This window comes from Streptomyces sp. NPDC043685, from assembly GCF_056436585.1.
Map to the genome: position 1 here is coordinate 1 of NZ_JBWKCH010000014.1, position 57,671 is coordinate 57,671.

General features: G+C 72.5%; 44 protein-coding genes. 24 read left to right on the forward strand and 20 right to left on the reverse strand.

Annotated elements, in window-relative coordinates:
• Both AC0665_RS35140 and AC0665_RS35145 read left to right on the forward strand, forming a co-directional pair.
• The coding region (locus AC0665_RS35140; protein WP_478706570.1) for an aldehyde dehydrogenase family protein at nt 1–735 on the forward strand (735 nt) is incomplete at its 5' end.
• A gap of 1 nt (nt 736) precedes the next feature.
• On the forward strand, nt 737–1,720 hold the full coding sequence (locus AC0665_RS35145; protein ID WP_468406077.1) for a D-2-hydroxyacid dehydrogenase: 984 nt from the start codon (nt 737–739) through the stop codon (nt 1,718–1,720).
• Nucleotides 1,721–1,770: 50 nt separating this feature from the next.
• On the opposite strand, the gene AC0665_RS35150 is transcribed toward AC0665_RS35145, so the two are convergent.
• The gene (locus AC0665_RS35150; protein ID WP_478706571.1) at nt 1,771–3,525 is read right to left on the reverse strand and encodes an ABC transporter permease subunit; all 1,755 of its coding nucleotides are present in this window, start codon (nt 3,523–3,525) and stop codon (nt 1,771–1,773) included.
• Nucleotides 3,526–3,529: 4 nt separating this feature from the next.
• Nucleotides 3,530–5,047 carry an ABC transporter substrate-binding protein gene (locus tag AC0665_RS35155; protein ID WP_478706572.1) on the reverse strand — a complete coding sequence of 506 codons (1,518 nt, stop codon included), beginning with the start codon at nt 5,045–5,047 and terminating at the stop codon, nt 3,530–3,532.
• A gap of 189 nt (nt 5,048–5,236) precedes the next feature.
• On the opposite strand from AC0665_RS35155, the gene AC0665_RS35160 reads away from it, so the two are divergent.
• The 3 genes from AC0665_RS35160 (at nt 5,237) to AC0665_RS35170 (ending at nt 10,030) form a co-directional block, all read left to right on the forward strand.
• Nucleotides 5,237–6,085 (forward strand): oxygenase MpaB family protein, encoded by an 849-nt coding sequence (locus AC0665_RS35160; RefSeq protein ID WP_478610712.1) that lies wholly within the window; start codon nt 5,237–5,239, stop codon nt 6,083–6,085.
• 64 nt (nt 6,086–6,149) lie between these two features.
• Complete coding sequence (locus tag AC0665_RS35165) at nt 6,150–8,381, forward strand: serine/threonine-protein kinase (RefSeq protein WP_478706573.1); 2,232 nt, start codon at nt 6,150–6,152, stop codon at nt 8,379–8,381.
• A 71-nt stretch (nt 8,382–8,452) separates the two neighbouring features.
• Complete coding sequence (locus AC0665_RS35170; RefSeq protein WP_478706574.1) at nt 8,453–10,030, forward strand: phytoene desaturase family protein; 1,578 nt, start codon at nt 8,453–8,455, stop codon at nt 10,028–10,030.
• 4 nt (nt 10,031–10,034) lie between these two features.
• Here AC0665_RS35170 and AC0665_RS35175 read toward each other — a convergent pair whose 3' ends face one another.
• A complete protein-coding gene (locus AC0665_RS35175; protein ID WP_478706575.1) occupies nt 10,035–11,813 on the reverse strand; it encodes a serine hydrolase domain-containing protein in 1,779 nt (592 codons plus the stop codon).
• Nucleotides 11,814–11,972: 159 nt separating this feature from the next.
• Here AC0665_RS35175 and AC0665_RS35180 point away from each other — a divergent pair, with 159 nt between their 5' ends.
• Nucleotides 11,973–13,085, forward strand: coding sequence for an NAD(P)H-dependent flavin oxidoreductase (locus tag AC0665_RS35180; protein ID WP_478706576.1), 1,113 nt, complete (start codon nt 11,973–11,975; stop codon nt 13,083–13,085).
• Entirely contained in the window at nt 13,082–14,632 is a 1,551-nt protein-coding gene (locus AC0665_RS35185; protein WP_478610705.1) for an acyl-CoA synthetase, read from the forward strand. The genes AC0665_RS35180 and AC0665_RS35185 overlap by 4 nt, the downstream gene beginning before the upstream one ends.
• A gap of 58 nt (nt 14,633–14,690) precedes the next feature.
• On the opposite strand, the gene AC0665_RS35190 is transcribed toward AC0665_RS35185, so the two are convergent.
• Entirely contained in the window at nt 14,691–17,117 is a 2,427-nt protein-coding gene (locus AC0665_RS35190; RefSeq protein WP_478706577.1) for a penicillin acylase family protein, read from the reverse strand.
• A gap of 189 nt (nt 17,118–17,306) precedes the next feature.
• Here AC0665_RS35190 and AC0665_RS35195 point away from each other — a divergent pair, with 189 nt between their 5' ends.
• Nucleotides 17,307–18,809 carry an acyl-CoA synthetase gene (locus AC0665_RS35195; protein WP_478610701.1) on the forward strand — a complete coding sequence of 501 codons (1,503 nt, stop codon included), beginning with the start codon at nt 17,307–17,309 and terminating at the stop codon, nt 18,807–18,809.
• A 329-nt stretch (nt 18,810–19,138) separates the two neighbouring features.
• Here AC0665_RS35195 and AC0665_RS35200 read toward each other — a convergent pair whose 3' ends face one another.
• Nucleotides 19,139–20,956, reverse strand: coding sequence for an alkaline phosphatase family protein (locus AC0665_RS35200; protein ID WP_478706578.1), 1,818 nt, complete (start codon nt 20,954–20,956; stop codon nt 19,139–19,141).
• Between the two features lie 114 nt (nt 20,957–21,070).
• Complete coding sequence (locus tag AC0665_RS35205; protein ID WP_478610698.1) at nt 21,071–22,690, reverse strand: acyl-CoA synthetase; 1,620 nt, start codon at nt 22,688–22,690, stop codon at nt 21,071–21,073.
• A 190-nt stretch (nt 22,691–22,880) separates the two neighbouring features.
• Between AC0665_RS35205 and AC0665_RS35210 the strand changes: the two genes are divergently transcribed.
• The 6 genes from AC0665_RS35210 (at nt 22,881) to AC0665_RS35235 (ending at nt 28,367) form a co-directional block, all read left to right on the forward strand.
• On the forward strand, nt 22,881–23,681 hold the full coding sequence (locus AC0665_RS35210) for a crotonase/enoyl-CoA hydratase family protein (protein WP_478610696.1): 801 nt from the start codon (nt 22,881–22,883) through the stop codon (nt 23,679–23,681).
• 119 nt (nt 23,682–23,800) lie between these two features.
• Nucleotides 23,801–24,742, forward strand: a complete 942-nt coding sequence (locus AC0665_RS35215) for a Zn-ribbon domain-containing OB-fold protein (RefSeq protein WP_478610695.1) — start codon at nt 23,801–23,803, stop codon at nt 24,740–24,742.
• Between the two features lie 11 nt (nt 24,743–24,753).
• The gene (locus AC0665_RS35220) at nt 24,754–25,803 is read left to right on the forward strand and encodes a thiolase domain-containing protein (protein WP_468639187.1); all 1,050 of its coding nucleotides are present in this window, start codon (nt 24,754–24,756) and stop codon (nt 25,801–25,803) included.
• The gene (locus AC0665_RS35225) at nt 25,800–26,966 is read left to right on the forward strand and encodes a thiolase domain-containing protein (RefSeq protein ID WP_478706579.1); all 1,167 of its coding nucleotides are present in this window, start codon (nt 25,800–25,802) and stop codon (nt 26,964–26,966) included. Before AC0665_RS35220 ends, AC0665_RS35225 begins: the two co-directional genes overlap by 4 nt.
• An 82-nt stretch (nt 26,967–27,048) precedes the next feature.
• Nucleotides 27,049–27,291: a DUF397 domain-containing protein gene (locus AC0665_RS35230; RefSeq protein WP_478610693.1), complete on the forward strand. Its 243-nt coding sequence runs from the start codon at nt 27,049–27,051 to the stop codon at nt 27,289–27,291.
• A 173-nt stretch (nt 27,292–27,464) separates the two neighbouring features.
• Nucleotides 27,465–28,367, forward strand: a complete 903-nt coding sequence (locus AC0665_RS35235) for a universal stress protein (RefSeq protein WP_468406109.1) — start codon at nt 27,465–27,467, stop codon at nt 28,365–28,367.
• A gap of 51 nt (nt 28,368–28,418) precedes the next feature.
• Here AC0665_RS35235 and AC0665_RS35240 read toward each other — a convergent pair whose 3' ends face one another.
• Nucleotides 28,419–28,802: a hypothetical protein gene (locus AC0665_RS35240; RefSeq protein ID WP_478610691.1), complete on the reverse strand. Its 384-nt coding sequence runs from the start codon at nt 28,800–28,802 to the stop codon at nt 28,419–28,421.
• A gap of 255 nt (nt 28,803–29,057) precedes the next feature.
• Between AC0665_RS35240 and AC0665_RS35245 the strand changes: the two genes are divergently transcribed.
• Nucleotides 29,058–29,555 (forward strand): glycosyltransferase family protein, encoded by a 498-nt coding sequence (locus AC0665_RS35245; RefSeq protein ID WP_366053643.1) that lies wholly within the window; start codon nt 29,058–29,060, stop codon nt 29,553–29,555.
• 69 nt (nt 29,556–29,624) lie between these two features.
• Here the strand turns inward: AC0665_RS35245 and AC0665_RS35250 are convergent, their stop codons facing one another.
• Nucleotides 29,625–30,764, reverse strand: a complete 1,140-nt coding sequence (locus tag AC0665_RS35250; protein WP_468639089.1) for an aminoglycoside phosphotransferase family protein — start codon at nt 30,762–30,764, stop codon at nt 29,625–29,627.
• A 233-nt stretch (nt 30,765–30,997) separates the two neighbouring features.
• Here AC0665_RS35250 and AC0665_RS35255 point away from each other — a divergent pair, with 233 nt between their 5' ends.
• On the forward strand, nt 30,998–32,491 hold the full coding sequence (locus AC0665_RS35255) for a DNA-binding protein NsdB (RefSeq protein WP_478610689.1): 1,494 nt from the start codon (nt 30,998–31,000) through the stop codon (nt 32,489–32,491).
• A gap of 5 nt (nt 32,492–32,496) precedes the next feature.
• Here the strand turns inward: AC0665_RS35255 and AC0665_RS35260 are convergent, their stop codons facing one another.
• The 3 genes from AC0665_RS35260 to AC0665_RS35270 all read right to left on the reverse strand — a co-directional run bounded on the left by AC0665_RS35260 (nt 32,497) and on the right by AC0665_RS35270 (nt 36,934).
• Nucleotides 32,497–33,906: a PP2C family protein-serine/threonine phosphatase gene (locus tag AC0665_RS35260; RefSeq protein ID WP_478610687.1), complete on the reverse strand. Its 1,410-nt coding sequence runs from the start codon at nt 33,904–33,906 to the stop codon at nt 32,497–32,499.
• A 311-nt stretch (nt 33,907–34,217) separates the two neighbouring features.
• Entirely contained in the window at nt 34,218–35,312 is a 1,095-nt protein-coding gene (locus AC0665_RS35265) for a baeRF3 domain-containing protein (protein ID WP_478706580.1), read from the reverse strand.
• Between the two features lie 50 nt (nt 35,313–35,362).
• A complete protein-coding gene (locus tag AC0665_RS35270) occupies nt 35,363–36,934 on the reverse strand; it encodes an alpha/beta hydrolase (protein WP_478706581.1) in 1,572 nt (523 codons plus the stop codon).
• A gap of 284 nt (nt 36,935–37,218) precedes the next feature.
• On the opposite strand from AC0665_RS35270, the gene AC0665_RS35275 reads away from it, so the two are divergent.
• Nucleotides 37,219–37,893, forward strand: coding sequence for a chaplin (locus tag AC0665_RS35275; protein WP_478706582.1), 675 nt, complete (start codon nt 37,219–37,221; stop codon nt 37,891–37,893).
• 24 nt (nt 37,894–37,917) lie between these two features.
• On the opposite strand, the gene AC0665_RS35280 is transcribed toward AC0665_RS35275, so the two are convergent.
• The 3 genes from AC0665_RS35280 to AC0665_RS35290 all read right to left on the reverse strand — a co-directional run bounded on the left by AC0665_RS35280 (nt 37,918) and on the right by AC0665_RS35290 (nt 43,590).
• On the reverse strand, nt 37,918–38,652 hold the full coding sequence (locus AC0665_RS35280; protein ID WP_468639095.1) for a methyltransferase domain-containing protein: 735 nt from the start codon (nt 38,650–38,652) through the stop codon (nt 37,918–37,920).
• Nucleotides 38,653–38,658: 6 nt separating this feature from the next.
• Nucleotides 38,659–42,963 (reverse strand): aminotransferase class I/II-fold pyridoxal phosphate-dependent enzyme, encoded by a 4,305-nt coding sequence (locus AC0665_RS35285; protein WP_478610678.1) that lies wholly within the window; start codon nt 42,961–42,963, stop codon nt 38,659–38,661.
• A 141-nt stretch (nt 42,964–43,104) separates the two neighbouring features.
• Nucleotides 43,105–43,590 (reverse strand): nucleoside deaminase, encoded by a 486-nt coding sequence (locus AC0665_RS35290; protein ID WP_478706631.1) that lies wholly within the window; start codon nt 43,588–43,590, stop codon nt 43,105–43,107.
• Between the two features lie 105 nt (nt 43,591–43,695).
• On the opposite strand from AC0665_RS35290, the gene AC0665_RS35295 reads away from it, so the two are divergent.
• Both AC0665_RS35295 and AC0665_RS35300 read left to right on the forward strand, forming a co-directional pair.
• Nucleotides 43,696–44,472 carry a GNAT family N-acetyltransferase gene (locus tag AC0665_RS35295; protein ID WP_478610676.1) on the forward strand — a complete coding sequence of 259 codons (777 nt, stop codon included), beginning with the start codon at nt 43,696–43,698 and terminating at the stop codon, nt 44,470–44,472.
• A gap of 55 nt (nt 44,473–44,527) precedes the next feature.
• Complete coding sequence (locus AC0665_RS35300; protein ID WP_478706583.1) at nt 44,528–45,448, forward strand: NAD-dependent epimerase/dehydratase family protein; 921 nt, start codon at nt 44,528–44,530, stop codon at nt 45,446–45,448.
• 400 nt (nt 45,449–45,848) lie between these two features.
• Here AC0665_RS35300 and AC0665_RS35305 read toward each other — a convergent pair whose 3' ends face one another.
• On the reverse strand, nt 45,849–46,289 hold the full coding sequence (locus AC0665_RS35305) for an SPW repeat protein (RefSeq protein WP_468639098.1): 441 nt from the start codon (nt 46,287–46,289) through the stop codon (nt 45,849–45,851).
• 227 nt (nt 46,290–46,516) lie between these two features.
• Here AC0665_RS35305 and AC0665_RS35310 point away from each other — a divergent pair, with 227 nt between their 5' ends.
• From AC0665_RS35310 to AC0665_RS35325, 4 genes are all read left to right on the forward strand, one after another.
• Complete coding sequence (locus AC0665_RS35310; RefSeq protein ID WP_366053631.1) at nt 46,517–46,693, forward strand: hypothetical protein; 177 nt, start codon at nt 46,517–46,519, stop codon at nt 46,691–46,693.
• Between the two features lie 158 nt (nt 46,694–46,851).
• The gene (locus AC0665_RS35315) at nt 46,852–46,935 is read left to right on the forward strand and encodes a putative leader peptide (RefSeq protein WP_355806132.1); all 84 of its coding nucleotides are present in this window, start codon (nt 46,852–46,854) and stop codon (nt 46,933–46,935) included.
• Nucleotides 46,936–47,124: 189 nt separating this feature from the next.
• Complete coding sequence (gene ssuE, locus AC0665_RS35320; protein WP_366053630.1) at nt 47,125–47,679, forward strand: NADPH-dependent FMN reductase; 555 nt, start codon at nt 47,125–47,127, stop codon at nt 47,677–47,679.
• A gap of 46 nt (nt 47,680–47,725) precedes the next feature.
• A complete protein-coding gene (locus tag AC0665_RS35325) occupies nt 47,726–48,901 on the forward strand; it encodes an LLM class flavin-dependent oxidoreductase (protein ID WP_478706584.1) in 1,176 nt (391 codons plus the stop codon).
• A 214-nt stretch (nt 48,902–49,115) separates the two neighbouring features.
• Here the strand turns inward: AC0665_RS35325 and AC0665_RS35330 are convergent, their stop codons facing one another.
• The 5 genes from AC0665_RS35330 to AC0665_RS35350 form a co-directional block, all read right to left on the reverse strand.
• Nucleotides 49,116–49,955 carry an alpha/beta fold hydrolase gene (locus tag AC0665_RS35330; protein ID WP_478706585.1) on the reverse strand — a complete coding sequence of 280 codons (840 nt, stop codon included), beginning with the start codon at nt 49,953–49,955 and terminating at the stop codon, nt 49,116–49,118.
• 200 nt (nt 49,956–50,155) lie between these two features.
• Complete coding sequence (locus tag AC0665_RS35335; RefSeq protein WP_478706586.1) at nt 50,156–51,301, reverse strand: serine hydrolase domain-containing protein; 1,146 nt, start codon at nt 51,299–51,301, stop codon at nt 50,156–50,158.
• 178 nt (nt 51,302–51,479) lie between these two features.
• Entirely contained in the window at nt 51,480–52,313 is an 834-nt protein-coding gene (locus AC0665_RS35340) for an alpha/beta fold hydrolase (RefSeq protein ID WP_478706587.1), read from the reverse strand.
• Nucleotides 52,314–52,442: 129 nt separating this feature from the next.
• On the reverse strand, nt 52,443–55,193 hold the full coding sequence (locus AC0665_RS35345; RefSeq protein WP_478706588.1) for an ATP-binding protein: 2,751 nt from the start codon (nt 55,191–55,193) through the stop codon (nt 52,443–52,445).
• Nucleotides 55,194–55,443: 250 nt separating this feature from the next.
• Nucleotides 55,444–56,493 (reverse strand): acyl-CoA dehydrogenase family protein, encoded by a 1,050-nt coding sequence (locus tag AC0665_RS35350; protein ID WP_478706589.1) that lies wholly within the window; start codon nt 56,491–56,493, stop codon nt 55,444–55,446.
• 315 nt (nt 56,494–56,808) lie between these two features.
• Here AC0665_RS35350 and AC0665_RS35355 point away from each other — a divergent pair, with 315 nt between their 5' ends.
• Nucleotides 56,809–57,642 carry a PIG-L family deacetylase gene (locus tag AC0665_RS35355; protein ID WP_478610662.1) on the forward strand — a complete coding sequence of 278 codons (834 nt, stop codon included), beginning with the start codon at nt 56,809–56,811 and terminating at the stop codon, nt 57,640–57,642.
• Nucleotides 57,643–57,671 lie beyond the last annotated feature (29 nt).

Sequence of the window (57,671 nt, forward strand, 5' to 3'; positions counted from 1 at the left end):
CTGCTGGCCCAGTGCGCCGACACCGTCATCCGCACCAGCATGGAACTGGGCGGCAACGCCCCCCTCATCGTCTTCGACGACGCCGACCTCGACATCGCCGTCGAGGGCACCCTGGTCGCCAAGATGCGCAACATGGGCGAATCCTGCTGCGCCGCCAACCGCATCTACGTCCACACCTCCATCGCCGAGGAGTTCGCCTCCCGCCTCGCCGCCCGCATGGCCGCTCTGAAGGTCGGGCCCGGCACCGAGCCCGGCACCGACGTCGGGCCCCTCATCGACGCCGCCGGCCGCAGCAAGGCCCACGACCTGGTGCAGGACGCCGTCAAGCGCGGCGCCACCGTCCTGACCGGCGGTGAACTGCCCGAAGGCCCGGGCTGCTTCTACCCGCCCACCGTCCTGACCGGCCTGACCCCCGACGCCGCCATCAACGACAGCGAGATCTTCGGACCCGTCGCCGCCCTGATCACCTTCGACACCGAGGACGAGGCCGTCACCGCCGCCAACAACACCGAATTCGGCCTGGCCGCCTACCTGTTCACCCAGAACCTCGACCGCGCCCTGCGCGTGGCCGAACGCCTCGAAAGCGGCATGATCGGCCTCAATACCGGCCTTGTCTCCAACCCCGCCGCGCCCTTCGGCGGCGTCAAGCAGTCCGGTCTGGGCCGCGAAGGCGGACGCGTCGGCATCGACGAGTTCCTGGAGTACAAGTACATGGCCGTCCCCGTCGGAGCCTGACATGCCCGACCGACTCGTCGTCCTCTACCGCGGCAACCGGCCCCCCGCCACCGCCCTCATCGAACGCCTCACCGACACCGTCTACGCCACCGAGGACGAACTGCCCTACCTCCTGCCCGGCGCCGACGCCCTCCTGGCCTGGGTCACCCTCACCCCCGCCATCCGCGAGGCCTGGCCCGACAACCCCGACAAGGCACCCCGCTGGGTCCACGCGTCGTCGGCAGGGGTGGACTCGTTCCTCTTCCCGGCCCTGGTGGACGATCCGGGCGTCGTCCTGACCAACGCCCGTGGTGTCTACGACCAGCCGACCGCCGAGTACGTGCTCGGTCTGATCCTCGCGCTGGCCAAGGACTTCCCCGGCACCTGGGAGCACCAGCAGCGCCGGGAGTGGCGTCCGCGGCCCAGTGACGGCATCACCGGGCGGACGGTGCTGGTGTGGGGCACGGGCCCGATCGGCCGGGCCGTCGCACGGCTGCTGCGCGCCGCCGGCATGCGGGTGGCCGGTGCCGGCCGCACGGCCCGCACCGACCACCCCGACTTCGGCACCGTCCACGGCCCGGCCACCCTGCACACCGCACTGGCCCAAGCCGACTACGTCGTCCTGGCCGCACCCCTCACCGAGGGCACCCGGCACATGGTCGACGCCCCCGTCCTCGCCGCGATGAAACCCGGCGCCCGCCTGATCAACATCGGCCGGGGCGGCCTCGTCGACGAGAAGGCCCTCATCGACCACCTCGCCACCGGACGCCTCGCCGGAGCAGCCCTGGACGTCTTCGACCAGGAACCACTGCCCGCCGAGTCACCCCTGTGGGACATGCCCGGCGTGTTGATCTCCCCGCACACCGCGGGGGAGACGACCAGTGAACGGGAGGCGCTCGTCGAGGTGTTCCTCGACAACCTCACCCGCCATATCGAGGGCCGTCCGCTGCGCAATGTGGTGGACAAGCGGCGTGGGTACGTGAGCGACGAGACGAACCCCGCCTGACAGGCCAGGTGCGCGCGCCCCGACCGGCTCCCCGCCGGGCGGGGCGTTTGTCATGCGCCCTTTCCCCGTCCCCGCACGCTGACCGTCACCGCCAGCACGGACAGCACCATCAGAGCGGCCGCCGGGCCGAGGACGGTCCAGGGAGCCAGTTCGGCGTAGGGCTGGTTCTCCGCGAGGAGACGGCCCCACTCGGGGGTGGGCGGCTGTTCGCCCAGGCCGAGGAAGCCGAGGGACGCCAGGACCAGGACGGTCGTGGGCAGCCGGAGCAGGGCGTTGCGGACCAGGGCAGGGACCACCGCGGGAAGCAGGTGGCGGCGCAGCAGGTGCAGCCGTCCCGCGCCGAGCGCCACGGACGCGGCGATGTGCCCGCTCGCCCGTTCCTGTTCCAGCAGCGCGGCCGTCTGGGCGGCGTAGGGACTCCAGCCGACCGCGCACACCGCGCTCGCGGCGCCCCATACCGAAGGCCCGGTCACGCCGACGATCAACAGCCCCGCGAGGACGGCGGGCAGGGTGGACGCGACCTCCGTCGGGCCCGCGCTCGCCCGCGGTGCCATGCCCAGCAGCAGTCCGGTGACCGCGCTGACCGCCGTCACGACGAGGGCGACCCCCGCGGTTCGCAGCGCGCCGTGCCCAAGCCGGGCCAGCAGGTCACGGCCCAGGGCGTCCGTGCCCAGGGGGTGGTCGAGGGACGGGGGCAGCAGCCGTGCCGCGGTGTCGACCTGGAGCGGGTCCCGCAGGAGGCCCGCCGTGAGTAGGGCGAGCAGGGTGAGGGCGCAGACGGCGGTGATCCAGCGCAGGGAGCGGGGCACCGTGAGCGGGGGGCGGTGCAGGGCCGGCAGGACGCCGTCGCGCAGGGGCCTGCCGAGGAGGGCGTGGCGCAGGGCCCGGATCAGCGCGCCCGCGGCGACACCGAGCAGGACCAGTGCCAGCGTCGCGGTCTGGAGCAGCGGGAGGTCCTGCGCGACGGCGGCGTCCAGGGCGAGCCGGCCGAGCCCGGGAATGTTGAAGATCTTCTCCACCGCGACCGCACCACCGACCAACGCCACGACGGTCGGCAGCAGTTGCGGCAGGATGCCGGGCAGGGTGCGGCGCAGCGCGTCGCGGCCGATACGGCCGGGCGGCAGGCCGACGGCGTAGGCCGTGCGCGCCCAGGGTTCGTGGAAGGCGGCCGGCAGCGCCTGGTCGAGCATGCCGCCGAGCATCGCGCCCGACGGGATGCCGAGCGCCAGCGAGGGCAGCACCATGGACTGCGGTCCCTCCCATCCGCTGGACGGGAACCACCCCCACCACACCCCGCAGACGGTGGCCAGCACCGACGCGAGCAGGAACTTCGGCAGCGACGCGAGGACGGCGGCCGTGGTGCCCGCCCGGTCCTGCCGCAACCGGCGCCGGGAACCGAGGAAGAGGGTACGGGCACAGACCAGTCCGGTCACCAGCACGGTGACCGCGAGCGCGCCCAGCATCGCCGTCAGAGAGACCGACAGGGCCGTTCCCACCTGCGGCATCACCGGTGCGCCGGACACCCATGAGACGCCCGCGTCCCCACGCGGCAGGCCGCCCAGCCAGTGGGCGAGGTGCACCCAGGGGCCCTCGTCCAGGCCCAACTGCGCACGGACGGCGGCCAGCTGCGCGGGCGTCGCGTCCGTGTCCGCCGAGCGGGCCCGCAGCACGGTGCGGGCGGGGTCGTCGCCGGACAGCCACGGCAAGGTGGCCACCGCGGCGAGCAGGGCGGCCCCGGCGAGGGCGCGGCCCGCTGCCAGCCGTCCGGTGTACGGGCGGGGGCCCGCGAGGTGAGCGACGGCCATGCCGCTACTTCAGGTGGGTGTCGAGGTCGATCAGGGACCGCTCGCGCGGGTCGAGCACGACGCCCTCGACGTCGGTGGCGATGCCCTGGACGACTCGCTCGTGGACGAGCGGCACGACGGCGTCCGTGCGGAGGATCTCCGCCTCCGCCTTCATGATCTTCTCCTGGCGCCGTGTCGTGTCGCCCTCCGCGGCGGCCGCCCGGATCGCCTTGTCCACGTCGGCGTCCTTCAGCCGCGCGATGTTGTAGACGCCGTCGCTGGTGAAGTCGCTCGCCAGGTAGGCGACCGCGTCACCGGTGTCGAGGAGTGTCACGCGGGAGAAGACCAGGGCGTCGTACCGGCCCGCGAGGAGGTCGCCCTCCATCTGCGTGTACTCACGGACGTCCAGCTTCACGGTGAACCCGGCCTTCTCCAGCCGCTGCTGGAGGACGGTCGCCGCCTCGGGCAGCTCGGCGCGGTTGGTGATGGCGGCGAGGCGCAGCGTCTTGCCCTTGGTCTCGGCCTTCACCTGGGCGGGGGTGGCCGCCTCGGCCCGTCCGGTGACCGGGACGCGTCGCTCGGCGGCCCAGGGGACGGCGGGCCCGAAGAGGCCCCGGGCGCGGTCGGCGTAGCCGCCGAAGACGGAGTCGACGAGGTCGGTGCCGTCGACGGCCTCACGGGCGGCCGCCCGCAGGCCGGGGTCGGTGAACATGCCCTTGCCGGTGTTGAGGATCAGGCTGTCGGTGCGCACCGAGGAGACCACGTGCCGGGTGCCGGCCTTGAGCAGCTTCGCCTGGGAGGTCGGGATCCACTCGGCGATGTCGGCCTCGCCGCCCCGCAGCGCGTTGGCGCGCGCGGTGCCGTCCGGGATCCATGTCACGTCCAGGCCCGGCGCCTTCGCCTTGCCGCCCCAGTAGCCGTCGAACCGGTCGAGCGTGGCTCCGGTCTTGCCGCTCAGCTTCGTGATCTCGAAGGGGCCGGTTCCGGTGCCAACCGGGCTGACCATGCCGTCCTTCGCGTACGCCTTGGCCGACAGGACCGCCAGTGCGGGGCTGGCCAGTCGCAGCGGCAGCACCGGGTCGGGCGACTTCGTGGTGAGCGTGACGGTGTCCGCGTCGTCGGCCTTGGCGGTGAGCGTCACGTCGCTCAGCACCCGCGGCTTCGGCTTGGCCGCGCCCGCGTGGTCGAGCGCGTTGACGACGGCCTTGGCGGTGAGCTCGGTGCCGTCCTGGAACTCGGCCTTGCGCAGCTCGAAGGTCCAGGTGGTGGCGTTGCGCTGCTTCCAGGACTTCGCCAGCGCGGGCGCGGCGGCGCCGTTCTTGTCGAGGACGGTCAGTCCTTCGGCGACGGACAACTTGCTCAGCAGCGTGGCGTCGTTGCTGTAGGGCGACAGGGCCTGGACGGGAGGGACGGCCAGGGCGACGCGCAGCCGCCCGTTCGAGCCGTCCCCACCGCCCGCGCCGTCGTCGCTGGGTGCGAAGCAGCCGGCCAGCAACGGGGTGAGGGCGAACGCCGCTATGAGGCCGCGGGAGGTGGTGCGCATGAGGGGTCCTGTCGTGTGCGGAGCCGGGCGTGCCGTCGAGGCCTGACGCCTTGATCGACACGCGGCAATATATAAGGCCAGCCTTACCAAACCCGACAGGGGGTAGGTGAAATCTCAACAGACGGACGGCCGACGGTATCGACCTGCTGTTCGACCTGTGCCATCGTGTGCGCCGGGCGGAGGTGAGGCATGACCGGCGCGGACCCCGGGCTGTTCGGCCCCGAATCGGTGACCTGGCAGCTCCATGGCGACCCCATGATGTGGATCGCGGGCGTCCGGGCGCTCTACCTCCAGGCCCTGCACCCCCGCGCGGTACGCGGCGTCATGCAGAACTCCGACTTCCGCCGCGACGCCTGGGGCCGGCTGATGCGCACCGCCGGTTTCGTCGGAACGACGACCTACGGCACCACCGAAGCCGCCGAGCGAGCCGGTGCCCGCGTCCGGAGGATCCACCGCATGCTGACCGCCACCGACCCGGACACCGGCGAGCGCTACGGCATCGACGAACCCGCCCTGCTGCTGTGGGTCCACTGCGCCGAGATCGACTCCTATCTGCACGTCGCCCGCAGGTCCGGATTCCGGCTCACCGACGCCGAGGCGGACCGTTACGTCGCCGAACACCGGCACAGCGCCCGCCTGGTGGGTCTCGCCCCCGACGCCGTACCGGGCAACCGGGCGGAGATGACCGCGTACTTCGAGAAGGTGCGTCCGGAGCTGGCCGCGGGAGCCGAGGCACGCGAGGTGGACGACTTCCTGCTCCGCCCGCCGACGCACCCCCTCCTCGTACCGGCGCGCGAGGTCCTGTGGCGGCGCGTGGCACAGCTGGCGTACGCCTCCTTGCCGCCGTACGCCCACGAGTTGTACGGCAGACCGGCCCCCGCGCCCGCCGCCGTCACCCGGCGACTGCGCCTCACCGGCCTCATGCTGCGCGGCGTTCCCGCACGTCTGCGGTGGCAACTGCCGCCCAAACACATCCTGCGGGCCATGGCGAGGCTCGGCCCGCACGCGCGCCCGGCACCGTACAAACTCGGCCGGTAGGCCGCCATACTGGAGGGGCCAGGGGCGGGCGGGCGAACAGCTACCGGGGGGAGCGTCGCGCGAGATGGGGGACAGCAGGCTCATCCATGGCCGGTACCGGCTGCTCGATCTGATCGGGCGCGGCGGCATGGGCGAGGTGTGGCGGGCACAGGACGAGTCCCTGGGCCGGCACGTCGCCGTCAAGTGCCTCAAACCGCTGGGCCCGAACCACGACCATGCCTTCACCCGCGTCCTGCGCGAGCGGTTCCGCCGCGAGGCGCGGGTGGCCGCCGCGCTCCAGCACCGGGGCATCACCGTCGTGCACGACTTCGGCGAGTCCGACGGCGTCCTCTACCTCGTCATGGAACTGCTGGACGGCCGCAACCTCAGCCAGCTCCTGGAGGACAACAGACATCACCCGCTGCCGGTCGCCGACGTAGTGGAGATCGCCGAACAGGTCGCCGCCGCGCTCGCCTACTGCCACGAACAGAGCATCGTCCACCGTGATCTCAAGCCGGCCAACATCATGCGGATCGGCGACGGCACCGTGAAGATCTGCGATTTCGGCATAGCCCGCCTCGGCCACGACATCGGCTTCACCTCCCGGCTGACCGGAACCGGCATCGCCATGGGCACCCCGCACTACATGTCCCCGGAGCAGATCAGCGGCACCGAGGTCGACCACCGCAGCGACCTCTACTCGTTCGGGTGCGTGCTCTACGAGATCGCCACGGGGGTGCCGCCGTTCGACCTCGACGACGCGTGGGCGATCCTCGTCGGACACCGCGACACCCCGCCCCGCCCACCGCGCGAGCACCGCCCCGAACTGCCCGAGTACCTGGAGCAGGTCGTCCTCGACCTGCTCGCGAAGGAACCCGGCCAACGCCCCGGCGACGCCCGCGAGCTGGCCCGCCGCATCAGCGCGCACCGGGCCGCCCCGGTGTACGTGACGGCCGTGGCGGCGGCCGGTCCGGCTCCCGGCGGGCCGGCGGGCGCGGGCCGGCTGCCCTCCTGGACCCGCGGCATGACCACCGGCCGCAAGGCCACGGGCACGGCGCTGCGCACCACACCGCCCGACCCGGCGGCCGGGCTGTCCGGTGAGTGGATCGCCCGGCCCGCCGCCGGCCCCGTCGTCGGGGAACCGGCCCCCGCGCGGCGGCCCGCCCCGCCCACGGAGGTCCTGACCGCCCTGGCCGGCCGGCACAACGCAGGCCTGAGCCTCGGCCGCCTCGGCCGCTGGACCGAGGCGGGCGAGGTGCACCGGGCCGTCGCCGCCGAACGCGAGCACCTCCTCGGCCCCGACCACCCCGACACCCTCGCCAGCCGCTACGAGGTCGCGTTCACCCTCAGCCGCACCGGCCGCGCCGCGGACGCCCTGCGCGAGTACAAGCACGTCACCGAGGCCCGGATCCGCACCCTCGGCGCCGAGCACCCCGACACCCTCGCCGCCCGCCAGGAGATGGCCTACGTGCTCGGCCGGCTGGGCCGCGCCTTCGACGCCCACCGCGTCTACACCTCGGTGCTCACCGCCCGGGAGCGGCTCATGGGCCCCGACCATCCCGACACCCTGCGCTGCCGGCACAACCTCGCCTTCAACCTCAGCCGCCTGGGCCGGCTCGAGGACTCGTACCGCATGGCCCGCGAGGTGGCGGACGCCCGTGCCCGTGTGCTCGGCCCGGACCACCCCGACACGCTCGTCACCCGCTACGAGGTCGCCTACGCGCTCGGCCAGCTGGGCCGCTGGCCGGAGGCCCTGGAGATCTACCGGGAGGTCGTCGCCGCCCGCGGCCGTGCCCTCGGCCCCGACCACCCCGACACCCTCGCCGCCCGGCACGAGATCGGCATCAGCCTGGGCCGTCTCGGCCGCAGCGCGGAGGCCCTGGACCTCTACAGCGGCCTGGCCGAGGACCGTGCCCGCAGCCAGGGCCCCACCCACCCCGAGGCGTTGCGGGCCCGCCACGGCCGCTGTGTCAACCTCGGCCGGCTCGGCCGCTGGGAGGAGGCCCTCGCCGAATCCCGTGAGGTGGCCGCCCTCCGTGAGCGCATCCTCGGCCCGGACCACCCGGACACCCTGGTGAGCCGCCGTGAGGTCGCCGTCGGCCTCGGCTGGCTGGGCCGCTGGGCCGCCGCGCTCACCGAGTACCGGCACGTGGCCGCCGCCCGCGAACGCGTCCTCGGCGCCGACCACCCCGACACCCTCGCCAGCCGCAACGACGAGGCCCACTGCCTGGAACAGCTCGGCCGCGACGCCGAGGCCGTGGCCCTGTACCGAAAAGTCGCGGCCCTGCGGGAACAGCGGGCCGCCGCCGGACACTGACCTCCCCCCCCGGCGGGCAGGCGGGCGGGCGCCGTCTGGCCGACCCGGATCACCCCGTGTTACCAAGAACCATGACCGCACCCGAGGGACCCCGCGCACACCGGACGTACGACGCCGTCATCGTCGGCGGCGGGCACAACGGCCTGGTCGCAGCCGCCTATCTGGCCCGCGCCGGCCGCTCCGTGCTGGTCCTGGAGCGGCTGGACCACACGGGCGGCGCGGCGGTCTCCACCCGGCCCTTCGCCGGGGTCGACGCCCGGCTGTCCCGTTACTCGTACCTGGTCAGCCTGCTGCCGAAGAAGATCGTCCGCGACCTCGGCCTGGACTTCCGGGTCCGCACCCGCACGGTCTCCTCCTACACGCCCGCCGAGCGGGACGGCAGGCCCACCGGCCTCCTCGTCGGCGGCGGGGAACGGCGTACCAGGGAGGCGTTCACCCGCCTCACCGGCTCCGACCGCGAGTACCGGGCCTGGCAGGAGTTCTACGGCATGACCGGCCGCGCCGCCCGGCGGATCTTCCCGACCCTCACCGAACCGCTGCCCACACGCGAGGAACTGCGCCGCCGCCTCGACGACGACGAAGCCTGGCGGGCGCTGTTCGAGGAGCCCATCGGTGCCGCCGTGGAGGAGCACTTCACGGACGACCTGGTGCGCGGCGTCGTCCTCACCGACGCGCTCATCGGCACCTTCGCCGACGCCCACGACCCGTCCCTGAAGCAGAACCGCTGCTTCCTCTACCACGTGATCGGCGGTGGCACCGGCGACTGGGACGTACCGGTCGGCGGCATGGGCGCCCTCACCGACGCCCTCGCCGACACCGCACGCGCGGCGGGCGCGGTCATCGCCACCGGCCACGAGGCGCTGCGCATCGCCACGGACGGCCGAACCGCCGAAGTCACCTACCGCACCGCCGACGGCGAAGGCACCGTCGCCGCCCGGCACGTCCTGGTGAACGCCTCCCCGCAGGCTCTCGCGGACCTGACCGGTGACACGCCCCCTACGCCCGCCGAGGGCGCCCAGCTGAAGGTCAACATGCTGCTTACGCGGCTGCCGCGGCTGCGCGACAGCTCCGTCGACCCGCGCGAGGCGTTCGCCGGCACCTTCCACATCGCCGAGGGGTACGGGCAACTGGCCACCGCCTACGCCCAGGCCGCGGCCGGCGAACTGCCCGCCGCACCGCCCTGCGAGATCTACTGCCACTCGCTCACCGACCCGACCATCCTGGGCTCCGGCCTGGCCGAACAGGGCTACCAGACGCTCACCCTCTTCGGCCTGCACACCCCGGCCCGCCTGTTCGCTCAGGACAACGACGCCGTACGCGAAGACCTGCTGAAGGCGACGCTCGCCCAGCTCGACGCCCACCTGGCCGAACCCCTCGCCGACTGCCTCGCCACCGACGTCGACGGACGCCCCTGCATCGAGGCCAGGACCCCGCTCGACCTGGAGCGGGACCTCGGCCTGCCCGGCGGCAGCATCTTCCACCGCGAGCTGAGCTGGCCCCACGCCCAGGACGGCACCGGCCGCTGGGGCGTGGAGACCGGGCACGCGAACGTCCTGCTGTGCGGCGCGGGCGCGGTGCGCGGGGGCGGGGTCAGCGGGGTGCCCGGGCACAACGCGGCCATGGCGGTGCTGGAGAACACCCCCGAGTGACCCCTCACCCGGCCTCTCGCGTCCACCCCACCGCCGTCACACGCGCCGCGTCCGCCGGGCGCGTCTCGTCGAACAGGACGTCGCCGGCCGCCTCGACACGCGGCCCGTCCACGTAGCAACCGCGCCCGACGTACAGCCGGTCCGTCGTGTACCGCCAGCGCAGGACGAGCTCCCGCGCGGCGGGGACGTCGGCGGTCAGCCCGTGCCAGACGCGACCGGACCAGCCGGTGACCGAGCCCGACGGGTGCTGCTCGGGGTCCTCACCACGACGGGACGTCGTGAAGGGCACGGGCCGCCAGCTCGCGCCGCCGTCGGTGGAGGCCTCCAAGGCCAGCGCGTCGGCGGCGGGTTCGGTGTCCCACCACAGCGCGCAGCGCAACCGCGCCCGGCCGGCCGACGTGTCGAGCGCGGGCAGGGTGAGCGTCGCCGTCGAGGAGACCGCCATCCCGGAGAACCAGGCCGTGCGGCCCCGCGCGGGCTCCACCGGCACGGCTCGCGCCATGTGGTTCGCCGCGGCCACCCTGGGCGCCGAACCGGAACGCCAACTGCGCACCGGATGCACCGAATTGCCGAGGACGACGAGGAACGAGTCGGTCGTCGGGTCGAGCACCAGTGAAGTGCCGGTGAAACCGGTGTGCCCGGCGGTGCGGGGCGTGGCCATCGCGCCCATGTACCAGTGCTGGTAGAGCTCGAAGCCGAGGCCGTGCTCGTCCCCGGGGAACGCGGTGTTGAAGTCGGTGAACATCAGCTCCACCGACTCCGGCGTCAGGATCCGGGCCCGCCCGTAGACACCGCCGTTGAGCAGCGTACGGCCGAGGACCGCGAGGTCCCAGGCGTCGGAGAACACACCCGCGTGGCCCGCCACACCGCCCAGGCCGAAGGCGTTCTCGTCGTGCACCTCACCCCACACCAGGCCCCGGTCCAGGCCGGACCACGGGGCGCGCGCGTCCTCCGTGGCCGCGATCTTCGGGCGCCAGGAGGCGGGCGGGTTGTAACGCGTGCGGCGCAGACCGAGCGGCGCGGTGATCCCGTCCCGGAGCAGCACGTCCAGGGTGTGGCCCGTGATCCGTTCCAGCACGAGCTGGAGCGTGATGAGGTTCAGGTCCGAGTACAGGTACGCCGTGCCGGGCGGGTTCACCGGCTTCTCGTCCCAGATGCGCTGGAGCTTCTCCTCGCGCGTCGGCGCGCTGTACAGCGGAATCCAGGCGCGGAACCCCGAGGTGTGGGTGAGGAGCTGACGGACCGTGATGTCCTGCTTTCCCGCCCGGGCGAACTCCGGCAGGTACGAGGCGACCTTCGCCTCCAGCTCCAGTGCGCCCCGCTCCAGCTGCTGTACGGCGAGGATCGAGGTGAACAGCTTCGACACCGACGCCAGGTCGAAGACGGTGTCCTCGGCCATCGGGATCTGCTCGCCTGGCGGGAACTCGACGCCGGTGTCGGTCTTCTCGTCGTAGGCCCGGTAGCGCACCGCCATGCCGATGGGCCGGTGCAGCGCGACCGTGCCGCCGCGCCCGGCGAGCAGGACGGCACCCGCGTACCAGGGATGCTCGGGGGAGGGAGCGAGGAACGCCTCCGCGTCGCTGACGAGCCGGCGCAGGTGGGAGGAGAGCAGACCGGCGCGGGCGGGGGAGCCGTGCCGCAGGGTGGGGCGGTGGCGGCCCCTGGGAGCGGCCCGGGCGGGTCCCGCGGGCAAGGGGGCGAGGGTGAGCGCACCGCCCAGGGCCAAGCCCGCCCTGCCCAGTTGACGTCGGGTCGGTCCGGCACTCGCCGGTCTCTCGGTCACCGCGCACCCCTTCGCCTCGACCGCCTCGCATGTCCCCTGAAGTATGTCCGCCGCACGCTGCCGCACCTAGACCGCACGCAGGAACCGGCCGCGTCCGAAATCTGACGGGGCATCAGAAAGCCTCTTCCGTCCTCCGGCGGACTCCGGCATCCTGCGCCCATGCAGACGGAGCTGAGCCAGACCCTGGGAATCGAGCACGCCGTCTTCGGCTTCACGCCCTTCCCCGCCGTCGCCGCGGCCATCAGCCGGGCCGGCGGTCTCGGCGTGCTCGGCGCGGTCCGCTACACCGCCCCCGACGAGCTCGAACGCGACCTGGACTGGATCGAGGCGCACGTCGACGGCCGGCCGTATGGTCTGGACGTCGTGATGCCCGCGAAGAAGGTCGAAGGTGTCACCGAGGCCGACGTCGAGGCGATGATCCCCGAGGGGCACCGGCAGTTCGTCCGGGACACGCTCGCCAAGCACGGCGTGCCCGAGCTCGCCGAGGGCGAGGCGGCGGGCTGGCGCATCACCGGCTGGATGGAGCAGGTCGCCCGCGGCCAGCTCGACGTCGCCTTCGACTACCCGATCCGGCTCCTCGCCAACGCCCTCGGCTCCCCGCCCGCCGACGTCGTCGACCGCGCCCACGACCGGGACGTCTTCGTCGCCGCGCTCGCGGGCAGCGCCCGCCACGCCCGCAAACACCAGGCCGCCGGGATCGACATCGTCGTGGCGCAGGGCTACGAGGCGGGCGGCCACACCGGCGAGATCGCCTCCATGGTCCTCACCCCCGAGGTCGTCGACGCCGTCGCCCCGCTGCCCGTGCTGGCCGCCGGCGGCATCGGCAGCGGCCGGCAGGTGGCCGCCGCGCTCGCCCTCGGCGCCCAGGGTGTGTGGCTGGGCTCCATGTGGCTGACCACCACCGAAGCGGACCTCCACTCACCCGCCCTGACCCGCAAGCTCCTCGCGGCCGGCTCCGGCGACACCGTCCGCTCCCGGGCGCTGACCGGCAAGCCCGCACGCCAGTTGCGCACCGAGTGGACGGATGCCTGGGACGACCCGGCCGGGCCCGGCACCCTGCCCATGCCGCTGCAAGGACTGCTGGTCGCCGAGGCCGTCTCCCGCATCCAGAAGTACGAGGTCGACCCGCTGCTCGGCACGCCGGTCGGCCAGATCGTCGGGCGGATGAACAGCGAACGCAGCGTCCAGGCCGTCTTCGACGACCTCACCCGCGGCTTCGAGCAGGCCGTGACCCGCGTCAACCGCATCGCCGGAAGGAGCGGACCGTCGTGAGCACACCTCCCACGGGCTTCTGGACCCAGGCCACCGAGGACCCCGGCCGCACGGTGCTCGTCGCACCCGACGGCGAGGAGTGGACCGCCGGGCGTCTGCACGCCGCCGCCAACCGGCTGGTGCACGGCCTGCGCGCGGCCGGTCTCGAACGCGGTGACACCTTCGCCGTCGTCCTGCCCAACGGCGTCGAGTTCCTCACCGCGTACCTCGCCGCCGGCCAGGCCGGGTTCTACCTCGTCCCCGTCAACCACCACCTGGTCGGGCCGGAGATCGCCTGGATCGTCTCCGACTCGGGCGCCAAGGTGCTGCTCGCCCACGAGCGCTTCGCCGAAGCGGCCCGCGCCGCCGCCGACGAGGCCGGACTGCCGAGCACCCACCGGTACGCCGTGGGCACGGTCGAGGGCTTCCGTCCGTACGCCGAACTCCTCGACGGGCAGCCCGAGTCGGCGCCCGCCGACCGCACGCTCGGCTGGGTCATGAACTACACCTCGGGCACCACGGGCCGCCCCCGCGGCATCCGCCGTCCACTGCCCGGCAAGCCGCCGGAGGAGGCCTACCTCGGCGGCTTCCTCGGCATCTTCGGCATCCGGCCGTTCGACGACAACGTGCACCTGGTGTGCTCGCCGCTCTACCACACGGCCGTGCTGCAGTTCGCCGCCGCGTCCCTGCACATCGGCCACCGGCTGGTCCTCATGGACAAGTGGACGCCCGAGGGGATGCTCCGCCTCGTCGACGCCCACGGCTGCACCCACACCCACATGGTCCCCACCCAGTTCCACCGCCTGCTGGCCCTGCCCGACGAGGTCAAGGACCGCTACGACGTGTCCTCCATGCGACACGCCATCCACGGCGCCGCCCCCTGCCCCGACCACGTGAAGCGGGCCATGCTCGACTGGTGGGGACCCTGTGTGGAGGAGTACTACGCGGCCAGCGAGGGCGGCGGCGCCTTCGCCACCGCCGAGGACTGGCTGAAGAAGCCCGGCACCGTCGGCAAGGCCTGGCCCATCAGCGAGCTCGCGATCTTCGACGACGACGGCAACCGGCTGCCGCCCGGTGAACTGGGCACCGTCTACATGAAGATGAACACCGGCGGCTTCACCTACCACAAGGACGAGGCCAAGACCCGCAAGAACCGCATCGGCGACTTCTTCACCGTCGGCGACCTCGGCCACCTCGACGAGGACGGCTACCTGTTCCTGCGCGATCGCAAGATCGACCTGATCATCTCCGGCGGGGTCAACATCTATCCGGCCGAGGTCGAGTCGGCCCTGCTCGCCCATCCGGCCGTCGCGGACGCCGCCGTCTTCGGCATCCCGCACGACGACTGGGGCGAGGAGGTCAAGGCCGTGGTGGAGCCGGCCCCCGGCCACCGGCCGGGACCGGCCCTCGCGGCCGACCTCCTCGACCACTGCGCCCATCGCCTCGCCGGGTACAAGCGGCCCAGAAGCGTCGACTTCATCACCGAGATGCCCCGCGACCCCAACGGCAAGCTGTACAAGCGGCGGCTGCGGGAGCCCTACTGGGAGGGCAGGACCCGACCGGTGTGAGGCCGCGCCGCCCACGCGAACGGGGTGCCGCCCGCGAGGAGCGGCACCCCGCGCACGGTCAGCGGCGCTGGTGCACCCGCACGACCTTCAGCTGCGGCGAGGAGCGGATGTCCTTCTCGCAGAAGCGCGACGTCACCCACTTCTCAGCGGAGAACAGCCGGGTCTGGTCCGCGAAGTGCGGGGACTTCGGGTTCGACGACTGCGCGTACGTCAGCAGTGTGCGCGCCACGGGACAGCGGCTGTCGTCCCAGCCCACCGCCTGCAGATGACTGGAGCCGAACGGCACCTCCGTGTAGCCGCCGGCGGCCGCATCCCACGTCGGCTCGATCACGTTCCAGACGCCGAGCCGTCCCGAGCCGCCCGGCACGGGCAGCCGCTCGCCGTCGCGGACGACGAACTGGTGCGCGCCCAGCGGCGCGTCGAGAGCGATCCCCGCGGCCCGCAGCTCGGCGACCGCGTCGGCGAGAGCGGTGCGGAAGCCGGGAGCGTCGGTGTTCAGGGTGTTCGGTGTGCGGACCGGGTCCGCCGCCGAGAACGGCACCTTCCACAAGCGGTCGGCCGGCACCGCCTGTTCGAGCCTGCGCCAGAACCGGTCGAAGAGCAGGGCCCCCCGGCTCGTGGTGTCCATGGTGCGGTCCCAGCCCTTCAGCACTTCGCAGGCACCGGACACCTCGACGGCCTTGCCGTCACTGCCGGTCGCCGTGCCCCCGGGCAGCGCGGCACACGCCCGCGCCACGTCCCGCGCCGCGAGGTCACCCGCGGGCACCCGGTCGGCGAACTGGTGCCGTTGCAGGTCGCGTACGGTCAGGCCGCCCCGCTCCGCCATCGCGGCCACGTCCTCGACCGCGCCACGGGTGCGCAGTCCGAGCTGGGTGCCCACCGTGCCGAAGATCCGCTCGTAACCGGTGAGCGGCCGGTCGGCGTTGGTCATCCAGGCGGTGCCGTTGGAGTTCTCCGCGTACGGGGCGTCCTTCAGCGTCGGCATCCGGCCGGGCCCGAGGATCCCCGGCACGACGGCGCCGGGGTCGCTGCCGAGGGCACAGTCGCCGCGCGAGCCGTCGAGGATCGCGATACCGGAGGCCGGGTAGGTGGTCCTGCCGAGGCCCGTCGAGCAGCGTGCGGCCAGCTCGTCGGTGATGCGGGGGAGCACCTGGGACTGCGTGTAGAGGGAGTGGCCCGCGCGGTCGGCGGCGATGGTGTTGACCCAGGGGATGCCCTGGTGCCGGGCGAGGGAGGCGAGGACGTCGGCCGTGCTCCGCGCCTTGCCGAAGCCGAGCGAGGTGTCGGCGAAGCGGAGGTTCGCGGCGTTCGGGTCGTGCAGGGCGTACGCCGTCTCGCCCGTCCACGGCAGCGGGACCTGGGAATTGAGGGAGGTGACCACGGGCCCGTAGCGGGTCCACCACTGGGTGCGGGTCACCGGCGTGCCGTCCTTCACGGCGACGGTCACGGTCCGCTTCCTCATACGCTCCGGCCTGCCGTCCACGAGGTAGACCGTGGGGTCGGCCGGATCGAGGGCGAGCCGGTGGAAGTTGGCCGGGATGCCGGTGGAGACGGTGTGGCTCCACGCCACATGTGCGTTGAAGCCGATGGAGACGGCCGGGGTCCCGAGCAGGGAACCGCCGGACACGTTCAGCTTGCCGGGGATCGTCTGCTGCGACTGCCAGAACCGGCGTCCGCCCTCCCACGGATAGTGCGGGTTGCCGAGCAGCAGGCCCCGGCCGTTGGCCGACGTGTCCCCGCGGAAGGCCACCGCGTTGGACCCCATGCCGGGGTCGCCCCACAGCTCGTCCGCGGCCTTCGCCACGGCCTCGGCGCCCGGGGTGCGCCCGGACGGAGTGCCGGGGGCCGCGGCGGCTCCGGTCGGCGGCTGCGCGGAGGTGATCGTGTCCACGAACCGGCCCTCGCCGGAGATCGAGGCGATGGCCAGGCCCCGCGCGGCCACGTCCAGCTCGGTGACCGGCCGGACCCAGGGGGCGTCCGCGCACGCCGGATCCGTGATCCTCTTCTGCTTCAGCCAGGTGTTGTACCCGGCAGCCCAGCCGCGCATCAGGTCCCGGACCTCGCGGCTCGGACCCACCGGCGCGCGCTCGGCGAGCAGCTTCTCCACGGTGCGGGTCTCGCGGACCCCGCGGAAGTACAGGTCGCTGGCGAGGTTCGTCCTGGCCGCCGAGAGGTCACCCCCGGCGGGCGCGTCGGCGCCGAAGTACCGGGAGCGCTCGCCCCGCAGGGTCACGAACCCGTCGGCGAGCGTGCACACCTCGTCGGCGGCCTGCGCCCAGCCCGTGCCGAAGCCCAGGTCCGCGTAGTTCTCGGCGAGGATGTGCGGAATGCCGTACTCGGTGTAGCGGATGACGGCGGACAGGCCGTCGCCGGACGGGTGGTGCCCGGCTCGTTGCTGGGTCGTGGCCGCGGCCGCGGGTAACGCGGTCGCGGCGGTGAACAGGGCCGTCGCCCCGAGGACGAGACGTCTCAGACGGCTTCGCATCGTGCCCTCCAACATGTCGAGGGAATCAAGTGGCGAGTGTACGAACCTGATTCGAATGTCTGTCTGCTTCATGACACGGGACGCCGTCGACGGCGGCGGGGTTGCTCGGGGTCCGCTCGTCGCCGCGGCCCGTCCCACCTCGACCGGGGTCCTTGACCTCCTCCGGCGGCAGCCCGAGGATCATGTGCCATGACGACGCCAGGACACGGCAGCACGGTCGACGGAGTCCTGCGGCGCAGCGCCCGGCGCACACCGGCGCGCGTCGCGGTGGAGTACGCCGAACGGACCTGGACGTACGACGAACTCGACACCGCCGTCTCCCGCGCGGCGAGTGTCCTCCTCGGCCAGGGGCTGACCCCGGGGGACCGGGTCGGCGCCTACGGCCACAACTCCGACGCCTATCTGATCGCCTTCCTGGCCTGCGCCCGCGCGGGCCTGGTGCACGTCCCCGTCAACCAGAACCTGACCGGCGACGACCTCGCCTACCTCCTCGGCCAGTCCGGCAGCGCCCTGGTCCTCACCGACCCCGACCTGGCCGCACGACTGCCGAGCGGCGTGCGGACGCTGCCGCTGCGCGACGCCGACGACTCCCTGCTGGCCAGCCTTGCCGGGGCGCCCGTGTACGACGGCCCCGAGCCGCGCACCGAGGACCTCGTGCAACTGCTGTACACGTCCGGCACGACCGCCCTGCCCAAGGGCGCGATGATGACGCACCGGGCCCTGGTGCACGAGTACCTCAGCGCGATCACCGCCCTCGACCTCAGTGCGGGCGACCGCCCCGCGCACTCCCTGCCGCTGTACCACTCGGCGCAGATGCACGTCTTCCTGCTGCCCTACCTCGCCGTCGGCGCGACGAACCTCATCCTCGACGCACCCGACGGCGACCGGCTCTTCGACCTGATCGAGGCGGGCCGCGTGGACAGCCTGTTCGCACCTCCCACCGTCTGGATCGCCCTGTCCCGGCGCCCCGACTTCGCCACCCGCGACCTCGGCGGCCTGCGCAAGGCGTACTACGGCGCCTCGATCATGCCGGTCCCCGTACTCGAACGGCTGCGGGAACGCCTGCCGGGCCTGGCCTTCTACAACTGCTTCGGCCAGAGTGAGATCGGTCCCCTGGCCACGGTCCTCGCCCCCGACGAGCACAAGGGCCGCATGGACTCCTGCGGCCGGACCGTCCTGTTCGTCGACGCGCGCGTGGTCGACGAGAACGGTGAGGACGTACCCGACGGCACCCCCGGCGAGATCGTCTACCGCTCCCCGCAACTGTGTGAGGGCTACTGGGACAAGCCCGAGGAGACCGCCGAGGCCTTCCGCGACGGCTGGTTCCGCTCCGGCGACCTCGCGGTGCGCGACGCGCACGGCTACTTCACGATCGTCGACCGCGTGAAGGACGTCATCAACTCCGGTGGCGTGGTGATCGCTTCACGCCAGGTCGAGGACGCGCTCTACACCCACCCCCAGGTCGCCGAGGCCGCCGTCGTGGGCCTGCCGGACGAGCGCTGGATCGAGGCGGTGACGGCCGTCGTCGTGCCGAGCGGCGAGGTCTCGGAGGCGGAGCTGATCGACCACGTCCGCGAGCGGCTCACCCCCTTCAAGGCGCCGAAGCGGGTGGTGTTCGTTGACCGGCTCCCGCGCAACGCCAGCGGGAAGATCCTCAAGCGGGAGCTGAGGAACGACCTCGGGAAGGGGTAGGGCGGCGGGTCCGGCAAACCGTTTGTGCCGGACCCGCCCGGAAGGTCAGGATCGACGGCATGCCCAACTTCAGCACCCGGACGGGACCAAGCTGGTCTTCCACCCCCGCGGCGTAGGCGAGCCGCTCGTCGTGCTGCCCGGTGGTCCCATGCGGGCCGAAGGCCGAGTTCGTGGTGCAGCCGGGCGCGGGGCACTACCCCTGGCTCGACGAACCGGAGTGGTTCACGCGGCGCGTGTCCGCCTTCTTCTCCTGACCCGCGCGGCACGCCGCCCCGCTGCGGGCCGAGCGCCCCGGAGGGAGCAGATCCTCGCGGCCGTCGGGGCGTGCCTCAGCCCTGCGGACCGTACGCCGTCATGAAGCGGTCGCGGAAGGAGTCCATGCCCCACCGGGGCGCGTCCCCGGCCGGCTTGAGGCCGTCCGTCCAGCCCCAGTCGGCGACCCGGTCCAGGACCTTCTTGTCGTGGGCGACGATCGTCACCGGCACGTCCTTGCCGGTGTCCCCGGTGGTGACGGTCGGCACCGGCTGGTGGTCGCCGAGGAAGACGAGCACCGTGTTCTCGTCGCCGTAGCGCTCGACCCACTCGGTGAGGCTGCGGATCGAGTACTCGATGGCCTTGCGGTACTCGGCGCGCACCTTCTCCGGGTCCTTCCACACCTCCGTGGGGTTCGTGCCCTCCTTCTTGATCCGGTGGAACACCGAGCCGTCGCCGAGGTCGTCCCAGTCGATCATGTGGGCGATGGGGGACCAGGGGTTGTGGCTGGAGGCGAGGATGATCTCCGCCATGATCGGCTCACGGTCCTTCTTGCCGTGCTCCAGGCGCTGGAAGGCCTCCATGCTGAACTGGTCGGGCACGGGCGTCCAGCTGAAGTACGGGCCGTGGTAGCCGAGGTGCTCTGAGTCGTAGATGTGGTCCAGGCCGAAGAACTTCCCCTCCGGCCAGGCCCGCCGCACACCGGGCACGATGCCGACGGTCCGCCAGGCACCCGTCTTGCCGAAGTACTTCGTCAGCGTCATGCGATCGCTCGTGGTCAGACTGCGGTACCGCTGCTGGTTCTTGATCCACAGCCCGGACAGGAACGTGGAGTGGGCGAGCCAGCTGCCCGCGCCCGTCACCGGCGACCGGAGCCAGCCGCTGCGCGACTCGAACCCGGCCCGCTTCAGCCTGCCCGTGCCCTCCTTGAGCACGGCGTCGGTCTGCCCGGCCATCGCCGGGTCGTCGATCGCGACCCGGCCGTAGCTCTCGATGAAGGTGAACAGCACGTCCTTGCCGCGCAGCCCCGTGAGCAACCGGTCGGGCGGTGTGTTCGCGAAGGCGTCCACCGAGGCCTGCTTCTCGAAGACCCGGGCGTCCCGCAGCCCCGCCCGGACCTGCTCCACACGGTTGCCGAGGAACTCGGCATTGCCCTTGGTGGCGACCGGCACCGTGCCGATCTGCACGCCCAGGGTCATACAGGTGATCCAGGCCGTGCCGAGGAGCAGCACCGTGCGCCCCGCGACGGGCCGGTGCCGGACCATCAGGTGCGTCAGCCGCACCACGGCCAGCGTCGTGAGGACGAGCAGCGCCACGAACAGCACGATCACCCCGGCCACGGCCAGCACCTGGCCGGTCCGGCCGAACGTCTCCCTCAGGAAGTCCGTCGCGTTCTCGATCAGGATCCAGTCCAGGACCAGGTCGAACGGCCGCGCGAGGATCTGGTAGAAGCCCATGTCGACGAACTTCAGGACCGTGACCAGCCCGAGGAACACGCCCGTCACGACCGCCGTGACCCGCCGGGGCCTCGGCGGCAGCGCGAGCAGCAGCCCGGCGAGCAGCACCCCCTCGGCGGGGATGCGGACGAACGAGGCGAACTCGACGCGCTCGATCCGGTTGGGCACGAGGAGCGCGAACAGCACCAGGGCACCGGCCAGCACGGTCGTCCCGACCGAGACACCGCGCGCCGTACGCGGATGGCGGCGCCGCCAGCCGAACCAGCCGGCCTTCGCCGTCCGCTCCGGCCCGGCAGGGGCATCCGGGGCCGGAGCGGTGTCCTCCGGGGAGTCCGTGGTGCCGCCGCCCCGCGGATCCGCCGTACCGGTGCCGTCATCCGGTTCCGCCCCGCCCTCGGTCGTGTCCGAAAGCTGGCGGGAGCGAGTGAAGAGCGACACCCGGTGGTCCTTCCGTGCGGTCCTGCTGGCATGGCGAACAGAGCTCGGGCGAGCGAGCCTGCCCCCACCAGTACGTCCGCACGTCACCTCGGGTTCAACGAGCCGGACGGAGATTCACTCGTCCGCCGTCGCCGCCACCTCGCGCGCCCACCGGTAGTCGGCCTTCCCGCTCGGCGACCGCCGGATCGACTCGGTGATCACCAGCCGGCGAGGGATCTTGTAACCGGCCAGCCGGTCACGGCAATGGCCCTGTATGTCCCGCAGCGACGGCCGCACCGCCCCCGCGCGCAACTGCACCACCGCCGCCACATGCTGGCCCCACCGGGGATCCGGCACCCCCGCCACCAGCGCGTCATAGACGTCCGGGTGGGACTTGAGGGCCTGCTCGACCTCCTCCGGGTACACCTTCTCGCCGCCGGTGTTGATGCACTGCGAGCCACGCCCGAGGACGGTCACCACGCCCTCCTCGTCGACGGTGGCCATGTCGCCGAGCAGCACCCACCGCTCGCCGTCCCTCTCGAAGAAGGTCGCCGCGGTCTTGACGGGGTCGTTGTAGTAGCCGAGCGGCACATGACCGCGCTGCGCGATCCGGCCCACCTCACCGGCCGCCACCGGCTCGTACGTGCCCGGGTCCACCACCTGCGTGCGGCCGTTCACGCGCACCCGGAATCCCCGCTCCGGCCCCGAGTCCTGGGTCGCCGTCCCGTTGAAACCCGACTCCGACGAACCGAAGTTGTTCAGCAGCATGGCGTCCGGCACCAGCTCCTGGAACCGCCGGCGCACCGTGTCCGACATGATCGCACCCGACGACGACACGCTGAACAGCGACGAGCGGTCGATGTGCCGTAGCGGACCGCTCAGCGCGTCGATCAGCGGCCGCAGCATCGCGTCGCCCACCAGCGAGATGCTGCTGACCCTCTCCTTCTCCACGGTCCGCAGCACCTCCTCAGGGACGAACTTGCGGTGGATCACGACCCGTTGCCCGAAGTTGAAGCCGATGAACGCGGTGAGGGTGGAGGTGCCGTGCATCAGCGGGGCCGTCGGGAAGAAGGTGATCCCCGCGCCCCCGGCCGCGACCCGCTCGGCGAGCTCCTCCGGCTTCTTCACCGGATCACCGGTCGGCGCGCCCCCGCCGAGCCCCGCGAAGAACAGATCCTCCTGCCGCCACATGACGCCCTTGGGCATCCCGGTGGTGCCGCCGGTGTAGATAATGAACTGGTCGTCGGCCGAGCGGGCCGGGAAACCGCGCTCCGGCGACCCGGTGGCCTCGACCTGCGCGAACTCCACGCAGGACACCGCCGCGGCCCCCGGCGCCGGAGCACCCACCCGGATCAGATGCCGCAGCTTCTCCGCCCGCGGGCGGGCCGCCGCCACCCGGTCGGTGAACTCCGCGTCGAAGACCAGCGCCACCAGGTCCGCGTCCCGGTAGAGGTAGACCAACTCGTCTTCCACGTAGCGGTAGTTGACGTTGACCGGGACGATCCGTGCCTTGAGGCAGCCCAGCACCGTCTGGAGGTACTCCACGCCGTTGCAGAGGTGCAGTCCGAGGTGCTCACCGGGGCGTATCCCGCTGTCGAGCAGATGGTGGCCGACGCGGTTGGCCGCCGCGTCCAGCTCCGCGTAGGTCAGGCGGCGCTCCTCACCCGTGCCGGGGTGGTCGGCGTACACCAGCGCCTCACGGCCGGGGACGACGTCGACGACCGACTCGAACAGGTCGGCAAGGTTGTACTCCACCGCTCCTCCTGACCCCGGGCGTGCCCGGTATCGGACGGTTCGCCGGTCATCGGTTCGCCGGTCATCAGAGCAAAGGGCGGTCCAAGTGGGAAGGGCCGCGGCCAAAGAATCTGACTATCTGTCAGAAAACCCTTGAAGTGCTCACCGCCCTCCTGCAACCTGTTCTCGTTCCCGGAGAGGGGAGTTCGCCATGGGCGGGACGGAACACCTCACCGTGCAGCGCGAAGGCGCCACACTGGTGCTCACGCTCAACCGGCCGGAGGCCAGGAACGCGCTCTCACTGCCGATGCTCGTCGGCCTCCACGACGGGTGGCTGGAGGCCGACGCCGACGACTCGGTCCGCTCGATCGTGTTCACCGGCGCGGGCGGCTCGTTCTGCTCCGGCATGGACCTCAAGGCCCTCGCCGGGAACGGCATGGCGGGCGAGGAGTACCGGGACCGGCTCAAGGCGGACCCCGACCTGCACTGGAAGGCGATGCTGCGCCACCACCGCCCGCGCAAGCCGGTGATCGCCGCCGTCGAGGGGTACTGCGTGGCGGGCGGCACCGAGATGCTCCAGGGCACCGACATCCGTGTCGCCGGAGAGTCCGCCACCTTCGGCCTGTTCGAGGTGAAGCGCGCCCTGTTCCCCATCGGCGGCTCCACGGTCCGGCTGCCCCGCCAGATCCCGCGCACCCACGCCCTGGAGATGCTCCTCACCGGCCGCCCCTACAGCGCCCGGGAGGCCGCCGCCATCGGCCTGATCGGCCACGTCGTCCCGGACGGCAGCGCGCTCGGCAAGGCGCTGGAGATCGCCGAGCAGATCAACGCCTGCGGCCCCCTGGCCGTGGAAGCCGTCAAGGCCTCGGTGTACGAGACCGCCGCCATGACCGAACAGGACGGCCTCGCCGCCGAGCTCACCCGGGGATGGCCGGTCTTCGACACCGCCGACGCCAAGGAAGGCGCCCGCGCCTTCGCGGAGAAGCGAGCGCCCGTCTACAAGCGCGCGTAGCGCCGCGCCGGCTCCGGCCGGTTCAGGGCGGCGGGACGGCGGTGGCTGAGCGCGCAGTTCCCCGCGCCCTTGAGGGAGCACGTCCCGTGCACCCCGATTCCGAAGGAGGCAGGCCCTCGATGTCCGCAGTTCTCAAGGCGCCGCTCGTCGTCGAATTCCCCTTCACCCGCTCCCTCGGGCCCGTCCAGAGCGCCTTCCTGACCGGCCTGCGGGAACGGATGATTTTCGGGGTGAGGACCCGCGACGGCCGAACCCTCGTCCCGCCCGTCGAGTACGACCCCGTCAGCTCCGAGGAGATCCGCGACCTCGTCCCCGTCGCTCCCACCGGCACCGTCACCACCTGGGCCTGGAACCACGAACCCCGCCGGGACCAACCCCTGGCCACGCCCTTCGCCTGGGTCCTGGTGCGACTCGACGGCGCCGACACCGCCCTCCTGCACGCCCTCGACGCCCCCGGCCCCGACGCCGTCCACACCGGCATGCGCGTCCGCGTCCGCTGGGCCGGGGAACGCACCGGTGCCATCACGGACATCGCCTGCTTCGAGCCGTACGACGCAGAGGCCCCCACCGTCGCCGTCCACGCGGGCGAGGCCGGGGACCCCGTCACCGGCATCGTCGCCGCCGCCCGCCTCGACTACACCTACTCACCCGGCCGCGCCCAGACCGCCTACATCAACGCCCTCTCCGGCCGCCGGACCGTCGGCGAACGCTGCCCGGCCTGCCGCAAGGTCTACGTCCCCCCGAGGGGGGCGTGCCCCACCTGCGGGGTTGCCACGTCCGAGCAGGTCGAGGTGGGGCCCCGCGGCACCGTGACCACCTTCTGCATCGTCAACATCAAAGCCAGGAACCTCGACATCGAGGTGCCCTACGTCTACGCCCACATCGCCCTCGACGGCGCCGACCTGGCGCTGCACGGCCGGATCGGCGGCATCCCCTACGACGAGGTCCGCATGGGGCTGCGCGTCGAACCCGTGTGGACCGACGGCGCCCGCTACCCCGACCACTACCGGCCCACCGGCGAACCCGACGCGGACTACGACACCTACAGGGAGCTGCTGTGACGAGCGCACCGCTGGACCGCGAGATCGCCGTCGTCGCCTTCGCCCAGACCGATCACCGGCGCAGCAGCGAAGAGCTCTCCGAGGTCGAGATGCTGATGCCGGTGCTGCACGAGGTCCTCGACCGGGCAGGCCTGAAGACGGCCGACATCGACTTCACCTGCTCCGGCTCCAGCGACTACCTCGCCGGGCGCGCCTTCTCCTTCACCCTCGCCCTCGACGGGGTCGGCGCCTGGCCCCCGATCTCCGAGTCGCACGTGGAGATGGACGGCGCCTGGGCCCTGTACGAGGCCTGGACGAAACTGCTCACCGGGGACGCCGACACCGCCCTCGTCTACGCGTACGGCAAGTCCTCGCCCGGCCCGGTCCGCGACGTCCTGACCCGCCAGCTCGACCCCTACTACGTCGCGCCCCTGTGGCCCGACTCCGTGGCGCTCGCCGCCCTCCAGGCGCAGGCCCTCATCGACGCCGGCGACACCGACGAGCCCACCCTCGCCGCCGTCGCCTCCCGCAACCGCGAAGCGGCGGGCGCCAACCCGCACGCGCAGCTGCGCGGCACCGTGCCCCACGGCGACTACCTCGTGCGGCCCCTGCGCACCGGCGACTGCCCGCCCATCGGCGACGGGGCCGCCGCCGTGCTCCTGGCGGCCGGGGACAGGGCCCGTGCACTGTGCGCACGCCCCGCCTGGATCCGCGGCCTCGACCACCGCATCGAGGCCCACGGTCTCGGCGTGCGCGACCTGACCGACTCGCCGTCCACCCGCCTGGCCGCCGAACGCGCCGGTGCCTTCGAGCGGCCCGTCGACACCGCCGAGCTGCACGCGCCCTTCACGGCGCAGGAGATCGTCCTGCGCAAGGCCCTCCGACTCGGCGACGACGTGCTGGTGAACCCCTCCGGCGGAGCCCTCGCCGCCAACCCGATCATGGCCGCCGGCCTCATCCGCATCGGCGAGGCGGCCGCCCGCGTCCACCGCGGCGAGTCCGACCGCGCCCTCGCCCACGCCACGTCCGGCCCCTGCCTCCAGCAGAACCTGGTCGCCGTACTCGAAGGGGAATCCCGATGAGCAAGGAGCCCGTGGCCGTCGTCGGCATCGGCCAGACCAGGCACGTCGCCGCACGCCGGGACGTGTCCCTCGCCGGACTGGTCCGGGAGGCGGCTCGAGACGCCCTGAAGGACGCCGAGTTGACCTGGGCCGACATCGACGCCGTCGTGATCGGCAAGGCACCCGACTTCTTCGAGGGCGTCATGATGCCCGAGCTCTACCTCGCCGACGCCCTCGGCGCCGTCGGCAAGCCCATGCTGCGCGTGCACACCGCCGGCTCGGTCGGCGGCTCCACCGCGCTCGTCGCGGCGAACCTCGTCGCGGCCCGCGTCCACGGCACGGTCCTCACCCTCGCCTTCGAAAAACAGTCCGAGTCCAACGCCATGTGGGGCCTGTCCCTGCCCATCCCCTTCCAGCAGCCCCTGCTCGCCGGGGCCGGCGGGTTCTTCGCCCCGCACATCCGCGCCTACATGCGCCGCAGCGGCGCGCCCGAGACCATCGGCGCCCTCGTCGCTTACAAGGACCGCCGCAACGCGCTCAAGAACCCCTACGCCCACCTGCACGAGCACGACATCACCCTCGACAAGGTCATGGCCTCGCCCATGCTGTGGGACCCGATCCGCTACTCGGAGACCTGCCCCTCCTCCGACGGCGCCTGCGCCATGATCCTCACCGGCCGCGCCGGGGCCGCCCGGGCGCCGCGACCGCCGGCCTGGATGCTCGGCGGCGCGATGCGCAGCGAACCGACCCTCTTCGCCGGCAAGGACTTCGTCTCCCCGCGGGCCGGGCGGGACTGCGCGGCCGACGTCTACCGGCAGGCCGGGATCACCGACCCGCGCCGCGAGATCGACGGCGCCGAGATCTACGTGCCGTTCTCCTGGTACGAGCCCATGTGGCTGGAGAACCTCGGCTTCGCCGGGGAGGGCGAGGGCTGGAAGCTCACCGAGGCCGGCGTGACCGAACTCGACGGGGACCTGCCCGTCAACATGTCGGGCGGTGTGCTGTCCACCAACCCCATCGGCGCCTCCGGCATGATCCGCTTCGCGGAAGCGGTGCTCCAGGTGCGCGGACAGGCCGGAGAACACCAGGTGGACGGGGCCCGCAGGGTTCTCGGGCACGCCTACGGCGGCGGATCGCAGTTCTTCTCCATGTGGCTGGTGGGAGACCGCCCCCCGGACTCCTGAAAGGTCCTCCTCACGTGCCCTGTCGGCCGTGGGACCCGATCGCTAGGCTGGCCGCGGACGACGATCCGGGAGGAGCACCGACGTGGCCGAGACCACCACCCAGCAGCGCCCGATCACGGGCTGGGACAAGCCGGAGCTGGACCTCACCAACGCACAGTGGCAGTCCAGCAGCCAAGGGCGGGGGGATGTCCAGATCGCCTTCGTCGAGGGCTTCATCGCCATGAGGAACAGCGCGCGCCCGGAGAGCCCCTCGCTGATCTTCACCCCGGCCGAGTGGGGCGCGTTCGTCTCGGGTGCGCGAGAGGGAGAGTTCGACCTCACCTGAGACCCGGGCCACCCCTTCCGGACGGCCGCGGCGCGAACGGCCGGGTCCGACGGCCGATCCGGGGGTGTTCCGCCCGCATCCGTGGACACGCGACCGGAGACGTCTTCCCCAAGCCACCGCCTGCGTCAGGCTGGCCCCGGGAGGGGACGGTCGAACCCCGGAGGTGAGGACCCATGAGCACCCTGCCCGTCGTCGCGGCGGTCGACGGCTCGGACGACAGTCTGCGCGCCCTGGAGTGGGCGGTCGACGCCGCCCGCCGGCGCGCGGCGCCCCTGCGTGTGGCGCACGTGCGCCAGTACGCCCACTGGGCACAGCCCGAGATCCTCACGGCCGGGCCTGCGGACTCGCTGGACGACTCCGTCCTGCACCGGGTCCGCACCCACCTGGAGGGCCGCACCGACCTGCCGGACATCGAGTACGCCGGTCTGGAGGGCGCGGCCGGGGCGGTCCTGCCCGAACTGGGCGCCACCGCCCAGCTGCTGGTGCTCGGCTCCCGGGGCCGCGGCGGCTTCGCCAGCCTGCTGCTCGGCTCGAACAGCATGGCCGCCGCCCGTGACGCCGAGTGCCCGGTCGTCGTGGTGCCCCGGCCCGGACGAGAGGTGCACGGCGAGGCGCCGGGCGGCCCCCGCCCGCGGGTGGTCGTCGGCCTGAAGGTGGACGGCCCCGACGAGGCCACACTCGAGTTCGCCTTCGCCGAGGCCGCCCGGCGTGGCGCCCGGCTCCAGGCGGTCGCCGCCTACCCGTGGCCCGCGCAGCCCTGGATGATGCCCGGGGAGATGCCCCCGCCGGTCGTCGACCAGGACGTCATCGAGGACGAGACCCGGGTGCTGGCCGACGGCTTCCTCGCCCCCTACCGCGAGCGGCACCCCGACGTCCGGGTCGAGCCGGTCCCGGCGGCGGGCGACGCCGCAGGACACCTCGTCGCGGCCTCCCGGGACGCCGACCTCGTCGTGGTGGGCCGGCACCGGCGGCGTCTGCTCTCACCCGTGCGCATGATGGGCTCGGTCACGCACGCCGTCCTGCTGCACGCCGTGAGCCCCATCGCCGTGGTGCCGCCGTCGCCCTCGGGGGACTGATCTGCGCGGTCATGGCCGCGAGGCCTGTCGTCAGCCCCGTACGGGCACCGATCACCAGGAGCGCCCGCCTCGCCCGGGACCCGGCCTCACCTCCGCCATGACGGACACGGCGGTGTCGCCGACGATCACGGTGAGGGCACCGGTGACGGGTTCACGGCGAACCCCGTACAGCACGCCGCCGTCCCCGGGCTGCGGGCCGCCGTCGTTCGCGCGCTCTTCGCCCCGGGCCGTGCGCCCCGGCGGGCCGAGCCCCGCCGACGCGGCCCGCCTCATGCCGCTGGAGACAGCGGCACGGCAGGTGACCGAGACGGCGGCCCGCACCCCCGCGGTGCCGGTCCTGCCATGGCCCAACGACCCCGGCCCGCCCGTGCCGCCGACGATCCGGCGGCGGCCCTCGCACAGGCCGTCATCGTGTTCCCCATGAGCCCCGATCACGACCGGCGGGCGGGCCTGCCACGTCCCGGGCCGCGTGCGGTACTTCCTCGAGGAGCACCCACACCGCAAGTGGCGCGAGCCCTCCCGCTGCGACCGTTCGCGTGACCCGCCACCACCAGCGGCACAGGACGACGGTGTGGACCCGGCCGGTGCCCTCCCGACGGCCCGGCACCGCTCCGGGCCGGCCGCCGATCCCGTCTGCCGCTCCGCCGCCCGGCCCGCGCTTCCCAGGCCGGGGCACGTACCATGGGCGACATGTCGTTCCTCCGCCGCCGCAGCGCCACTCCCGCCGGGCCCGACTTCGACGTACTGGCCATGGACCCGGGCGACTGGCCCGGCAACCTCGGTGCGGGACTCCTGCCCGCGCCCGACGGCACCTGCCAGGGCGTCTTCCTGCGTTACGACCTGTTCGGCGGCCGCGGCCCCGCGATGATCATCGGTAATCTGCCGGAGGGCTCCCCGGCCCGCGACGTCCCCGAGGGCCAGGTCCCCTTCGAGGTGGCGCAACTGCTGCTGGCGCTGGAGAACGACGAGGAGGTCACCGTCGTCAGCACCGAGGACGTGCCGGTGATGCAGGGCGACAACCTTCTGATCGTGCGCCGCGTCAAGCTCTCCGAGAGCCGGATCTCCTGCGTGCAGTTCGACCGCAGCGACAACGTCCTGGTGACCATCGCAGCCTGGGACCGCCCCATCACGGACGACCTCTACGCCCTCCTCAAGCCGCTGCCCGCGGAACTCTTCCAGCAGGGCTGAGGTAAACCGACCGCATACGAAGGGGCCGCGGTCCACCTGGCCAGGTGGACCGCGGCCCCTTCGTCCCCGTCAGCGAGTGCCGACCGCCGCGCGCACGGCGCGCCGGGCCAACTGGCAGTCGTCGTGCAGCCGCCGCAGCAGCAGCCTCTGCTCCTCGCCGGTCGGCGCAGCGCCCGGGTGGGCCGTGCCCGGTGCCGCCGGGGCCGCGTCGTGCATCGAACGCTGCACGGCCGTCTCGTAGGTACGGATCTCCCGGGTCAGTACCAGCATCAGGTTCACCAGGAAGGCGTCCCTGGACGCCGGCCCCGCCGACTGGGCGATCTGGCTGATCTGCCGACGGGCGACCGGTGCGTCCCCGAGCACCGACCACAGCGTCGCCAGGTCGTAACCCGGCAGGTACCAGCCCGCGTGCTCCCAGTCCACCAGCACTGGACCGGCCGGTGACAGGAGGATGTTCGACAACAGCGCGTCGCCGTGGCAGAACTGGCCCATGCCCTGCCGCCCGGCCGCCTGCGCGATGCCGTGCAGCAGCTTCTGCAGGTCGCCCAGGTCCCGGTCGGTGAGCAGACCCAGCTCGTGGTACCGGGAGATCCGGGCCGCGTAGTCGAGCGGGGCGTCGAACGTGCCCGCGGGTGGCCGCCAGGCGTTCAGCCGGCAGATCGCGCCGAGGGCCGCTCTGATGTCCGCCCGGGGCGGCGCCTCAGCCGGGTGCCGCTGGAGTGCCGCCACCCGCCCCGGCATCCGCTCGATCACCAGGGTGCAGTTGTCCGGGTCCGCCGCGATCAGCCTCGGCGCCCGCACAGGAGGGCGGTGCCGGACGAACGAGCGGTACGCCGCTATCTCGTGGCGGATCCGCTCGGACCAGGCGGGGGAGTGGTCCAGTAAACACTTGGCGACAGCCGTGCTGCGACCGGTCGTGCCGACCAGGAGCACGGACCGTCCGGTGCGGCGCAGCACCTGCACCGGGGCGAACTCCGGGCAGATGCGGTGCACGGACGCGATCGCCGTGCGCAGCTGCGCGCCCTGGGGGCCGGACAAGTCGAGTCTCCCGCTGAGCGGTTGGGTGCCGATGACCGCGCCGCGCCGAGCCCTGCCCGCACCGAGCACGGGGGCCGCCGGCCGCGCGGGGGCGAGGTAGGGGCCGCTGTCCGTGGGACGGGGGTGCAGCGGCCGGGGCGGTGCGGACACGGAGGACGATGCTGTGTACATGGGCGAAACAGATCCCTTCGTGTGCCTGCGACGACAGCGCACCACCCGGCCCGGAGCCCCGGGAGAACCCTGGGGAGTGTCCTGGGGCGACCGGGTCGGGGTGGCGCGTTCCTACCTGACACCGGATGGCCGGTGGCACACCATCTGGCGCACCCTGGCGAACCATGGCGAATAGTCGCCCGGCATGTCTGGCCCGGCTACTGTCAACTCAGCCGAGAACCTGGGGGCTTGACGTGAGCGGACAACCCAACACCCGGCTCGCGGATCTGTTCGGCCTGGCCGGCTGGTCCAAGGGCGAACTCGCGAGGCTGGTCAACCGGCAGGCGGCGGCCATGGGCCATCCCCAGCTGTCGACCGACACCTCGCGGGTGCGGCGGTGGATCGACACGGGAGAGATCCCGCGCGATCCGGTGCCGCGGGTGCTGGCGGTTCTGTTCACCGAGCGTCTCGGCCGTGTCGTGACCATAGAGGACCTCGGTCTGGTCCGGCACGGGCGTACGGGGAAACGGCAGGGCGGCGGGAGCGCCGAAGCTCCCGACGGTGTGCCGTGGGCGCCCGAGCGGACTGCCGCGGTCCTCACCGAATTCACGGGAATGGACCTCATGCTCAACCGACGCGGCTTGGTGGGCGCGGGCGCCGCGCTCGCCGCGGGATCCGCACTCAGCAGCGCCATGTACGACTGGCTGCACACCGACCCTTCCCTGGCTGCCGACGCCCCCGGTTCCGACCATCCCCTGCACGCCGACCCCGCCGGGTTCGACCGTTACGAGGCCGCCCCCATCGGGTCGCAGGAGATCGAGGAACTGGAGCGTTCGGTCGAGGTGTTCCGCGCCTGGGACGCGGCCCGCGGCGGCGGGCTCCAGCGCAAGGCGGTGGTGGGCCAGCTCAACGAGGTCGGCGGCATGCTCGCCTACCGTCACCCACCCCATCTCCAGCGGCGCCTGTGGGGCGTCGCCGCCAACCTCGCCGTCCTCGCGGGCTGGATGTCGCACGACGTCGGCCTGGAGCCCACGGCCCAGAAGTACTTCGTCATCGCCGCGCACGCGGCCAGAGAGGGCGGGGACCGGCCCCGCGCGGGTGAGGCACTCTCCCGTGCAGCCCGTCAGATGGTGCACCTGGGCCGGCCGGACGACGCCCTGGACCTGATGAAGCTCGCCGCGTCCGGCTCCGGTGACGAGGTGCTGCCCCGCACCCGGGCGATGCTCTACACCATCGAGGCCTGGGCTCAGGCCTCCATGGGCAAGGGCCAGGCGATGCGCCGCACGCTCGGGCGGGCCGAGGACCTGTTCGTCTCCGACAAGGCCGATGTGCCGCCGCCGGACTGGATGCAGACCTTCAAGGAGGAGGACCTGTACGGCATGCAGGCCCTGGCCTATCGCACGCTCGCCGAGTTCGAGCCTGACGCGGCCGCGCATGCCCAGCACTACGCCGAGAAGGCTTTGGCCCTGCGGGTCGACGGCCGCCAGCGGTCGAAGATCTTCGACTATCTGTCGATGGCGTCTGCGTGCTTCATCGCCGACGACCCCGAACAGGCCGACCGGTACGCGCGGCTGGCCCTGGTGTCGATGGGATCCAACTCCTCCCACCGCACCTGGGACCGGCTGCGTCAGATGTACCGGCTCACGGCCGAGTACTCCGGCTATCCGAAGATCCAGGAGCTGCGGGAGGAGATCAAGCTCGCCCTGCCGAAGACGAAGGACAGGGGTGGCAACCACGCACAGGCCTGAGATTCCTAAGAGGTGACCCGGGCGACGAGCAGGCAGGCGTTGTCCTCGCGTCCGCTCGCGTCGAACTCCCGCACCACGGTGTGTACGCAGTCCTCCGCGGTGAGGTTCGCGGTCAGGCGCGGTGCCAGGCCGAGGAGGAGGCTCGCGGCCTCCGGTCCCGTGTGCCCGGGCACCAGCCCATCGGTGTACAGGAGCAGCAGATCGCCCACTTCGAGGGTCTCTTCGGCCTGCCCGTAGACGGCGCCCGAGGTGGCGCCGAGCAGGACGCCGTCGGGTGTGTTCAGCACGCGCCCTGTCCCGTTGCGGAACAGCAGCGGGGCGGGGTGTCCGGCCTGCGCCCACACCAGGGTGCGGGTCGCGGGCCGGTAGCGGCAGCAGACGGCGCTGCCCAGGGCGGGTTGCACGGTGGCGTCGAGTAACTGGTTCAGCCAGGCCATCAACTGCCCCGGCTGGGCACCGGCCATGGCCATGCCGCGTACGGCGCCGAGCAGCATGGTCATGTTCGAGGTGACGCCGACCCCCTGGCCGGTGAGGTCGCCGACGCTGAGCAGCGTCTCCCCGTCGGTCAGTTCGAGTGCGTCGTACCAGTCGCCGCCGATCATCGTGTCCGTGGACGCCGGCAGGTGCCGGGAGGCGAGGTCGAGGGTGCGCGGGCCCCGGTGCGGGAGCCGCAGGGAGCCGCGCCACGACGGCAGCACGGCCTCCTGCAGCTCGACCGCGAGCCGGTGCTCACCGCGTGCCGTCTCCTGCCGGTGGTGGAGCGAGTCACGGGTCTCGCTCACCGCCCGCTGACTGCGCCGCAGTTCGCTGACGTCGCGCAGCACGGCCCACATCGAGGCGGTGCTGCCGTCAGGGTCGAGCACCGGTTCGCCCATCATGTGCACGGTCCGCACCTCGCCGCCCCGGCGGGCGATGCGGAACTCGCCGTCGATGGGCCGGGCGTCGACCAGACAGTCGGTGACCATCGCCGTCAGCTTCGGCCGGTCCTCGTCCACCACCAGGGACGGCAGCTCGTCGAGGGTGAGCGGCACAGCGGCCGGGTCGCGGCCCAGGATCTGGTAGAGCTCCGCGGACCAACTTGCCTCGTCGGTCAGGAGGTTCCACTCGGCACTGCCGACGCGGCTGAGCAGGGAGCCCTGCGCGGGGGCGGACGAGTCCGGGGCGGCCGCCGGGACCCGGGGGCCGTCGCGCAGTTGCGCCAGGTGCTCGTCGAGGTCGTTGAGCTGGTGCAGGGCCAGGTCGTACAGGGCGCGCTGCCAGCGCTCGCGGGGGTGGTCCGACGCCTCGCCCTCACAGTCGCGGCGTACCGCGTCCACGTCGCCCCTGAGCCGCCGCGTCTGCGAGATGAGCGCGTCGACCGAGCCGCGCCCGGGCGGCTGGGCGGCTGGGCGGTCCGCGGAGAGGTGGGACGGCATGACGCACTCCGATGCGGGGACGGTACGACCAAGGCGGACGGAGGGACCGTTACGACTGTCGCACAGCCCGCGACGCCCTGTAAGGGATTCGGCGACACACGATACGGTGGTGCTTCTGGCATATGCCACAGTCTCACGGAGTTACTCCGAGGTAGGTGTGGGGTGCACCGTCCGGAGCCTCAAGTCGTAGGTTACACAAGGGATTTGACGGCCCGTCGACCCAGTGGCGCAGCGTTGCTCCGGGTGTTCGACGGCCCTGTGTTCGACTCTCGTCGAGCAGGAGTCCAGGGCCGTCCCGCCTCTCCCGTGGGTCAGTACCGCAGCACCGCGGCCATGCCGTCGGCCGCTGTGAGGGTGCCGTCCGGCACGAAGCGCACCTCGGCGCCGGTCTCGAGGCACTGCTCGACGATCTCGTCCACGATGTCCTCGCGCGAGTCGAGGTCGTCGCTCTCGGCGAGGATCAGATGGTCCCCGGCGTCGCGGACCGTCACGCGGTAGTTCTCCTCGACCGCCAGCAGCCGGACGCGGCCGTCCCGGGCGCTCTGCCACAGCTCGTCGACCCCGGCGGCGAACTCCCGCCGCCCGCGGGCCGTTTCGAGGGCGCGGGTCACGGCGTCCGTGCTCCGGGAGGCCTCCGCCTCGACCACCGGGCGCAGGGCTTGCCACACGGCCTCGGGGGTGCCGTGCGCGAGGCCGCCGTGCGGGACGTGCACCGCGCCCCGGGCGGTGCCGCCGACCTCGTCCAGCAGGGAGAGGGCGGCCGGTTCGCCGGTGACGTACAGCCGTCTCGGATGCTCGCGCAGCACGGCGCTCATCGCGGTGTCGGCCTCGCGCAGGAAGCGGCGGGTGCCCTCCTCGCGGAAGGCGCTCGGCAGGTCGCCGATCCGCTGCTGCCGTTCCGGGTCGAAGTTCTCCACGCGGCGGGTCAGCGGGAAGCCGCCGACGCGGGCCTCGGCGACCCGGTCGACACCGCCGTTCCACAGGGTCGCGCGGTCCGCGGCGAGGGACAGCGCCCAGAAGGGCCGTCCCGCCGTCTGGGCGGAGACGAGGTTGCGGGTGAGGAAGGTATCCGAGAGCACCACGCGTTCGGGTACGGACCTGGCCAGGGACCAGACCTGGTGCTCGCCCGGCGCGGCGAAGATCGCCAAGCCGTCCTCGGCGTGCGTCAGGTCGACCTCGGACAGGGCCCGGTCGAGGTGCCCCCAGACCTCGGTGCGTCGCTCGCGGGTGACGGCCGGGTCGGCCTCCAGCTGCCTCTTGGCCTCGGCCACCAGATTGCGCAGCCTGACCTGGTCCTGGGCGTTGTAGGGATCGCGGCGGTGCGTCGGTGTCAGCACGGAGACCGCGGGGTAGGGCCGCGGGCGCCGCAGTTCGGCAAGGGTCGCGGAACTCAGAACGCTCTCCATGACAGAACGATAGAGCGATTTCGCGAGGGGGGCATTCGGTGCGATCGACCTCATTCGTCATCGCGGTCGGAACCGCAGGAGCTGCCGTCCGGCGGCAGTGTCCCGTACAGCAGGAACGCGTCGACCTTGCCGTGCACGCACTTCGACGAGCCGTAGCCGGTGTGGCCCTCGCCCCGGTTGTCGAGCACCACGGCGGACGGCCCGAGCCTCTTGGCCGTCTCCACCGTCCAGCGGTACGGCGTGGCCGGGTCGCCCCGGGTGCCCACCAGCAGCATCCTGGGGGTGTCGACGTCCTTGACGTCGTCGCGTATGTAGTCGGTGCCCCTGGGGCGGCCGTAACACATCAGCACCTGCGTGAGGCGGTACCGGCCGAAGACCGGCGAGGCCTGCTCGTAGCGGGTGCGCAGCCGGCCGAGGTCCTTCGTGACCTGCGCGGCGGCGGGACGGTCGGGGTCGTCCGCGCAGTTGACCGCCATCAGCGCCGCCGGCAGGTTGTCGAGGGGCACGTCCGCCGGGTCGGTGAGTCCTGCGTGCGGGCCGCGCCGCGGCGGGAGGGTGAAGCCCCCGTACAGGAAGGTCTCCAGGCCGCGGGTGTCGCCGTCCTCCAGCAACTGGCCGATGGCCCGCTGGAGCGAGGGCCACAGCTCCCTGCTGTAGAGACCCTGCCCCAGGGCGCCCGCGAAGTCCTGACCCGAGAACGCCTCGCCGTAGTCGGTGGGCACCGGGTCCTTGTCGAGCGACTCGACCACCTGTACGACACGTTCCCGGGCCTCGCGCGGGTTCCGCCCGAACGGGCAGGCGATGTCCTCGGTGCACCAGGTGAGGAAGTTCTCCAGCGCGGTCTGCTGCCCCCGCGCGCTCACCACGCCCTGGTCGGCGAGCGGCTCGGTCAGTGTGTCGACGCCGTCGAGCACCATCCTGCCGACCTTCTCGGGGTACTGGGCCGCGTACACCGCGCCGAGCCGGCTGCCGTAGGAGAAGCCCAGGTAGTTGAGCCGGTCGTCGCCGAGCGCGTCGCGTATGACATCCAGGTCGCGGGCGGCGTTGACCGTCCCGATGTGGGGCAGCACCGGACCCGAGTGCTCGGCGCACTCGGCCGCCGCCGCGCGCAGCTCGTCGAGCAGGGCCCGGGGGTCGCTCGTCTCACCGTCGCCGTCCGTCGCGTCCAGGGCGTCGTCCGAGGCGTTTCCGCAGCTGACCGGCGAGGAGCGGCCGACGCCGCGGGGGTCGAAGGAGACGACGTCGTAGCCGTTCGTCAGGCCCATGAAGTCTTTGCCGCCCATGGCGAGTTGGGCCACACCCTGGCCGCCGGGACCGCCGAAGTTCAGCAGGACCGAACCCCGGGACTCGCCGGTGGCCCGGTAACGGGCGACGGCGAGGTCGAGCGTGCCCTTGCCGGGCTCGGCGTAGTCGAGCGGGACGGTGACCTTCCCGCACTGGAGGTCCTTCGGCATGTCCATGCCCTCGCAGCGCGACCATGTGACCTTCTGGTCGTAGAAACGCGTCACGCCGGGAGGGGGGTCGTCGGCGGCCGGGAGCGCGGTGCCCAGCAGGGCGAGCCCGGCCGTGCCGGTGACCGCGCAGCGCCGTATCGAGGGGCGCGTGGACAGCTTGGCCAGCATCGATGCCTCCTGGGGCGCGGGACGCTTCGCGGCGGACCGGGAAGCGGGTGGTGCCCTCGCTCACCCTAAGCGGGCCCCGCAAGCCGCGCCTCCGGGCAGGCCGGGCCGGGCGACGCGCCGTGTCACCCCCGGCCGGCCCCGCATACGAAGGGTTTTACCGCTAGTTCGACAACCAAGCCGCTCGATGGAGTGAAAGGCCGATAAGCCATAACTCGGACCGGCCGCCCCGCGTTCTGTCTCGTGCGGGCGAGTGTCCGCGACGATGTCTGGAAGGCAGGTGTCCCATGAGACGGGTTACCCGAAACGGAGTGATCGCCGTCGCCGCCGCCTCGGGCGCGATGGCCGTGACCGTCCCGGCGTACGCCGGTTCCGGAGCGGACGGCGCGGCTGCCGGTTCGCCCGGGGTGGTCTCCGGCAACACCGTGCAGCTGCCGGTGCACGTGCCGGTGAACCTGTGCGGCAACACGGTGAACGTGGTGGGGCTCCTGAACCCGGCGGCGGGCAACAGCTGCGCGAACCGGGACGACGGGCACGGCGGCCGGCCGGGCGGGCCCGGCGGCGCGCTCGCCCGGGGCGGCGGAAAGGATTCACCGGGTGTGATCTCCGGCAACGGCGTGCGGCTTCCGGTCGACCTCCCGGTCAACGTCACGGGCAACTCGGTGAACGTCGTCGGTGTCGGCAACCCGTCGACCGGCAACGAGTCCTCGAACACCCCCGGCGAGCGCACTCCGGAGCGTCCCCAGCACCCGCCCAAGCCGGTCCCGAGGCCGGCCGCCGCGCCGCCCCGCTCCACCCCCGCACCCGCCCCGGAACCAGCCCCGCGCACCGTCCCGCACGCCAGGGGCGCCCTGGCGCACACGGGCACCGACCACACCCTCCAGGCCGTCGCGGCGAGTGCGGCGCTGATCGCCGGGGGAGTGGTCCTGCGCCGCAGGCTCCGCCCGGGGTCGGACGGCTGAGGGGAAGGACCCGGCGCAGCCGGGCTACGCCGCCTCCGCCACCCCCGTGAGCAGCACCATCCCCGAGTCGCCGTAGTCCGGCAGGGTCGGATCCACATCGATGCGGGTCACGTCCAGGGCCCGGGTCAGGGGCGTGAAGACCTCCGTGACGGTGGCCGGGCTCACCGGACAGCCCGGCCACCGGGAGGCCGGGCCGATGCGGTACGTCGGCATGTTCTCCATGAACGCGGCGACCAGGTGGCCGCCCGGCCGGGCCGTGCGGACGAAGGTGCGGCAGAAGTCGGCGAACTCGGCGAAGTCCTCCGTCACGCTCTCGGCCACGAAGTGCATGGAGGCGAGGTCGTACGCGCCCGCCGGCAGGGCCCGTACGTCGCAGTGGACGATGTGCACCGGGGCCAGCGCACCGGCCAGCGTCGCGGGTATCCGGGGGTTGAGCCGCCGGCACAGCTCGTGGAAGGGCCGCCAGCTCGCGTCGAGACGGTGGCAGATCTGGTCCTCGAGGTAGGCGACGTTGCCCGCGCCAGCCTCCACGGCGTCGATCCTGCGGCACGCGGCGGACGCGAGCATCAGGGGGTACAGGTTGGGGCCCGCCCCGAACTCCACCGCTCGGGAGATCCCGCCGGGCGACAGGCCCCGGTAGAACGCGGAGTGGTGCGCGATGACCGCCGCGTCGGACGGGTGCACCTCGCGGTAGTTCTCCGCGAGGTAGTCCGCGACCGGCCAGCGGTCCCAGTCCACGTCGTCGTTGTGCGTCGTCATGGCCGTTCAGCCCTTCAGCCGCAGCGGGAAACGCTCGGACAACCGGTCCAGGGTCCCGTTCAGGTGGTCGATGTCGTCGTCGGAGTTGAGGGCCGTGAGCTGGACGCGGAAACCCACCCGGTCGCGCGGGACCAGCGGATAGGCGGCCAGCGTCACGTAGACGCCCTCCTCCCACAGGAACGCGGCGACCGCGTCCAGGTCCGCGGGGTTGGCCAGCGGCACCTCCACGATCGGCAGCCGGTCCGAGTTGAGGGTGCTCACCCCCATGCCGTCCAGGTGATCGAGCACCCGGACCGTCTTGCGGTACAGGTCGGCCCGGATCGCGTCGCCCCGGCGTTCGTTGACGTCCAGCCCGGCCAGCGCGGTCGCCAGTGACGCCGTCGGCGAGGGCCCCGAGTACAGATAGGGCGCCGCAGCGGTCTTGAGCCGGTTCTTCAGCTCCGACGGCAGAGCGAGGAACGCCAGCAGGGACGAGTACGCCTTGGAGAAGCCGCCCACCAGCACGATCCCCTCGTACGACTCCCCGGTGTGCCGCACCACGCAGTTGCCGCGCATGCCGTACGGGCAGGGCTCGCCCGGCCCGCGCTCCCCGATCACCCCGAAGCCGTGCGCGTCGTCGACGTACAGGGTCGCCCCCTCGGAGCGGCACACCGCGGCGAGCGCGGGCAGGTCGGGGATGTTGCCGCTCATGCTGTTGACGCCGTCCAGGCACACCAGACGCGGTGTTCCCGGCGGCACCCCGGCGAGCAGCGTGCGCAGTTCGTCGACCCGCTCGGCGTGGAAGCGGTGCAGCGTGGCGCCCTGCGCCCGGGCCACCACGCAGCCGTCGTAGACCGTGCGGTGCGCGGTCGCCTCCACGAAGACGTGCCCGCCCTCCGCGATCGCCGGGATCACCGAGGAGTGGATCAGCGTCAGCGTGGGCAGCAGCAGCGTGTCCGGCGCGCCCAGCAGTGCGGCGAGCCGCTCCTCGATGTCGGGGTACAGGCGCGGACTGCCCAGCAGCCGCGACCAGCTGGGGTGCGTGCCCCACTGGCGCACAGCGGGATCGACCGCATCCATGATCTCCGGGTCGAAGTCGAAACCCAGGTAGTTGCACGACGCGAAGTCGATCAGCCACTGGTCGCCGCTGCGGATGTGCCTGCCGCGGACCTCGTCCAGGACCGCGTCGCTCATCGGGCTGGTGCGGCGCAGATGCTCCAGGTCCGCCCAGCGGGCCTCCCGGCGTCCTCGGACGGCGTCGATCCGGGGCCGTCGTGTCCGGGGAGGTGCGAGCGGACGCACGCTCGGCTCCCGCAGCACCTGCGCGCTCTGCTGCACCGTCATCGGCCGGGCGAACAGGTACCCCTGCCCGAACCGGCATCCCATCCCGACCAGCAGATCCCGCTGCGCGGTGTCCTCGATGCCCTCCGCGATGACCTGCAGGCCCAGGGTGTCGGCGATCCGCACGATGCCCTCGACGAGGGCGACCTGCTGGGCGTCGCGTGCGATGTTGTCGATGAACGACTTGTCGATCTTCAGCACGTCGATGGGGAAGTCCTGGAGGTAGCGCAGCGAGGAGAAGCCGGTGCCGAAGTCGTCGACCGCGATGTGCACCCCGAGTTCCTTGAGGGTGTTCAGCACCGTCTGGAGCCGGTCGTCGCGTTGCAGCAGCACGGTCTCCGTGAGCTCCAGTTGCAGCGATCCCGGTTCGAGACCCGGCGTGCTCAGTGCCGCACCGACCTGCTCGATGAACCCGGCGTCGCGGAACTGACGAGCGGAGACGTTCACACTGACGTACGGCGGCCGAGCCGGGCCCGGCAGCCGTTGCAGCCCCGCGATGTCGTTGACCGCGTTCTCCAGCACCCACGAGCCCAGCGCGGCGATGTGCCCCGTCTCCTCTGCCAGGCTGATGAACTGGTGCGGGGCGACGGCGGGCCGGCGCTCGTCCGGCCAGCGCACCAGCGCCTCGAACCCCACGACCTCGCCCCCCGTGATGTCCACGACCGGCTGGTAACGCAGGCCGAACGCCTTGTCGGCGACCGCCTGGGCCAGCTGGGTCTGCAGATCGTGCCGCTCGACCATGCGGCTGCGCAGCAGCGGCTTGAAGCGGCGCCACTGCCGCTTGCCCGCGGCCTTCGCCGCGTACAGGGCGAGGTCGGCATGGCCCAGCAGCTCCTCCGCGTCCGTGCTGTCGCGCGCGGTGGCCACGCCCACACTGGCCGACACCGTCACCGACTCGTCGGCCAGTTCGAACGGCCTGCTCAGCGCCTGGATCACCTGGGCCGCCAGCAATTCGGCGTCCAGGGGCTGCTTGGCGCCCTCCATCAGCACGGCGAACTCGTCACCGCCGAGCCGGGCCGCGGTGTCGGTGCGCCGCAGTGCCCGGGACAGCCGGTTGCCCACCGCGACCAGCAGATGGTCGCCCACCCGGTGCCCCATGGTGTCGTTGACCAGTTTGAAGTCGTCGAGGTCGATGAAGAGCAGACAGGTCAGGGTCGACTCGCGGTGCCCGCGCAGCAGGGCGCGTTCGATCCGCTCCAGCAGCAGCGTCCGGTTGGGCAGCCCGGTCAGCGAGTCGTGGAAGGCCCGCTGCGTCAGCTCCTGCTCCAGCCGCCGTTGCTCGGTCACGTCCCGCAGTGTCACCACCAGACCGGACACGGTCCGCTCGTCCCGGAAGTCACTGAACCGGACCTCCACCTCGACACGCCCGTCCGGACGCCGCACCCACCAGTGGTCGTGTCCCGCTGTTGCGCCCCGCTCCCGTACCGCGGCCAGCTCCCGGGCTGCCCGCTCCCGGTCGGCGGGGTCCACCAGATACGGCAGGGGCACGCCGATGAGGTCGTCGGAGCCGAACACCGACTGTGCGGACGGGCTGGCGTACCGGACGGAGTCGTCGTCCTCCAGGATCAGGATGACGTCGGCGGCGTTGCGGACGAGCGTGCGGAAGTACGCCTCGTTCTCCCGCCGGACGACTTCCCGGCGCAGCGCGACGCGCTCCATGGCCAGACCCGCGTGGGAGGCCAGGATCTCCAGCGAGCCCCAGGTCTCGTTGAGCTGCCGCTCGGGGGCGGCGACCAGCAGAATGCCGGGTACGGCTCCGGTCGGACGGTCAGGCTGGGTCATGGGGCACGCCAGGACGGACGGCAGGCCGTCCAGCTCGGCGGCGACCTCGGGGTCGAGTGCGGCCGGGCTCACCAGCCGGGTGCCGCGGGTGCCCAGGTCGGCCGCGCGCTCCGTCGGCAGCAGCATGGTCCCGTGCGGTACGTCCGGGCCCATCAGCCGGTCGACCGCCGCACGGCAGGACTGATCGACCTCCTCCCGCCGGAAGGCGGAGACGAGCGACGCGGCGGCTCCTCGCAGGGCGAGCTCCCGGCTCACCGCGTGGCGATGCGCCACGACCATCCCCGCCAGCCGGAGGATCACCAGCAGGAACAGCACGCCCGAGAAGGCCGCGATCACGGCGGCGTCCCGGGTCTGGCCGCTCAGCCCCTCCCAGAGCAGAATCCCCGGCGCGATGAGCGTGGCCACGGCGAGCACGACCAGCCGGCGCGGCGGCGGCAGCAGGGACTCCCGCTGGGGCACGGAAGCCGTCAGCTCGACCATGGAGGGATGCAGCGCCGCCAGGCCCCAGGCGGTGTAGAAGGCGACCCAGCCGAGATCCAGCAGGCTGCCGGTCTGCCACACGTCGTACAACTGCAGGATGCCGTAGGCGATGTCGGTGACGAGCAGGGTCACCGTGCCGGCGACCAGCAGGCGCACGGCGCGATTGGAACCGTCGACCGGGCTGGGGGTGAGGAGCCGGACCAGCAGCGCCAGCACCAGAATGTCGCCGAGGGGGTAGGCGATGCTGATGGCGCGCTGCTCCCAGGTCATGCCGTGCACCACGGTGAGCGGTTGCACCAGGTAGACCCACACGGGCAGCGCGAGGCCGGCGGTGACGATCAGGGCGTCGAGCAGGCTCGGCAGGTCGCGGTCGGCCCACCGGTGGCGCACCAGTCCCGACAGGCCGATCGCGAAGAGCGGGTACATGGCGAGGTAGCAGGCGTCGGCCGGCGAGGGGAACGGGTTGGAGGCCCCCAGGTACTGCTCCATCACGAAGTAGTAGGTGTCACCCGCGATGAAGACGAGCAGGCCGCAGGCGAGGACCCACCAGGGCCACTGGTGGGCGGGCCGGTGCAGGCGCGTGCCGGTCAGGAGGGCGGCGACGCCGGCCAGCCCCATCACGGCCCACATCACGGGGACCATCACCGGGACGGTCATGTACACGATGGTGACGGCCGCGACCACGGCGAGGTAGCCGGCCATGAGCCGACGTGCCGGCAGCGAGGACATGTGCCTCCCCCCGTCGGGGAGACCGGGGCGTACGCCTTGGTCTTACACCTGGTGCGGTTGCCTCCGATCGTAGGTTCACCCGACCGGCCCCGCATCTCGGCGGGTGCCCGGCCGTGGGGACCCGCTGCCGCCGCGCGTCGCTCAGTCGCGTCCGCGGTGGAACCTGAGATGCAACCGCCGCACCTCGTCCGTCAGTTCGGGGACCGGGCCGTCCACGACTACGCCGGGTGCGATCTCGCGCACGGGCAGTGCCCGGACCGGTGGCGCCGGGACGCCCAACTCGGCGCGCCAGGAGGCGAGTTGCTCGGACGAGGCGACGTACACGATGCGCCCGAGGCCGACCCAGGCGTGCGCGGCCGCGCACATCGGGCAGTGCTCGCCGGACGTGTAGACCGTGGCGTCCGCCCGCTCGCGCGGGGTGAGATGTGCGGCCGACCAGCGTGCCAGCTCGAACTCGGGGTGCCGGGTGCGGTCGCCCGAGGCCACCCGGTTGTGATCCTCGCCGAGGACGGTGTCGTCCCCGCCGACCAGGACCGAACCGAACGGCTCGTCCCCGGCCTCCAGGGCCTCGGCCGCGAGTTCCACACAGCGGCGCAGATGCGGCAGTTCCGTGTCCCGCACGACCATGGGCCCGGCCTTTCCCGCGACGACGTGATCCATACGACCTTATGGCGCCGGGGCGCAGGGGAAAACCCGTTGCCGACCGGTCCGGGCGGCTGCTGAGGTGTGCCCATGGATCATGCCGCGCTGCTCGCCCTGTTCGACCGTGACCTGCGTGAGGGAGCGCGGCCGGACGGTCCCGACGCCCGTGTCGAGCGGATCGGCGGCGTCGTCCGTCAGGTCGCCTCCGCGCGGGGCTGGAACGGCGTCGTCTGGTCCGCGCTCGACGAGGGTGAGGCGGACGCGGCCATCGCCGGGCAGATCGACCACTACACCGGACTCGGCCTGGACTTCGAGTGGAAGCTGTACGGGCACGACCGGCCGGCGGACCTCGGAAGGCGGCTGCGCGCGGCCGGGTTCACGCCCGAGGCCGAGGAGACGCTCATGATCGGCGACGTGGGCGAACTGGTCCTCGACGCCGCACCGCCCGACGGGGTGCGCGTCGTGCCGGTCACCGACCCGGCGGGCGTCGGCCTCGTGGCCGACGTGCACGAGCAGGCGTTCGGCGCGGACAGCACCCACCTGCGCCACCAGCTCCTCGCCCGCCTCTCGTCCGACCCCGACACCGTCGTCGCCGTCGTGGCGATGGCCGGGGACGAGCCGGTCAGCGCGGCCCGGATGGAACTGGTGCCCGGCACCTCCTTCGCCGGTCTGTGGGGCGGCGGCACCGTGCGGGGCTGGCGGGGGCGAGGCATCTACCGCACCCTGGTGGCCCACCGTGCCCACGCAGCCGCGAGCCGCGGCTACCGCTACCTCCAGGTCGACGCCTCCGACGACAGCCGCCCGATCCTGGAACGGCTGGGCTTCGTGCCGCTGACGACCACCACGCCGTACGTGTACACGGCGTAGGCGAGCCGGGGGACGCGGATGTCACATCCGCGTCCCCCTGGTCCGTCGCAGTGGCATGACGAAGAACGACACGAACCAGAGCATCCTCCTCGCCGGTGCGAGCGGCGTCCTCGGCGGGCACATCGCCCGCGCCCTGACCGAGGCGGGCCACAAGGTCACCGGCCTCGGCCGCAGCCGCGGCAACGGCATCCGCGCCGACCTCATGGACCGCGACGCGCTGCTGCGCGCCGTCGACGGGCACCACTTCGACACCGTCATCCATGCCGCGACCGCCCTGCGCAAGCCCCCGATGCGCCACCGGGACATGGACGCCACCGACGCCCTGCGCACCCGCGGCACGGCCCACCTGGCCGAAGCGGCCCGCATCACCGGCGCCCGGCGCTTCATCGTGGAGTCGATGGCCTTCGGGTACGGCTACGGCGATCACGGCGACCGCCCGCTCACCGAGGACGACCCCTTCGGCCCGCCCGGCCGGACACGGCAGATGGAGCGGCACATCGCCGCCATGCGGACCAAGGAGCGGCTCGCCTTCGAAGCGGAGGTGGGCATCGCACTCCGCTTCGGCCTCTTCTACGGCCCCGGCGGCACCGACGCACTGCTGCCGCTGCTGCGCCGGCGGCGACTGCCCGTGCCCGCCGACCGGGACCGGGTGCTGCCGTGGGTGGAGCTGGGCGACGCGGCCAGGGCGGTGGTCGCCGCCGTGGAGCACGGCCGGCCGGGCCAGGCCTACAACATCGCGGACGACACGCCGATGGGCTTCCGGGCCCACACCGAGGCCGTCGCCCGGACCTTCGGACTGCCGCAGCCGATGACCGTCCCGCTGTGGCTGATGAGGCCCATGACGTACGCCCACGCCATGATGTCGTCGCGGCTGCGCCTGTCCCGCGCCAAGGCGGAACGCGAACTGGGCTGGACGCCGCTGCACGCGTCGAGCGGTGAAGGACTCGCCGCAATGCGGGCCGCAAGTCGTCCCTGAGGCCCCGGCACAGCCGTGCCCGGCGGCGGCCAGGCCCACGCACGCGCGCCGGCCCGGCTCCTCGACCCGAGGTGTCGTCGGGTTGCTGCCGCCGAGGCCGGCCGGCTGTCCAGACTCCGTCCGGCCTCGGCGGCAGGCGTCTCGGCGCGCCGGTGGGAGTCGCGCGGGCCGGCCGCTGCCGGGGCGGGTGGGACGCCCGGCGGCCGAGGTCCGTCCGCCGCCCACCGCGTCGCGCCCGCGAGGGCGGGGCCGTCTCATGGCGGCCTGCGGCGAGGACGGTGTGAACGGGCCGGCCCGGAGTGCGGACCGGCCTTCGGCTTCCCTCTGGGCGAGCGGGCTCGGCGCCGGGGGGGGGGAGAGAGAGAGGCAGCGGCGCCGCTCGGCGGTCTTCCGGTGGGCGCTACGGCCTGGGCGAGGCCTTCGCCGCCGTTCCGGCGCAGACCAGGCCCAGGACCACGGCCAGTGCGCCGATGATGATGTTGTTCCACACGACACCGGCGTCCGGGCTGTCGCCGACGATCCACGGCGAGACGATCATCCACACTCCGAGGGCGCACATGGCCCAGCTCAGGCCGTACATGCGCTCCGGGGCGCGAGTGAACCCGAGCGCCAGCAGGCCGATCGCGATGCCCATGATCAGGTTGTGGGTCACGAGCGGAGGCTGGCTGGTCGTGTAGTGGACTATCCACGGCGAGGCGGCGCAGTACAGACCGAGCAGGAACACCGGTCCGTCCACGAGCGCCACATCGCGGCCACCGAGCACACGGGCGTACCGGTCCCGCATCTCGGAGGCATCGGGGTGGCTGGTCATATCACCCCTGGTGGGCGAGACGTTGGCCATGACTCGTCTCCTTCATGGTGCAGGGCGACCGCGTCGGGTGGGGAATGCGGTAAGCGCCACGTAAGCATCATTCTGCTCTTATTTTTCCTTTATGTGTAGAGCTCGTACGAGGACGGGGCGTACTCGGCGGTACATGTACCGGCGGATCGGGGGCAACCGGATGTGTACGACAGCGACCGATCGACGTCGTCCGGACGGGCGGCGCGGGACAGGGGAGGGCAGCGGACGTGACTGTGGCCATCAGTGCGAAGGTGTTGGAGCGGTTCCCGGCGGGATCCCCGCGAGGATCCTGGCCCGCCGAGGAGTACGCGGCGCGCCGCCGCGCCGAGGGCGAACCCGCCACCGTCGTGATGGATCTGGAGTCGGACGCCTTCCTCGTGGTGGTCCCGTCGGACGACGACTGATCTCCGGCACCGTCCGCGCAGCGCGCTCCTCCGGTCGTGCCCGACCGCGGGGAGCGCGTCTTTTCCGGGGGCACCCCCGGTGAACTGGCCGGTCCGGGATCCGAGATGAGCCACCAATTCCTTGACGGCCGTCGCCACCCGCTGCCACGATCCATGGCATGACCACGCGACTGGACCTCACGCGGCGACGCCACGTCGACCTCGCACGCGTCTCCAGCGCTTCCTGTCGCGCCGCAGCCTGAGTCTCCCGGCTCGCCGCCTTTTCCCACCGCCGTATCCACCGTCGGCCGACCGCTGTCGCGCCGACGGGACTCCGTGCGCGGCGGCTTTCCCTCACGCCTGAATTCGGCGCTCCAACACGCCATCCACCAGCGGCTTCTCCGAATTCGGCGGTGCCCGCGCAGTCGCGCCTCCTCCCGAAAAGAGACCCCATGGCCACCGTCCTGTCCGTCTCCGGCAGCCCCTCCGCCTCCTCCCGCACCAGCCGACTGCTGCGCCACCTGGACGCGCGGCTGGCGGCTCAGGGGCACGACGTGATCCCGCTCGACGTCCGCACGATCCCCGCCGAGGCCCTGCTCGGCGCCGACTTCCGCCATCCCGCGATCATCGAGGCCACCGAACTGTTCGCACGGGCCGACGGAGTCGTCGTCGGCACCCCCGTGTACAAGGCGTCCTACTCCGGTGTCCTCAAGGCCCTGCTGGATCTGCTGCCGCAATACGCGCTGGCCGGAAAGACCGTCCTGCCGCTCGCCACCGGCGGCAGCGTCGCGCACGTCCTGGCCATCGACTACGCCCTGCGCCCGGTGCTCAACTCCATGGGCGCGGCCCACATCGTGCAGGGCTGGTTCACCCTCGACAAGGACCTCGCCGTGCAGGAGGACGGATCCCTGGCCGTCGCGCCGGCCGCCACCGAGGCGCTCGGCCAGGTGGTCGACCAGTTCTCGGCGGCGCTCGGCCGCACCCCGCTGCTGGCCGTGGCGGGCTGACCCCGCCCTCGCCGCGCCGCCGCTCACTCCCCGATCGGAGACCCCCGTGTCCCTCACCTTCCACTGGTTCCTGCCCACCAACGGCGACAGCCGCCATGTCGTCGGCGGCGGCCACGGCACCCCGGCCACCGCGTCCGGGCGGGACCGGCCACCGACCGTCGCCTACCTCGGCCAGATCGCCCGGGCCGCCGAGGAGTTGGGCTTCGAGGGCGCCCTCACGCCCACCGGAGCCTGGTGCGAGGACGCGTGGCTCACCACCGCGATGGTCGCCCAGCACACCGAGCGCCTGAAGTTCCTCGTCGCCTTCCGGCCGGGGCTGATCTCGCCCACGCTCGCCGCGCAGATGGCCGCCACCTTCCAGCGGCAGACCGGCGGACGGCTGCTGCTCAACGTCGTCACCGGCGGCGAGGACCAGGAGCAACGCGCTTTCGGTGACTTCCTCGACAAGGACGCACGCTACCGCCGCACCGGTGAATTCCTGCACGTCGTAAAGGAGTTGTGGGACGGCAGGACCGTGGACCTGCATGGCGAGCACGTCCGGGTGGAGAGCGCGGCCCTGGCCAGGGTGCCCGACCCCGTGCCCGAGGTGTACTTCGGCGGTTCCTCGCCCATCGCCGGGGAGATCGCCGCCCGGCACGCCGACGTCTACCTCACCTGGGGCGAGCCGCCCGCCCAGGTCGCCGAGAAGATCGCCCGCCTCCGGTCCCTGGCCGCCGCACAGGGCCGCACCCTGCGCTTCGGCATCCGGCTGCACGTCATCACCCGCGACACCGCCGAGCAGGCCTGGGCCGAGGCGAACCGGCTGCTCGACGGCTTCGACCCGGAGACGGTGGCCTCGGTGCAGGCCGGGCTCGCCCGCAGCGAGTCCGAGGGGCAGCGGCGCATGCTGGCCCTGCACGGCGGCCGCCGCGACCGGCTGGAGATCCACCCCAACCTGTGGGCCGGCATCGGCCTGGTGCGCGGCGGGGCGGGCACCGCCCTCGTCGGCAGCCACGACGAGGTGGCCGAACGGATCCGGGAGTACCACGCCCTGGGCATCGACGAGTTCATCCTCTCCGGCTATCCGCACCTGGAGGAGGCGTACTGGTTCGGCGAGGGCGTCCTGCCGCGCCTCGCCGCGCGAGGACTGTGGCGGCACCCCGCGCGCGAGGAGACCGCGTCCGCGCCCCCCGCCCCGTTCCTGCCGGTCGCGAGCCGGCGCCCGGCCGTCCTCGCCCAATGATCAACCGTGGACGGGGACTTCTCCCGGACGGGCACGGCGTCGGATACGGACTCGGAGGGGAGTTCGCGGCGTTGTCCTGCGGCGTGAAGGTGGTGGGCAGGAGCGGCCGTACCAAGGGCTCCGAGATCGCCGGCGGTATCCACAGATCGGGGCTGGGACAGCGAGGACGTGGCGACCAGGTGGACTCGGCCGTGGTCGAAGGCGGGGCCCTCGGTCATCGGACCGTGCGGGCCGCCTGCTCGACGATGCGGGTGACGGACTCGGGGCGGGATACGGACACCGCGTGTGACGCGTCGACGGTCGTCGTGCGGGCATCGGCGCGGGCTGACATGAAGCGCTGGGCAGCCACTGGGATGTTGCGGTCCTCCGTGGTCACCAGCGACCAGGAGGGGATCGTCTTCCAGGCGGCCTGGGTGGACTTCTCCTCCAGGGCGGCGGCAGCGATCGGACGCTGTCCTGCAGCCATGAGCCTGGCCTTGTCTTTCGGCACGTCCGCGGCGAACTGGCTGCGGAACTTCTCCGGCTTGATGTACACGTCCGCGCCCTGATCACCGCCGGGCAGGGCGTAGTTGACGGACTCGACGGCTTGGCCGAGGGTGCTGCCGGGGAACTTGTCCGTCAGTTCGATCGAGCTCTCGCCCTCGTCCGGCAGGAACGCCGCGATGTAGACCAGTGCCTTCACTTTGCCCTCGAGACCCGCGGCCGCCTGGCTGATGACGGTGCCGCCGTAGGAGTGACCGACCAAGACCACGGGCCCGTCGATGTGGTCGAGGACGCTGCGCAGGTAAGCGGCATCGGTCGCCGGACCACGCAGCGGGTTGGCGGCGGACACCACCGGGTAGCCCGCACGCTGCAGCCGGGCGACGACACCGTCCCAGCTCGCGGCGTCGGCGAACGCTCCGTGTTCCAGCACGATCGTCGGACGTACGGGGTGGCGGGGCGCAGCGTCGGCCGCAGGGGGCAGGGTGACGGCGGCGACGGACAGTCCGACGGCCGTGGTGACACCGAGCAGCGCGGATCTGCTGCCCGGACGGACGAGGCGGGTGTTGCGCATGTCTGAAATCCCTTTTGTTCGATGGATGGTGCTCGACGGACCGAAAGGCGATGCGGCCGGGTCCATCGAGAAACGGGGCACGGGCCTCGCCGGTACCTGGTTGACGTGCGTCCGTCTGCGCCACGTGAGCAGCGCGGATCGGAGCGCTGGTGGGCGGCAGCCGACAACGGCCCGAGAAGCGGCTGCCGGGCTGCGACCCCTCAGCCGGTACGCTCCAGGACTTCGTAGACATGCCTGAGATAGCTGTGCGTGCGCTCCGAGCCGAGGATCCCGTCGCCCACCCGGTTCATCGTGTACGAGAACGTGACGCGCCGGTCGAGGTCCATCATGACGATCGAACCGCCCCGACCGACCCAGAAGCAGATCCTCCCGGTGGGCATGTGCGGCATCGTCCTCGGATCGGCGAGTGCGTAGCCCACGCCCCAGCGGACGGGAACGCCCAGGAACAGGTCGACTCCGTCGGCCTGTACGTCGAACACCTTGTCCACCGTCTCCTCGGAGAGAAGCCGGCGGCCGTTGACCTGGCCGCGCCGCGAGATGACGGAGAGCGCTCGGGCCAGGCCACGTGCGTTGCCGTGTCCGTTGACGGCTCCGAGTTCGGCGGAGCGCCACTGCGGGGTGTCGACGTGCTCGTCACGTGCGGGGCTTCCGAGCAGCGTCCTGGTGAAGATCCCCTCGGGATCAAGACCTGTGGGTATACCGCCCAGCTGGGAGGGGGCCACCAAATGGGCGACACGCGGCCAGTCGGCCCGTCGCGCGCCGATCTGGACATCGGCTCGTGCCGGTTCGGCGATCTCGGTGGCGACGAACTCCGTCAGGGTACGACCACTGGCCCGCCGGACAAGCTCTCCCACCAATTGCCCTTGGGTCTGCACGTGGTAGCCCGAAGCGGAGCCCGGCTCCCACCAGGGTGCCTGCGCGGCCAGCCGGGCACTCGCGGCAGGCCGATCGTAGAGATCCTCCATGCGGAAGGGCTGCTCCCAGCCGGAGAGTCCCGAGGTGTGCGCCAGGACGTGACGCACCTCGATGTGCTCCTTTCCCTGGGCGGCGAACTCGGGCCAGTAGTGCGCGACCGGGCGGTGCAGATCCAGCGCGCCCCGGTCGACGAGGATGAGAGCCGCGAGATTGGTGAGGGTTTTCGTGGTGGACCACATACTCACCAACGTGTCCCGGTGCCACGGAACGGTCCGTGCTTCGTCCGCGTATCCACCCCACAGATCGACTTCCATGACCCCGTCCACATCGACGGCGATCGACGCCCCCAACTCCTCGCCGGCTTCGAGATGCGCCCCCAGCAGCGCTCGTACCGGTTCGAATCGGTCTGTGCTCGTTCCCTCGACACCCATGCTCTTCTCCACTTCGGACGACAACTGTGAGGCTCTGGCCCCCTGATCAGGCCCGGTTCTCCGCCTGGAACATCCAGCTCTGCCTCTCGAGATCGGCCGTCAGTCCGACCGAGCGGAAGCGCGGGCCGTACACACAACCGGCACAGGAGCGCGGTCCTTCGGTGACAGCCGCCGGCTCTCAGGCGGCGATGAAGTCGAGCAGGGCGGCGTTGACCTCGGCCGCGTGGGTGAGCAGCAGCCCGTGCGGAGCGCCGTCGATCTCGACGTACCGCGCGTCGGGCAGGCGGCGGCGGAACTCGCGGGCCGTGGCGTCGATCGGCAGGATGCGGTCGGCGGTCCCGTGCAGGATCAGCGACGGCACGTCGATGCGCTCCACGTCGGCCCGGAAGTCCGTCAGCCACGCCGGGACGCACGCGTACGCCGCCACGGGCGCCGAGTCGATGGCGGTGGCCCAGTTCGCCCGCAGCGCGGCCTCGCTGAGCCGCGACCCGAGCGTCTCGTCGGTGTTGAAGAAGTCGACGAAGAAGCTCTCGTACCAGGCGTAGCGGTCGGCCTCCGCGTGCTTCGCGATGCCGTCGAAGACGCTCTGCGGCACACCGGTGGGGTTGTCCGGTGTCTGCAACAGGAACGGCTGGAGCGAACCGAGGAACGCCGCCTTCGCCACCCGCTCCGAGCCGTGGACGCCGAGGTAGCGGGCGACCTCGCCCGAGCCCATCGAGAACCCGACGAGAACCACGTCACGCAGGTCCAGCTGCGTCAGCACGGTGTCCAGATCGGCGGCGAAGGTGTCGTAGTCGTAGCCCGTCATGGTCTTGCTCGACCGGCCGAAGCCACGGCGGTCATAGGTGATGACGCGGTAGCCGGCCTTGACCAGCGCATCGGTCTGCTTCTCCCACGACTGCCCGTCCAGCGGGTAACCGTGGATCAGGACGACCGGCTGCCCCGACCCGTGGTCCTCGTAGTAGAGATCGATGCCGGTCGAGCCCTCGGTGCCGACGGTGATGGTTCCCATGGTGTGCCTTCCCGCCCGTCCGCCGTGTGCGCACCGGGCATGGCACAAACCTAGGAATCAAGCAGGTCGGACCGCGTCCGTCGGACTACGGCTTCGACGTACGTCATTGTGCTGCGTCTTCCGGGTACGTCATGACGCCGCGCCTTCGGGGTGCCTCGTCGTGCCGCCGAGCACCGCGGCGAGTTCGCCGCGGGACGTGACCCCCAGTTTGGGGAACATCCGCTGGAGATGGGTGCTCACCGTCCGGGGCGATACGTACAACCGCTCGCCGATCTCCCGGTTCGTCAGACCCTGCGCGGCGAGCTGGGCGACATGCAGCTCGGTCGAGGTCAGCCGGTCGACCGCGGCCGGATCCTGGCGCGGGGACGACGCGCCCGCGGCGCGCAGCTCCTGCCGTGCCCGCTCCGCCCACGCCGACGCGCCGAGGGCGTCGAAGATCTCGCGTGCGGCCTGCAGGGCGACGCGGGACTCCGCGGGCCGCCGGTGACGCCGCAGCCACTCGCCCAGGGCGAGGCGCGCCCGCGCCCCCTCGAACGGCCAGTCCGTGGGGACGGCGTCGAGGGCCGCCCTGTACAGCGGCTCGGCGGCATCCTGCGGGCTCAGCAGGGCCCGGCCCAGTCGCAACCCGCAGAGCAGGGCGGGCGAAGACGTCGATTCCCCGAGCGGGGTCAGCTCCCGCACGATCTCGCGTGCCACCCCCGCGGATTCGCTGCGCACCGCCGCCTCGACCAGCTCCGCGACCGCGTAGAAGCGCAGCCAGGAGTGGAAGGCGGGGTCGGCCGGGTCGAAGACGCGGTGCAGGTGGCCGAACGCGTCGCCGTAGCGGCCCTGGCAGAGTGCCGCCTGCCCGCGGGCCATCTGCATGATGGCCAGCACCGGGCGCCCTCCGCTGGGAAGGGCCCCACGTTGGGCTTCCGCCGCCCATGCCTCTACCGCCGGGTCGCCGCTGACGGCGGCCAGCTGCGCGCGGATGGCATTCACCATCGCGTGCACAAGAGGCTGACCGGTCTCGCGGGCAAGCGACGCGGCCTCCTCCGCGGCGAGGGAACCGGCGCGCACGTCACCCAGCCGTGCGGCGCTCCCCGCCTGGACGCAGAGGGCGCGGGCCAGCATCGACAATCTGCCCTGCGCTCGCAGGGCGTCCAGCGACCTCGCCGTCAACCGGCTCGCCAGGGCGGGAGCGCCCACCGTCACGGCGGCGGCCCCCAGGAGCTGGTCCCCTTCCGCGTTCTCCGACGAGCGCTCCAGCTGACCCGCCAGGCCCTCCATGACCCCTTCCCCACGCTCGACCGGCGCCGAGTACGCCCGCAGAGCGACCAGGTCGGCGTTGTCGGCAGGCACGGGCATCCGGTCGGCAGCGGCGGCGACCCGCTCACGGGCGGCCGGGCCCGGCTCTCCCCAGAAGCACTGCAGGACCGCGCTCCACAGCATGCGCAATCCCAGGGTCGATTCGCCGCCGGCGGCGATCTCGACCGCCAGCTCGGCCAGCTCGGCGGTCGCGGCGCCCTCGCCCCGCGTCCCCTCGGCCAGAGCGATGCTGACCCAGGCCGCGCGGCCTTGGTCCCGGACCGAAAGGTCCAGTGAGCGCGCCTGGGTCAGCAGATGCGTCGCGACGTCTCCTTGGCCCGACTCCAGTGCGAGCTCCGCCGCCCGGAGCAGCCGGTCCGCCCGCGCGGAGGGGTCCTTCGTCAGCTCCGCCGCCCGCCTCAGCGCGGCAAGAGCTGCGGCGACACCGCCTCGCCGCAGGGCTCTGCCGGCAGTGGAGTCCAGATCCCGTGCCACTTGTTCGTCGAGACCGGCGGTGGCGGCGGCACGGTGCCATGCCTGCCGATCGGGCTGCCCCTGGAGCGCGGCGGCCAGCGCGGCGTGCGCGGCCTGGCGTTCCGCGGCGGTGGCGGCGTGGTGCATCGCCGAGCGGATGAGGGGGTGCCTGAAGGCCGGCCCCTGGGCCTCCACCAGGCCCGCGTCGATCGCTGCCTCGAAAGCACCGACGTCGACCGCCGTCCCGAGCATCCGGGTCGCCGCGGCGAGGCATTCGTCCATCGTCCCGTCCCCGTTGAGGGCCGAGAGGAGCAGGACCGCGCGGGTGTCGGCCGGCAGGCGGGAGACCCGTGCCGTGAACGTCCGCTCCAGCCGCGCGGTCAGCGGCAGCGGACCCGGGTTGAGCGCGTACGCCCCGCCGACCGACTGCAGCGCGACCGGCAGCTCGGTCAGCGCCAGCGGGTTCCCGGCGGCCTCCTCCAACAGCCGCCGTCTGACCTGCTGTCCCAGTCCGGGGGCCACCGCGTCCAGCACCTCACCCGACACCTCGTCCGTCAGCGGGCCCAGGTGCAGCACAGGCAGCCCGGCACTGCTGAGGCGGTCGTCGAGGCGCCGGGTGACGGCGACCAGAACGAGGGGGTCGGACTCGATCCGCCGTGCCACGAACCCGAGCACATCGAGGCTGGCACGGTCCATCCAGTGGGCGTCCTCGACGACCACCAGCAGTGGCGCCTTCGCCGCCGCGTCCGTCAGCAGGGTCAGCGCGGCCAAGCCGACGAGGTACAGATCGGGCACGGCCTCGTCGACGAGCCCGACGGCCGCGAGCAGCGCGGTGCGCTGACGTCCCGGCAAGTCGTCGATCCCGTCCCGCAGTTGGTGAACCAGCTGGTGCAGGCCGGCACAGGGCAGGTCTTCCTCCGACTGGACCCCCACAGCGGTGATCACACGGGTCCCGCCGCGTGCTGCCGCATCCGCGGCCTCCGCGACCAGCGCCGACTTACCGATCCCGGGCGCGCCGGTGATCACCGTCGCGCCGCCCGAACCGGCGGCCCCCTGCTCGACCAGGGCAGCCAGCGTGCGACGCTCCGTATCGCGACCCAGTAGCGCCCGCCGACGCATGCCGCACCCCCGTTTCTCCGTGCCTCCCCAGCACCCGACGGCTCCGCGTCCTCGCGGAACCAGGCGACCCGGCGGCGTTTCCGCTGGTGGGTGACCTGGAAGCCTGGCCTGGATGCCGTTCAAGCAATGGTATGCATGCTGCCGAGCGGGAACGACCGCTGTCCGCATCCGCGAAACCGAGCCGCCGCCGGGATCACGGCGGGGCCGATCGGCCTTCAGGCCTCGCCGAAAGACCCGGGACCACGATCGGTTAGCCGGACGCCATGGAGCCGAGGTGCGTCCGGCGTGCCTCGGCCGTCTGGCCCTGCACCAGCAGGAACATCCCCTCCCGCGCCAGCCGCTGCGCCCGGCTGCCCAGGTCCATGGACCGGCCGCCTCCGGCCACGATCGCCGCGGTCGTGGCCGAGCGCAGCAGGTCGTACGCACGCGTCTTCACGGCCAGCCGCTCCGGGACGCAGTCGTGCGTGGCGGGCCGGTCGGCCAGCGCGTAGGCCTCCCGGCGGACCTCGTCGAGACGGGCCCGCAGCGCCTCTGCCGTGTCCTGGCCCTCCGGGCTCCGCGCCACCAGCTCCAGCGCCGCGTACGCCACCCCGAACACCGCCGGACTGGCGTTCGCTGCCCGGGGCAGGTCGACCTGGGCGAACTCCTCCCGCGACGTGCGCAGCACGACGTCCTCCTCCGGAACCCACAGACCGTCCAGTTCCAGGGACACCGTGCGGGCGGCGGTCAGGGCGGCGAGCCGCATCGGCGCGGAGGGGGTCAGCCCCGGCTGCTCACGGGCCTCGGCGAACACGAAGACCACCTCGGCCGTGTCCGTCACCCCGGCCAGCAGCATCACGTCGTTCAGGCCCCAGCCCGTGTACCAGGGCACCGTGCCCTCGAACCGCCAGCCGCCCCGCTCGGGAACGGCCCGTACCGGTACCCGGGGGAAGGCGCGGACATGGGCGAAGGCGATCCCGGCCATCAGCTGACCGGTCGCCAGCGGGCGCAGCAGCCTCTCCCGGACGGGCGGGCCGTAGGTGGCGAGCAGCTTCACCGGGGTGTGGTGCTGTGTCTGCACGAACCATGTGGAGCAGCACGCACCGGCCAGGATCTCCGCCGTCTCCCGCGCCACGGCCACGGGCGCGTCCGCCCCGCCGTACTCCCGCGGCCCGGCCACCCCGAGCAGTCCGGCCCGTTTCACCGCCTCGACATGACTCGCGGGCACCCCCTCCTGGTCGACGCGCTCGGCCTGCGGGACGAGCAGGTCGTGCGCCAGTCGCTGTGCGCCGGTGACGAGGGGGTGGGGTGTGGTGGTCATGGGGTGAATTCTCGCGGTCGCGCGGCGCGGGGTGTTGATCCGGGGGCGTGTCGTCGGCGGGCTCCAATCAGCGCTGCTGCGGCCGGCCAGACGGCCCGCGACCTGACGGTGGTGCCGAGGTCGCCGGAAGACCCTGCGGCCGTGCGGGGAACAGCCGGACCGGTCGGCGCGGTTGCATGGACCGAGGGACCGGCGCCGCGCGGGCGGGGAAGCACGGAGACCGTGAGGTCGTCCGCCCCACCGGGAGCCGGGCTCCACGTGTGGTAACTCACCGAGCACGTTGATCACGACGTATGTCTGCGAGAGGACTGTTCCATGACTGACCGGCCTTTGACGCTCATGGCTGTGCACGCGCACCCCGATGACGAGGCCACCGGAACCGGGGGTGTCCTCGCGCGGTATGCGGCGGAAGGCATCCGCACGGTGCTGGTGACGTGTACCGACGGTGGTTGCGGTGATGGCCCGGGGGGTGTCAAGCCGGGGGATCCCGGGCACGATCCGGCGGCGGTCGCTTTGATGCGCCGGCAGGAACTCGAGGCGAGCTGTGATGTGCTGAAGGTCAGCGATCTTGAGATGCTGGACTATGCCGACTCCGGGATGGCGGGCTGGCCGAGCAACGACGCCCCCGGTTCCTTCTGGCAGACCCCCGTGCAGGAAGGCGCGGCCCGGCTCGCGGAACTCATGCGGCACTATCGGCCTGATGTGGTGGTCACTTATGACGAGAACGGCTTCTACGGCCACCCCGACCACATCCAGGCCCACCGCATCACGATGGCGGCGCTGGAGATGACGGACCTCACGCCGAAGGTGTACTGGACGACGATGCCCCGCTCGATGATGCGGCGGTTCGGCGAGATCATGCGCGAGTTCGGTGAGGACATGCCGGAGCCGGATCCTGCCGAGGCCGCCGCGCTGGCCGAGATCGGCCTCCCCGACGACGAGATCACCACGTGGGTGGACACCACCGCGTTCAGCGGTCAGAAGTTCGACGCGCTGGCCGCGCACGCCAGTCAGGGCGAGAACATCTTCTTCCTCAGGATGGGCAAGGAGAGGTTCGGCGAGCTGATGGGCATGGAGACCTTCGTACGGGTCCAGGACTCCACCGGCGCGGCCATACCCGAGAACGACCTCTTCGCCGGACTGCGCTGATCAGCCCGTCCCGCCGGCCGGGACACAGC

Excerpts from the sequence above, each read along its gene's own strand:
- AC0665_RS35145 (WP_468406077.1), top strand. The coding sequence starts at position 737 with ATGCCCGACCGACTCGTCGTCCTCTACCGCGGCAACCGGCCCCCCGCC.
- AC0665_RS35150 (WP_478706571.1), bottom strand. The coding sequence starts at position 3,525 with ATGGCCGTCGCTCACCTCGCGGGCCCCCGCCCGTACACCGGACGGCTG.
- AC0665_RS35155 (WP_478706572.1), bottom strand. The coding sequence starts at position 5,047 with ATGCGCACCACCTCCCGCGGCCTCATAGCGGCGTTCGCCCTCACCCCG.
- AC0665_RS35160 (WP_478610712.1), top strand. The coding sequence starts at position 5,237 with ATGACCGGCGCGGACCCCGGGCTGTTCGGCCCCGAATCGGTGACCTGG.
- AC0665_RS35165 (WP_478706573.1), top strand. The coding sequence starts at position 6,150 with ATGGGGGACAGCAGGCTCATCCATGGCCGGTACCGGCTGCTCGATCTG.
- AC0665_RS35170 (WP_478706574.1), top strand. The coding sequence starts at position 8,453 with ATGACCGCACCCGAGGGACCCCGCGCACACCGGACGTACGACGCCGTC.
- AC0665_RS35180 (WP_478706576.1), top strand. The coding sequence starts at position 11,973 with ATGCAGACGGAGCTGAGCCAGACCCTGGGAATCGAGCACGCCGTCTTC.
- AC0665_RS35190 (WP_478706577.1), bottom strand. The coding sequence starts at position 17,117 with ATGCGAAGCCGTCTGAGACGTCTCGTCCTCGGGGCGACGGCCCTGTTC.
- AC0665_RS35195 (WP_478610701.1), top strand. The coding sequence starts at position 17,307 with ATGACGACGCCAGGACACGGCAGCACGGTCGACGGAGTCCTGCGGCGC.
- AC0665_RS35210 (WP_478610696.1), top strand. The coding sequence starts at position 22,881 with ATGGGCGGGACGGAACACCTCACCGTGCAGCGCGAAGGCGCCACACTG.
- AC0665_RS35215 (WP_478610695.1), top strand. The coding sequence starts at position 23,801 with ATGTCCGCAGTTCTCAAGGCGCCGCTCGTCGTCGAATTCCCCTTCACC.
- AC0665_RS35225 (WP_478706579.1), top strand. The coding sequence starts at position 25,800 with ATGAGCAAGGAGCCCGTGGCCGTCGTCGGCATCGGCCAGACCAGGCAC.
- AC0665_RS35235 (WP_468406109.1), top strand. The coding sequence starts at position 27,465 with ATGAGCACCCTGCCCGTCGTCGCGGCGGTCGACGGCTCGGACGACAGT.
- AC0665_RS35245 (WP_366053643.1), top strand. The coding sequence starts at position 29,058 with ATGTCGTTCCTCCGCCGCCGCAGCGCCACTCCCGCCGGGCCCGACTTC.
- AC0665_RS35250 (WP_468639089.1), bottom strand. The coding sequence starts at position 30,764 with ATGTACACAGCATCGTCCTCCGTGTCCGCACCGCCCCGGCCGCTGCAC.
- AC0665_RS35260 (WP_478610687.1), bottom strand. The coding sequence starts at position 33,906 with ATGCCGTCCCACCTCTCCGCGGACCGCCCAGCCGCCCAGCCGCCCGGG.
- AC0665_RS35265 (WP_478706580.1), bottom strand. The coding sequence starts at position 35,312 with ATGGAGAGCGTTCTGAGTTCCGCGACCCTTGCCGAACTGCGGCGCCCG.
- AC0665_RS35270 (WP_478706581.1), bottom strand. The coding sequence starts at position 36,934 with ATGCTGGCCAAGCTGTCCACGCGCCCCTCGATACGGCGCTGCGCGGTC.
- AC0665_RS35275 (WP_478706582.1), top strand. The coding sequence starts at position 37,219 with ATGAGACGGGTTACCCGAAACGGAGTGATCGCCGTCGCCGCCGCCTCG.
- AC0665_RS35280 (WP_468639095.1), bottom strand. The coding sequence starts at position 38,652 with ATGACGACGCACAACGACGACGTGGACTGGGACCGCTGGCCGGTCGCG.
- AC0665_RS35285 (WP_478610678.1), bottom strand. The coding sequence starts at position 42,963 with ATGTCCTCGCTGCCGGCACGTCGGCTCATGGCCGGCTACCTCGCCGTG.
- AC0665_RS35290 (WP_478706631.1), bottom strand. The coding sequence starts at position 43,590 with ATGGTCGTGCGGGACACGGAACTGCCGCATCTGCGCCGCTGTGTGGAA.
- AC0665_RS35295 (WP_478610676.1), top strand. The coding sequence starts at position 43,696 with ATGGATCATGCCGCGCTGCTCGCCCTGTTCGACCGTGACCTGCGTGAG.
- AC0665_RS35300 (WP_478706583.1), top strand. The coding sequence starts at position 44,528 with ATGACGAAGAACGACACGAACCAGAGCATCCTCCTCGCCGGTGCGAGC.
- AC0665_RS35305 (WP_468639098.1), bottom strand. The coding sequence starts at position 46,289 with ATGGCCAACGTCTCGCCCACCAGGGGTGATATGACCAGCCACCCCGAT.
- AC0665_RS35315 (WP_355806132.1), top strand. The coding sequence starts at position 46,852 with ATGACCACGCGACTGGACCTCACGCGGCGACGCCACGTCGACCTCGCA.
- ssuE (WP_366053630.1), top strand. The coding sequence starts at position 47,125 with ATGGCCACCGTCCTGTCCGTCTCCGGCAGCCCCTCCGCCTCCTCCCGC.
- AC0665_RS35330 (WP_478706585.1), bottom strand. The coding sequence starts at position 49,955 with ATGCGCAACACCCGCCTCGTCCGTCCGGGCAGCAGATCCGCGCTGCTC.
- AC0665_RS35335 (WP_478706586.1), bottom strand. The coding sequence starts at position 51,301 with ATGGGTGTCGAGGGAACGAGCACAGACCGATTCGAACCGGTACGAGCG.
- AC0665_RS35340 (WP_478706587.1), bottom strand. The coding sequence starts at position 52,313 with ATGGGAACCATCACCGTCGGCACCGAGGGCTCGACCGGCATCGATCTC.
- AC0665_RS35345 (WP_478706588.1), bottom strand. The coding sequence starts at position 55,193 with ATGCGTCGGCGGGCGCTACTGGGTCGCGATACGGAGCGTCGCACGCTG.
- AC0665_RS35350 (WP_478706589.1), bottom strand. The coding sequence starts at position 56,493 with ATGACCACCACACCCCACCCCCTCGTCACCGGCGCACAGCGACTGGCG.
- AC0665_RS35355 (WP_478610662.1), top strand. The coding sequence starts at position 56,809 with ATGACTGACCGGCCTTTGACGCTCATGGCTGTGCACGCGCACCCCGAT.